General features: G+C 72.9%; 58 protein-coding genes and 2 pseudogenes (1 of these 60 cut by a window edge). 23 read left to right on the top strand and 37 right to left on the bottom strand.

Going from position 1 to position 54,142, the window contains the following annotated elements:
* From Cba03nite_RS07490 to Cba03nite_RS07470, 5 genes are all read right to left on the bottom strand, one after another.
* Positions 1–654, bottom strand: partial view of an alpha/beta hydrolase gene (locus tag Cba03nite_RS07490; RefSeq protein ID WP_203743465.1) — the 5' portion only. The gene continues 465 nt to the left of window position 1, outside the view; the window shows 654 of its 1,119 coding nt (coding positions 1–654); its start codon is at positions 652–654; its stop codon lies off the left edge, out of view.
* Positions 655–785: 131 nt separating this feature from the next.
* The gene (locus tag Cba03nite_RS07485) at positions 786–1,250 is read right to left on the bottom strand and encodes a universal stress protein (RefSeq protein WP_203743463.1); all 465 of its coding nucleotides are present in this window, start codon (positions 1,248–1,250) and stop codon (positions 786–788) included.
* Positions 1,251–1,298: 48 nt separating this feature from the next.
* Positions 1,299–1,571, bottom strand: a complete 273-nt coding sequence (locus Cba03nite_RS07480) for a DUF1876 domain-containing protein (RefSeq protein ID WP_203743461.1) — start codon at positions 1,569–1,571, stop codon at positions 1,299–1,301.
* On the bottom strand, positions 1,568–2,224 hold the full coding sequence (locus Cba03nite_RS07475; RefSeq protein ID WP_203743459.1) for a phosphoribosyltransferase: 657 nt from the start codon (positions 2,222–2,224) through the stop codon (positions 1,568–1,570). The genes Cba03nite_RS07480 and Cba03nite_RS07475 overlap by 4 nt, the downstream gene beginning before the upstream one ends.
* 64 nt (positions 2,225–2,288) lie before the next feature.
* The gene (locus Cba03nite_RS07470) at positions 2,289–3,980 is read right to left on the bottom strand and encodes a SulP family inorganic anion transporter (protein WP_203743457.1); all 1,692 of its coding nucleotides are present in this window, start codon (positions 3,978–3,980) and stop codon (positions 2,289–2,291) included.
* Positions 3,981–4,103: 123 nt separating this feature from the next.
* On the opposite strand from Cba03nite_RS07470, the gene Cba03nite_RS07465 reads away from it, so the two are divergent.
* Positions 4,104–4,757 carry a hypothetical protein gene (locus Cba03nite_RS07465; protein WP_203743455.1) on the top strand — a complete coding sequence of 218 codons (654 nt, stop codon included), beginning with the start codon at positions 4,104–4,106 and terminating at the stop codon, positions 4,755–4,757.
* A 27-nt stretch (positions 4,758–4,784) separates the two neighbouring features.
* Here Cba03nite_RS07465 and Cba03nite_RS07460 read toward each other — a convergent pair whose 3' ends face one another.
* The 3 genes from Cba03nite_RS07460 to Cba03nite_RS07450 all read right to left on the bottom strand — a co-directional run bounded on the left by Cba03nite_RS07460 (position 4,785) and on the right by Cba03nite_RS07450 (position 8,548).
* Positions 4,785–5,720 carry a universal stress protein gene (locus tag Cba03nite_RS07460; RefSeq protein WP_239125543.1) on the bottom strand — a complete coding sequence of 312 codons (936 nt, stop codon included), beginning with the start codon at positions 5,718–5,720 and terminating at the stop codon, positions 4,785–4,787.
* Positions 5,717–8,116, bottom strand: coding sequence for a phosphoketolase family protein (locus Cba03nite_RS07455; RefSeq protein WP_203743453.1), 2,400 nt, complete (start codon positions 8,114–8,116; stop codon positions 5,717–5,719). The genes Cba03nite_RS07460 and Cba03nite_RS07455 overlap by 4 nt, the downstream gene beginning before the upstream one ends.
* 69 nt (positions 8,117–8,185) lie before the next feature.
* Positions 8,186–8,548, bottom strand: a complete 363-nt coding sequence (locus Cba03nite_RS07450; RefSeq protein ID WP_203743451.1) for a hypothetical protein — start codon at positions 8,546–8,548, stop codon at positions 8,186–8,188.
* Positions 8,549–8,668: 120 nt separating this feature from the next.
* On the opposite strand from Cba03nite_RS07450, the gene Cba03nite_RS07445 reads away from it, so the two are divergent.
* From Cba03nite_RS07445 to Cba03nite_RS07425, 5 genes are all read left to right on the top strand, one after another.
* Positions 8,669–9,196, top strand: coding sequence for a (2Fe-2S)-binding protein (locus Cba03nite_RS07445; RefSeq protein ID WP_203743449.1), 528 nt, complete (start codon positions 8,669–8,671; stop codon positions 9,194–9,196).
* Positions 9,197–9,215: 19 nt separating this feature from the next.
* Positions 9,216–10,178: an FAD binding domain-containing protein gene (locus Cba03nite_RS07440; RefSeq protein ID WP_239125542.1), complete on the top strand. Its 963-nt coding sequence runs from the start codon at positions 9,216–9,218 to the stop codon at positions 10,176–10,178.
* Entirely contained in the window at positions 10,175–12,409 is a 2,235-nt protein-coding gene (locus Cba03nite_RS07435; protein WP_203743445.1) for a xanthine dehydrogenase family protein molybdopterin-binding subunit, read from the top strand. Before Cba03nite_RS07440 ends, Cba03nite_RS07435 begins: the two co-directional genes overlap by 4 nt.
* A 13-nt stretch (positions 12,410–12,422) precedes the next feature.
* On the top strand, positions 12,423–13,007 hold the full coding sequence (locus tag Cba03nite_RS07430; protein ID WP_203743443.1) for an antibiotic biosynthesis monooxygenase: 585 nt from the start codon (positions 12,423–12,425) through the stop codon (positions 13,005–13,007).
* A 230-nt stretch (positions 13,008–13,237) separates the two neighbouring features.
* Positions 13,238–13,474, top strand: coding sequence for a hypothetical protein (locus Cba03nite_RS07425; RefSeq protein WP_203743441.1), 237 nt, complete (start codon positions 13,238–13,240; stop codon positions 13,472–13,474).
* A 90-nt stretch (positions 13,475–13,564) separates the two neighbouring features.
* Here Cba03nite_RS07425 and Cba03nite_RS07420 read toward each other — a convergent pair whose 3' ends face one another.
* Positions 13,565–14,758, bottom strand: a complete 1,194-nt coding sequence (locus Cba03nite_RS07420; RefSeq protein ID WP_203743439.1) for an FAD-dependent monooxygenase — start codon at positions 14,756–14,758, stop codon at positions 13,565–13,567.
* Positions 14,759–14,925: 167 nt separating this feature from the next.
* Here Cba03nite_RS07420 and Cba03nite_RS07415 point away from each other — a divergent pair, with 167 nt between their 5' ends.
* Positions 14,926–15,894 (top strand): GntR family transcriptional regulator, encoded by a 969-nt coding sequence (locus Cba03nite_RS07415; RefSeq protein ID WP_203743437.1) that lies wholly within the window; start codon positions 14,926–14,928, stop codon positions 15,892–15,894.
* Here Cba03nite_RS07415 and Cba03nite_RS07410 read toward each other — a convergent pair.
* The 4 genes from Cba03nite_RS07410 to Cba03nite_RS07395 form a co-directional block, all read right to left on the bottom strand.
* Entirely contained in the window at positions 15,889–16,896 is a 1,008-nt protein-coding gene (locus Cba03nite_RS07410) for a hypothetical protein (RefSeq protein ID WP_239125541.1), read from the bottom strand. The two genes, Cba03nite_RS07415 and Cba03nite_RS07410, sit on opposite strands and share 6 nt — an antisense overlap.
* Before the next feature lie 243 nt (positions 16,897–17,139).
* Positions 17,140–17,742 carry a hypothetical protein gene (locus tag Cba03nite_RS07405; RefSeq protein ID WP_203743435.1) on the bottom strand — a complete coding sequence of 201 codons (603 nt, stop codon included), beginning with the start codon at positions 17,740–17,742 and terminating at the stop codon, positions 17,140–17,142.
* Between the two features lie 77 nt (positions 17,743–17,819).
* Positions 17,820–19,091 carry an MFS transporter gene (locus Cba03nite_RS07400; RefSeq protein WP_239125540.1) on the bottom strand — a complete coding sequence of 424 codons (1,272 nt, stop codon included), beginning with the start codon at positions 19,089–19,091 and terminating at the stop codon, positions 17,820–17,822.
* Between the two features lie 91 nt (positions 19,092–19,182).
* Positions 19,183–19,944 (bottom strand): cutinase family protein, encoded by a 762-nt coding sequence (locus Cba03nite_RS07395; protein ID WP_203743433.1) that lies wholly within the window; start codon positions 19,942–19,944, stop codon positions 19,183–19,185.
* Between the two features lie 236 nt (positions 19,945–20,180).
* On the opposite strand from Cba03nite_RS07395, the gene Cba03nite_RS07390 reads away from it, so the two are divergent.
* Positions 20,181–20,966: a M23 family metallopeptidase gene (locus tag Cba03nite_RS07390; protein WP_203743430.1), complete on the top strand. Its 786-nt coding sequence runs from the start codon at positions 20,181–20,183 to the stop codon at positions 20,964–20,966.
* Positions 20,967–21,002: 36 nt separating this feature from the next.
* On the opposite strand, the gene Cba03nite_RS07385 is transcribed toward Cba03nite_RS07390, so the two are convergent.
* Genes Cba03nite_RS07385 through Cba03nite_RS07375 form a run of 3 tightly spaced genes read right to left on the bottom strand, consistent with a single transcriptional unit; the run spans position 21,003 to position 23,886 of the window.
* Positions 21,003–21,605: a TetR/AcrR family transcriptional regulator gene (locus tag Cba03nite_RS07385; protein WP_203743428.1), complete on the bottom strand. Its 603-nt coding sequence runs from the start codon at positions 21,603–21,605 to the stop codon at positions 21,003–21,005.
* Positions 21,605–22,408 (bottom strand): fatty acid desaturase family protein, encoded by an 804-nt coding sequence (locus Cba03nite_RS07380; protein ID WP_203743426.1) that lies wholly within the window; start codon positions 22,406–22,408, stop codon positions 21,605–21,607. Before Cba03nite_RS07380 ends, Cba03nite_RS07385 begins: the two co-directional genes overlap by 1 nt.
* Entirely contained in the window at positions 22,405–23,886 is a 1,482-nt protein-coding gene (locus tag Cba03nite_RS07375; RefSeq protein ID WP_239125539.1) for a phytoene desaturase family protein, read from the bottom strand. The genes Cba03nite_RS07380 and Cba03nite_RS07375 overlap by 4 nt, the downstream gene beginning before the upstream one ends.
* A 336-nt stretch (positions 23,887–24,222) precedes the next feature.
* On the opposite strand from Cba03nite_RS07375, the gene Cba03nite_RS07370 reads away from it, so the two are divergent.
* Complete coding sequence (locus Cba03nite_RS07370; protein WP_203743424.1) at positions 24,223–24,561, top strand: DUF3817 domain-containing protein; 339 nt, start codon at positions 24,223–24,225, stop codon at positions 24,559–24,561.
* A 7-nt stretch (positions 24,562–24,568) separates the two neighbouring features.
* Here the strand turns inward: Cba03nite_RS07370 and Cba03nite_RS07365 are convergent, their stop codons facing one another.
* Positions 24,569–25,219, bottom strand: coding sequence for a TMEM175 family protein (locus Cba03nite_RS07365; RefSeq protein WP_203743422.1), 651 nt, complete (start codon positions 25,217–25,219; stop codon positions 24,569–24,571).
* 98 nt (positions 25,220–25,317) lie between these two features.
* Between Cba03nite_RS07365 and Cba03nite_RS07360 the strand changes: the two genes are divergently transcribed.
* Entirely contained in the window at positions 25,318–25,998 is a 681-nt protein-coding gene (locus Cba03nite_RS07360; RefSeq protein ID WP_203743420.1) for a YoaK family protein, read from the top strand.
* Positions 25,999–26,103: 105 nt separating this feature from the next.
* Positions 26,104–26,994, top strand: a complete 891-nt coding sequence (locus tag Cba03nite_RS07355; protein ID WP_203743418.1) for an arginase family protein — start codon at positions 26,104–26,106, stop codon at positions 26,992–26,994.
* Positions 26,995–27,004: 10 nt separating this feature from the next.
* Here Cba03nite_RS07355 and Cba03nite_RS07350 read toward each other — a convergent pair whose 3' ends face one another.
* Positions 27,005–28,492, bottom strand: a complete 1,488-nt coding sequence (locus tag Cba03nite_RS07350; RefSeq protein ID WP_203743416.1) for an SDR family oxidoreductase — start codon at positions 28,490–28,492, stop codon at positions 27,005–27,007.
* Between the two features lie 195 nt (positions 28,493–28,687).
* On the opposite strand from Cba03nite_RS07350, the gene Cba03nite_RS07345 reads away from it, so the two are divergent.
* The gene (locus Cba03nite_RS07345) at positions 28,688–28,990 is read left to right on the top strand and encodes a putative quinol monooxygenase (RefSeq protein ID WP_203743414.1); all 303 of its coding nucleotides are present in this window, start codon (positions 28,688–28,690) and stop codon (positions 28,988–28,990) included.
* 10 nt (positions 28,991–29,000) lie between these two features.
* Here Cba03nite_RS07345 and Cba03nite_RS07340 read toward each other — a convergent pair whose 3' ends face one another.
* Genes Cba03nite_RS07340 through Cba03nite_RS07330 form a run of 3 tightly spaced genes read right to left on the bottom strand, consistent with a single transcriptional unit; the run spans position 29,001 to position 31,516 of the window.
* Positions 29,001–29,567: a hypothetical protein gene (locus tag Cba03nite_RS07340; RefSeq protein ID WP_203743412.1), complete on the bottom strand. Its 567-nt coding sequence runs from the start codon at positions 29,565–29,567 to the stop codon at positions 29,001–29,003.
* A 43-nt stretch (positions 29,568–29,610) separates the two neighbouring features.
* Positions 29,611–30,252, bottom strand: coding sequence for a response regulator transcription factor (locus Cba03nite_RS07335; RefSeq protein WP_203743410.1), 642 nt, complete (start codon positions 30,250–30,252; stop codon positions 29,611–29,613).
* Between the two features lie 4 nt (positions 30,253–30,256).
* Positions 30,257–31,516, bottom strand: a complete 1,260-nt coding sequence (locus tag Cba03nite_RS07330; RefSeq protein WP_203743408.1) for a sensor histidine kinase — start codon at positions 31,514–31,516, stop codon at positions 30,257–30,259.
* A gap of 192 nt (positions 31,517–31,708) precedes the next feature.
* On the opposite strand from Cba03nite_RS07330, the gene Cba03nite_RS07325 reads away from it, so the two are divergent.
* The 3 genes from Cba03nite_RS07325 (at position 31,709) to Cba03nite_RS07315 (ending at position 33,332) form a co-directional block, all read left to right on the top strand.
* Positions 31,709–32,371 (top strand): DNA alkylation repair protein, encoded by a 663-nt coding sequence (locus Cba03nite_RS07325; RefSeq protein ID WP_203743406.1) that lies wholly within the window; start codon positions 31,709–31,711, stop codon positions 32,369–32,371.
* 135 nt (positions 32,372–32,506) lie between these two features.
* The gene (locus tag Cba03nite_RS07320) at positions 32,507–32,968 is read left to right on the top strand and encodes a nucleoside deaminase (protein ID WP_239125538.1); all 462 of its coding nucleotides are present in this window, start codon (positions 32,507–32,509) and stop codon (positions 32,966–32,968) included.
* A 16-nt stretch (positions 32,969–32,984) separates the two neighbouring features.
* Positions 32,985–33,332: a hypothetical protein gene (locus tag Cba03nite_RS07315; RefSeq protein ID WP_203743402.1), complete on the top strand. Its 348-nt coding sequence runs from the start codon at positions 32,985–32,987 to the stop codon at positions 33,330–33,332.
* A 1-nt stretch (position 33,333) separates the two neighbouring features.
* Here the strand turns inward: Cba03nite_RS07315 and Cba03nite_RS07310 are convergent, their stop codons facing one another.
* Together Cba03nite_RS07310 and Cba03nite_RS07305 are read right to left on the bottom strand one after the other, a co-directional pair.
* Complete coding sequence (locus Cba03nite_RS07310; protein WP_203743399.1) at positions 33,334–34,758, bottom strand: glutathionylspermidine synthase family protein; 1,425 nt, start codon at positions 34,756–34,758, stop codon at positions 33,334–33,336.
* Position 34,759: 1 nt separating this feature from the next.
* On the bottom strand, positions 34,760–35,239 hold the full coding sequence (locus tag Cba03nite_RS07305) for a hypothetical protein (protein WP_203743397.1): 480 nt from the start codon (positions 35,237–35,239) through the stop codon (positions 34,760–34,762).
* An 81-nt stretch (positions 35,240–35,320) separates the two neighbouring features.
* On the opposite strand from Cba03nite_RS07305, the gene Cba03nite_RS07300 reads away from it, so the two are divergent.
* The 3 genes from Cba03nite_RS07300 (at position 35,321) to Cba03nite_RS07290 (ending at position 38,625) form a co-directional block, all read left to right on the top strand.
* Positions 35,321–35,755: an NUDIX hydrolase gene (locus tag Cba03nite_RS07300; protein ID WP_203743395.1), complete on the top strand. Its 435-nt coding sequence runs from the start codon at positions 35,321–35,323 to the stop codon at positions 35,753–35,755.
* Positions 35,756–35,807: 52 nt separating this feature from the next.
* Positions 35,808–36,401, top strand: a complete 594-nt coding sequence (locus Cba03nite_RS07295; protein WP_203743393.1) for a histidine phosphatase family protein — start codon at positions 35,808–35,810, stop codon at positions 36,399–36,401.
* Positions 36,402–36,612: 211 nt separating this feature from the next.
* Entirely contained in the window at positions 36,613–38,625 is a 2,013-nt protein-coding gene (locus Cba03nite_RS07290) for a PQQ-dependent sugar dehydrogenase (RefSeq protein ID WP_203743391.1), read from the top strand.
* A 54-nt stretch (positions 38,626–38,679) separates the two neighbouring features.
* On the opposite strand, the gene Cba03nite_RS07285 is transcribed toward Cba03nite_RS07290, so the two are convergent.
* Together Cba03nite_RS07285 and Cba03nite_RS07280 are read right to left on the bottom strand one after the other, a co-directional pair.
* Positions 38,680–39,171, bottom strand: coding sequence for an SRPBCC family protein (locus Cba03nite_RS07285; protein WP_203743389.1), 492 nt, complete (start codon positions 39,169–39,171; stop codon positions 38,680–38,682).
* A gap of 14 nt (positions 39,172–39,185) precedes the next feature.
* Positions 39,186–40,142 carry a hypothetical protein gene (locus Cba03nite_RS07280; protein ID WP_239125537.1) on the bottom strand — a complete coding sequence of 319 codons (957 nt, stop codon included), beginning with the start codon at positions 40,140–40,142 and terminating at the stop codon, positions 39,186–39,188.
* A gap of 3 nt (positions 40,143–40,145) precedes the next feature.
* Here Cba03nite_RS07280 and Cba03nite_RS07275 point away from each other — a divergent pair, with 3 nt between their 5' ends.
* Positions 40,146–40,487 (top strand): hypothetical protein, encoded by a 342-nt coding sequence (locus Cba03nite_RS07275; RefSeq protein WP_203743387.1) that lies wholly within the window; start codon positions 40,146–40,148, stop codon positions 40,485–40,487.
* Here Cba03nite_RS07275 and Cba03nite_RS07270 read toward each other — a convergent pair.
* Positions 40,468–40,605, bottom strand: coding sequence for a hypothetical protein (locus Cba03nite_RS07270; protein WP_203743385.1), 138 nt, complete (start codon positions 40,603–40,605; stop codon positions 40,468–40,470). The two genes, Cba03nite_RS07275 and Cba03nite_RS07270, sit on opposite strands and share 20 nt — an antisense overlap.
* Positions 40,606–40,719: 114 nt before the next feature.
* Between Cba03nite_RS07270 and Cba03nite_RS07265 the strand changes: the two genes are divergently transcribed.
* Positions 40,720–41,487 (top strand): hypothetical protein, encoded by a 768-nt coding sequence (locus Cba03nite_RS07265; RefSeq protein ID WP_203743383.1) that lies wholly within the window; start codon positions 40,720–40,722, stop codon positions 41,485–41,487.
* 9 nt (positions 41,488–41,496) lie between these two features.
* Here the strand turns inward: Cba03nite_RS07265 and Cba03nite_RS07260 are convergent, their stop codons facing one another.
* The 5 genes and pseudogenes from Cba03nite_RS07260 to Cba03nite_RS07240 all read right to left on the bottom strand — a co-directional run.
* Positions 41,497–42,906, bottom strand: a complete 1,410-nt coding sequence (locus Cba03nite_RS07260) for a sugar porter family MFS transporter (protein ID WP_203743381.1) — start codon at positions 42,904–42,906, stop codon at positions 41,497–41,499.
* Positions 42,903–43,130, bottom strand: coding sequence for a ferredoxin (locus Cba03nite_RS07255; protein ID WP_239125536.1), 228 nt, complete (start codon positions 43,128–43,130; stop codon positions 42,903–42,905). Before Cba03nite_RS07255 ends, Cba03nite_RS07260 begins: the two co-directional genes overlap by 4 nt.
* Entirely contained in the window at positions 43,127–44,326 is a 1,200-nt protein-coding gene (locus Cba03nite_RS07250) for a cytochrome P450 (protein WP_203743379.1), read from the bottom strand. The genes Cba03nite_RS07255 and Cba03nite_RS07250 overlap by 4 nt, the downstream gene beginning before the upstream one ends.
* A 76-nt stretch (positions 44,327–44,402) precedes the next feature.
* Positions 44,403–44,903 carry a universal stress protein gene (locus Cba03nite_RS07245; protein WP_239125535.1) on the bottom strand — a complete coding sequence of 167 codons (501 nt, stop codon included), beginning with the start codon at positions 44,901–44,903 and terminating at the stop codon, positions 44,403–44,405.
* A gap of 692 nt (positions 44,904–45,595) precedes the next feature.
* Positions 45,596–47,161, bottom strand: a pseudogene (locus Cba03nite_RS07240) (MDR family MFS transporter); the annotation flags it as partial.
* Positions 47,162–47,246: 85 nt separating this feature from the next.
* Between Cba03nite_RS07240 and Cba03nite_RS07235 the strand changes: the two are divergent.
* Positions 47,247–47,840 carry a TetR/AcrR family transcriptional regulator gene (locus Cba03nite_RS07235; RefSeq protein ID WP_203743375.1) on the top strand — a complete coding sequence of 198 codons (594 nt, stop codon included), beginning with the start codon at positions 47,247–47,249 and terminating at the stop codon, positions 47,838–47,840.
* A gap of 73 nt (positions 47,841–47,913) precedes the next feature.
* The gene (locus tag Cba03nite_RS07230) at positions 47,914–49,050 is read left to right on the top strand and encodes a lysylphosphatidylglycerol synthase transmembrane domain-containing protein (protein WP_203743373.1); all 1,137 of its coding nucleotides are present in this window, start codon (positions 47,914–47,916) and stop codon (positions 49,048–49,050) included.
* Between the two features lie 16 nt (positions 49,051–49,066).
* Here Cba03nite_RS07230 and Cba03nite_RS07225 read toward each other — a convergent pair whose 3' ends face one another.
* The 3 genes and pseudogenes from Cba03nite_RS07225 to Cba03nite_RS07215 all read right to left on the bottom strand — a co-directional run bounded on the left by Cba03nite_RS07225 (position 49,067) and on the right by Cba03nite_RS07215 (position 50,315).
* Entirely contained in the window at positions 49,067–49,750 is a 684-nt protein-coding gene (locus Cba03nite_RS07225; RefSeq protein WP_203743371.1) for a DUF998 domain-containing protein, read from the bottom strand.
* Between the two features lie 30 nt (positions 49,751–49,780).
* Positions 49,781–50,110 (bottom strand): annotated as a pseudogene (locus tag Cba03nite_RS07220) (DUF3140 domain-containing protein); the annotation flags it as partial.
* Positions 50,100–50,315 carry a hypervirulence associated TUDOR domain-containing protein gene (locus Cba03nite_RS07215; protein WP_203743369.1) on the bottom strand — a complete coding sequence of 72 codons (216 nt, stop codon included), beginning with the start codon at positions 50,313–50,315 and terminating at the stop codon, positions 50,100–50,102. The pseudogene Cba03nite_RS07220 and the gene Cba03nite_RS07215, both read right to left, overlap by 11 nt.
* Before the next feature lie 105 nt (positions 50,316–50,420).
* On the opposite strand from Cba03nite_RS07215, the gene Cba03nite_RS07210 reads away from it, so the two are divergent.
* Positions 50,421–51,704: a vWA domain-containing protein gene (locus Cba03nite_RS07210; RefSeq protein ID WP_203743366.1), complete on the top strand. Its 1,284-nt coding sequence runs from the start codon at positions 50,421–50,423 to the stop codon at positions 51,702–51,704.
* Positions 51,705–51,753: 49 nt separating this feature from the next.
* On the opposite strand, the gene Cba03nite_RS07205 is transcribed toward Cba03nite_RS07210, so the two are convergent.
* From Cba03nite_RS07205 to Cba03nite_RS07195, 3 genes are all read right to left on the bottom strand, one after another.
* On the bottom strand, positions 51,754–52,263 hold the full coding sequence (locus Cba03nite_RS07205; protein WP_346112039.1) for a YflT domain-containing protein: 510 nt from the start codon (positions 52,261–52,263) through the stop codon (positions 51,754–51,756).
* A gap of 92 nt (positions 52,264–52,355) precedes the next feature.
* Positions 52,356–53,558, bottom strand: coding sequence for an alpha/beta hydrolase family protein (locus tag Cba03nite_RS07200; protein WP_203743364.1), 1,203 nt, complete (start codon positions 53,556–53,558; stop codon positions 52,356–52,358).
* Between the two features lie 66 nt (positions 53,559–53,624).
* Entirely contained in the window at positions 53,625–53,966 is a 342-nt protein-coding gene (locus Cba03nite_RS07195; protein WP_203743362.1) for a DUF952 domain-containing protein, read from the bottom strand.
* Between the last annotated feature and the right edge of the window lie 176 nt (positions 53,967–54,142).

Below are 54,142 nucleotides of genomic sequence, written 5' to 3'. Positions count from 1 at the left end.
CTCGCCGTACGGAGCGCCGAGGCTGACGAACGCGGCGAAGGCGGGGTTGGCCGCCATGACCCGGGCGCCCAGCAGGCCGCCGTACGAGTGCCCGACCACGGCGGTGGACTCCGGGCGGGCGTCCACCCAGCGCCGGTGCTCCCAGCTGTCGCGCACCCAGGCGAGGTCGGCGCCCGCCGCGGCGATCGCCGGATCGGCGCCGTTCTGCGCGAGCTGTGCCGGATGGCTGGGCACCACGACGACGTACCCACAGCGTGCCAGCACCGCCGCGAACCGCTCCCAGCGCGCGTGGTAGCCCGTGAGCGACACGCCCCGCGGCGGCTGGCCGTGCAGCAGCAGCACCATGGGCCAGCGGGTCAGGCAGAGCTTGAGCATGGGCGCATTCGCGGTCGCGCCGTCGTAGCTCGGGTAGTAGATCCGCAGGTCGCGGGGCGTGCCGTGAGCCGCTGCGGTCAGGTCGTGCACGCCCCAGAACACGGGGCGGCCGATGTCCGGGTTCCAGGTGACGCCGCCGGACTCGGCCGGATCCTCGGGGCAGCTGTCAGCGGCCGCCTCGATGGCCTCCTTGCAGCCCGGCAGCAGGGTGAGCGCCGCCAGGCCGCCCAGCCCGGCGAGCAGCCGGCGCCTGGTCGGACCCGCTCCCGATGTCGTCATCGGTCGAGCATGCGGCCTGCGGCACGTTCGGACTGTGCGGTGGCCGACTGCCGCCGGTACACGTTCCCGACAGTCCCGGCGCGCCGGTCGCCCGGGAGGGTGACGTCCGGCGGATCCGGCGGATCCGGCGGTCAGTTCGCCGGGTCGGGGACCGCGAGCTCGGCGGGGTGGGGCAGCTCGTGGCCGACGGGCACGACGACCACGGGGCAGCTGGCCTTGCCGATGCACTCCTCGCTGACCGAGCCGAGCACGGTGTGCATCAGCCGGCTCGTACCGTGACTGCCCAGCACCAGCAGGTCGGCGTCGGCCGCGGCGGCGGCGAGCACGTCGGCGGCCCGGCCCTCGACCACCTCACCGGCGATGCTCACGCCCTCCCGCTGGAACGGCGGCAGCGCGCCCAGCTCGCGGTCCAGCATCGCCGTCGCGTCCTCGCGGGCGGCCGAGCCGATGACGTCGTCGTCGACCTCGTCCCAGCGCCACGCGGCGACGGCCTGCACGGTGCCGCCGCGTCCGGCCGCCTCGTGCACCGCCCAGCGCAGCGCCCGCCGGCCGCCCTCGGAACCGTCCACGCCGACCACGATCCGGAAGTTCGCCATGAACCGCCCCCTACCCTCGGCACGCCGCCGCTAACGCGACCGGTCGTGTCAATGCGTGAGCCGTACGTTCTGCCCGGTCGCCCGCTGGATGTCGCTCGCGGCGGTGACCAGCATCCGGTGCCCGAGGTCGGACAGCGCGCGGGCGACCGCCAGCTCGTCGCCGATCTCGGGGACGTCGGTGTCCTCGGGGTTCAGCTTGGCCCGGCCCACGCCGATCAGGCGGTCGCCGATGTCGTCGTCGAGCATGCGTGCCTCGGCGTAGGTGCGTCCCTCGTCCTCCCCGACGAAGATCTCCACGTTCCAGCGCTTCATCGAACTCATCGCGGGTGCCTCCCCTCCAGGATGTGCGCCGAACCCTCCAGCAGCGCCACGACCTCCTCGTCCGAGGTCTGCCGGAAGTCGTCGTAGTGCTCGCCCACGGCCATGAAGAACCGCGGCGTGTCGACGCAGACCACCTGGTCGGCGACGGCGCGCATGTCCTCGGCGGTGTCGGCCGCGGCCACCGGGACGGCCAGCACCACGTGCGCCGCGCCCCGGGCCCGCGCCACCTGGCAGGCGGCCCGCGCGGTGGCGCCGGTGGCGATGCCGTCGTCGACCACGACCACGGTGCGCTCGGCCAGCGCCTCGGCGTCGCGGCCGTGGCGGTAGCGCTGCACCCGGCGGTCCAGCTCGGCCCGCTCGGCCTGCTCGACCCGGTCGAGGGCCGCCGCGGAGACACCCGCGGCCTCGATCACGGTCGGGTTGAGCACGCGTACGCCGTCCTCGCCCACCGCGCCCATGGCGACCTCGGGCTGGTACGGCACGCCGAGCTTGCGCACCACGAGCACGTCGAGCGGGGCGCGCAGGGCACGGGCCACCTCGGCGGCGACGACCACGCCGCCCCGGGGCAACCCGAGCACCACCACGTCGGCGTCGTGGAGGAAGGTCAGCATCTGCGCCAGCCGGTGGCCGGCGTCGCTGCGGTTGCGGAACATGGCACCAACTCCCTCCCCCACCATGTTCGTCCCGCAAGAGGCCCCGTGACCAGGACTTCGCCGATCAGGCCGGTATCTCGGGATGCTCCTTGCGGTATGCCGCGACGACCGTGGGCAGGGTGTGGAACAGGTGGTCCCGCCCGACCGCGTCGGCCAGGCCGAATGACACCATTTCGTCCATGAGTTCCTGTTTGACGTGGGCCATGCCGAAGACGATGCCGCGCTGGGTCAGCTCGCTGCGCAGCTCCTCGACCGCCTCCATGGCGGTGTAGTCGACCTCGACGATCGCCTCGGCGTTGAGCACGAACCACTTCACCTCCGGCGCCTCGCTGACCGCGGCCAGCGCCCGCCGCCGCAGGTCCTGCGCGTTGGCGAAGAACAGCGGCGAGTCGTACCGGTAGATCATCAGACCCGGCACGGTCCGCGCCTGCGGGTAGTCGTCCACGTCGTGCATCCCGGCCACCCCGGGCACGATGCCCAGCACCGCGTCGTGCGGGCGGGCCACCCGGGCCAGCATCTCGGCCACCGACAGCGCCACCGCGGCGAGCACGCCGTAGAGGATGTCGAAGACCAGCACGCCCGCGCAGGCGGCCAGCGCCAGCAGCAGCTCGCTGCGCCGGAACGCGGCCAGCCGCCGGAAGCCGGGCAGGTCGATCAGGCGCAGCGCCGCGTACACGATGATCGCGCCCAGCGCCGCGCTGGGGAACGCCGACAGCAGCGGCCCGGCGAACAGCAGCGTGCACACGACCAGCACCAGCGCGCTCAGGGAGTAGACCTGGCTGCGCGCGCCCGCCGCGTCGGCCAGCGCGGTGCGGCTGCCGCTGCTGCTCACCGGGAAGCCGCGCAGCAGGCCCGAGCCGAGGTTGGCCACGCCGAGGGCGAACAGCTCCTGGTCGGCGTCGACCTCCTGGCGGTGGCGGGCGGCGAAGGCGCGGGCGGTGAGCATGTTGTCGGTGTACCCGACCAGCATCACGCCGACGGCGGGCAGCAGCAGGTCCTGGAAGTCCGACAGGTCCGGCAGCGCGAACGGCGGCAGCCCTGACGGCACCGCCCCGACCGTGTCGATGCCGTAGTCCTGCAGCCCGAACACCGCGGTGGCGGCCGTGGCCAGCAGCACCGCCAGCAGCGGGCCGGGCAGCTTGGGCCACTGCCGCTGCACCAGGTAGAGGAACGCCAGCACCAGCGCGGCGAGCACGACGGTGGCCAGGTGCGCCTGGCCCATGCCCTTGACGAACGACCACACCTCACCCAGCAGCGTGCCGCCCTCGACGGGGATGCCGGTGAGCCGCTCCAGCTGACCGATGATCATGATTACGGCGACGCCCGCCATGTAACCGACCAGGATCGGCTTGGACAGCAGGTCGGCCACGAACCCGAGCCGCACCGCCCAGGAGACCAGGCACAGCAGGCCGACGATGACGGCGAGTCCGGCGGCCAGCGCCGCGTACCGGCCGGGATCACCCGCCGCCAGCGGCGCGATCACGGTGGCCGTCATCAGCGCGGTGGTGGACTCCGGCCCGACCGACAGCTGCCGCGACGAGCCGAGCAGCGCGTAGAGCGCCAGCGCGGGCAGCGCCGCCCACAGCCCGGCGACAGGCGGCAGCCCCGCCAGGCCCGCGTACGCCATCACCTGCGGGATCAGGTACGCCGCGACGGTCGCCCCCGCCAGCACGTCCCCGCGCAGCCAGCCCCGCTCGTACCCGCGCAACGTCACCACCCCGGGCGCACCCGGGATCCACCGTGGTCTCTCAGCCATGCCCACTTCTACCTCATGCCGCCCCACCCCGAAACCCCCGAAAGGAAGGGCACCTTGTTATCGCTTTCCGTAGTAGAAGGTGCCCTTCCTAACCCTGTCGGGCAGGTGGGCTACGGTCTGGCCGTGAGTGGACGGTCGTACATGGTCGCGGCACGGATCCCGATGTCGCGCACCGGCTTCGAGGGCTGGCTCAGCACCCCGCTGCCGGGTGTCGAGGCCGTCGAGAACCCCGACGCGATGTGGCGTGGCTGGGGCAACGACGGCGCCGCCGCCGACTGGGCGCTCGGCCAGCTTGCGGCCTACCCGGCGGTCGCGGCCGGCATCCTGGCCGCGCGGGCGGGCACACCCCTGGACCGGCTCGCCGAGCGCGCGGCGGGCGGGATGACGCTGGCCCGGCACCGGGACGGCGCGCTGGAGGTGTACCTGTACGACTACCACGGCGACTCCTACGGCACCCAGACGGACCTGCTGATGCTCGCCGGGGCGGGCCGGTTCGCCGACGCAGGCGCCGAGTCCGCGGTCCTGCACTGGGGTGGCCACGTCTACCCCGACCTGCCGCTCAGCGGGGATCAGCCGCTCGCGGTGCTGCTGGTCGGCTCCGCGGCTGCCCGCTTCGCGTACCCTCACCCGGTCCCCGCGCTGATCGAGCACCTGCGCCCGGTCGAGGCGGATTTCCTCGCCGCCGTGGCCGCCTGCGACGACGGTGCCGAGTGGGACCCGGCCGGCCTGGTCGACCCGGCGATCCTGGCCCGCAGCGCTGCGCAGGGGCCGCGTTAAGAAGGTGCCCTTCCTCTACGGAAACCGTTAAGAAGGTGCCCTTCCTTCGGTGCGGGGGATGACGAGGACGGGGCTGTCGGCGTGGTGGAGGACCTGGTGGCTGACCGAGCCGAGGAGCAGGCCGGTGAAGCCGCCGCGGCCGTGGGCGCCGACGACCACGAGCTGCGCCTGCTTGCTCAGTTCGACCAGGACCTTGGCGGGGCGGCCGCGGAGCAGGTGCTCGCGGACCTTGACGTCGGGGTAGTCCTTGCGTACGGCGGCCAGGGCGTCCTCCAGCAGGTGCCCCTCCTCCTGCGCGACGGTGGCCGCGTCGTGCTTGTGGTCGTGGTGCTCGCCGTGGCCGTGGCCGCCGGCGCGGGACCAGCTGTGCACGGCCAGCACCTCGGTGTCGCGCATGGCGGCCTCCTCGAACGCCGCCTCGATGGTGCGCACCGAGTCCGGCGATCCGTCGACGCCGACCACGACCGGGCCCTCGTCGCGGCGCTCGCCGCGCACGACCAGCACCGGCGTACGCCCGTGCGCCGTGCACTGCACCGCGACCGACCCGACCAGCAGCCCGGTGAACCCGCCGAGCCCGCGGTCGCCGATGACCAGCAGCTCCGCGTCGCGGGCGGCGCGCAGCAGCACCGGCGAGGGCGCGCCGGTGACCAGGTCGGTGAGCACGGAGACCGACGGGTCGGCCTCCCGGGCGACGGCCGCCGCCGCGGCGAGGGTGCGCTCGGCGTCGTGGCGCAGTCCGCCCTCCTGCGGCCCGGCCTCCGACGGGCCCATCTTGACGTGCATCAGCGGCCAGATGAACGCGTGCACGATGCGCAGCGGCAGCTGCCGCCAGGCCGCCTCGCGGGTGGCGATGCGCACCGCGGCCAGCGACGACTCCGATCCGTCGGCGCCGACGACGACCGGCCGGGCGCCGCCCTCCTCGGTGTTCATGGCCGGGCCTGCCCCGGCGTCGAGACTGTTCATCGGCGCCCCGGCCAGGTCCAGTCGGTGATGTCGGGGGCGTCCTGCCCGTACGCGCGGGTGTGGTCGCGGGCTCGCTGCCGGGCGTCGGTCATGTACTGGCGCAGCCCGGCCGCGCTCACGCCCAGCCCCGGCACCCGGTCGATGACGTCGATGACCAGCCGGTAGCGGTCCAGGTCGTTCAGCATCACCATGTCGAACGGCGTGGTCGTGGTGCCCTCCTCCTTGTACCCGCGCACGTGGATGTTGCCGTGGTTGGTACGCCGGTAGGTGAGCCGGTGGATCAGCGTCGGATAGCCGTGGTACGCGAAGATCACCGGCCGGTCCACCGTGAAGATCGCGTCGAACTGGGCGTCCGGCAGGCCGTGCGGGTGCTCGCTCTCCGGCTGCAGGCGCATCAGGTCCACCACGTTGACCACCCGCACCCGCAGCTCGGGCAGGTAGCGCTGGAGCAGGTCGACGGCGGCCAGCGTCTCCAGCGTGGGCACGTCCCCGGCGCACGCCATCACCACGTCCGGCACCCCGCCCGCGTCGTTGCTGGCCCAGTTCCAGATGCCCAGGCCGCGGCGGCAGTGCAGGGCCGCCTCGGTCATGCTCAGCCAGGACGGCTGCGGCTGTTTGCCGGCCACCACCACGTTGATGTAGTTGCGGCTGCGCAGGCAGTGGTCCATCGTCGACAGCAGCGTGTTGGTGTCCGGCGGCAGGTAGATCCGGCACACCTCGGCCTTCTTGTTCACCACGTGGTCGATGAACCCGGGGTCCTGGTGCGAGAAGCCGTTGTGGTCCTGGCGCCACACGTGGCTGGACAGCAGGTAGGTCAGCGACGCGATGGGCCGGCGCCACTCGATGCCGCGGGTCACCTTGAGCCACTTCGCGTGCTGGTTGACCATCGAGTCGACGACGTGGATGAACGCCTCGTAGCTGGTGAGCAGGCCGTGCCGGCCGGTGAGGAGGTAGCCCTCCAGCAGGCCCTCGCACAGGTGCTCGGACAGCACCTCGATGACCCGGCCGGACTGCGCCAGGTGGTCGTCGCCCTCGTAGATCTGCGCGTCGAACTCGCGGTCGGTCACCTCGAACACGGCGTTGAGCCGGTTCGAGTTGACCTCGTCCGGCCCGAACAGCCGGAACCGGTCCGGATTGGCGCGGATCACGTCGCGCAGCCACACCCCGAGCGCCCGGGTCGCCTCGGCGACGGGCGTACCCGGTGCGGGCACGTCGGCGGCGTACGCCCGGATGTCGGGCAGGACCAGGTCGCGCAGCAGCAGGCCGCCGTTGGTATGCGGGTTGGCGCTCATCCGCCGGGCCGCCCGCGGGGCCAGCGGGGCGAGGAAGCCCATCGGCGCGCCGGTCGCGTCGAACAGCTCCTCCGGCCGGTACGAGCGCAGCCACTGCTCCAGCTGCGCCAGGTGCTCGGGGTTGTCGCGCACGGTGGACAGCGGCACCTGGTGCGCCCGGAACGTGCCCTCGACCGGCACGCCGTCGACGATCCTGGGGCCGGTCCAGCCCTTCGGCGTACGCAGGATGATCATCGGCCAGCGCGGCCGCTGCCCGTCGGCGCCCTGCCGGGCGCGGGCCTGGATGCCGGCGATCTCGTCGAGCGCGGTGTCCAGGGCGTACGCCAGTTCGTGGTGCACCCGCACCGGGTCGTGCCCCGAGACCAGGATCGGCCGGTACCCGAACCCGTGCATCATCGCCATCAGGTCGTGCTCGGGGATCCGGGCCAGCACCGTCGGGTTGGCGATCTTGTAGCCGTTGAGGTGCAGGATCGGCAGCACCACACCGTCGGTCACCGGGCTGAGGAACGTGTTCGCCAGCCAGCTGCACGCCAGCGGCCCGGTCTCGGCCTCCCCGTCGCCGATCACGCAGGCCACCACCAGCCCGGGGTTGTCCAGCGCCGCGCCGTAGGCGTGCATCAGCGAGTAGCCCAGCTCGCCGCCCTCGTGGATGGAGCCCGGCACCTCCGCCGCCACATGGCTGGGGATGCCGCCCGGGAACGAGAACTGGCGGAACAGCCGCCCCATGCCCGCCTCGCTGCGGTCCACGCTCGGGTACAGCTCGCTGTAGGTGCCCTCCAGCCAGGTGTTCGCCACGATCGCCGGGCCGCCGTGGCCGGGACCGCAGATGAACATGGCGTTGAGGTCGCGGTTGGTGATGGTGCGGTTGAGGTGGGCCCACAGCATGTTGAGGCCGGGGCTCGTGCCCCAGTGGCCGAGCAGCCGGGGTTTGATGTGCTCGGGCAGCAGCGGCTCGCGCAGCAGCGGGTTGCCCATCAGGTAGATCTGGCCCACGGTCAGGTAGTTGGCCGCCCGCCACCAGGCGTCGAGCCTGCTCAGATCGTCATCGCGGAGATGCGTCACACCGGCGGTGTGCCCGGCGCCCGGTCGCTCTGTCACCGTCATGTGCTGATCCTCGCCTGCCGCAACGCGCTACGCAGGCACTTCGTCCGCTTTTCCGGGTGCCGGAGCAGCTCAGGCGGGCAGCTCGCCCGGGGCCAGGGCGAGCCCGTAGTTCTGGCCGCGCTTGCGCACCTGCCAGACACCGCGCACGACGCCGCGCTCCACCACCTTGTGGTGGAGGACGTCGAGCAGGTCCGTCATGAACATCGGGTACACCCGGCCGGCCGCGTCACGCCATTCGAAGACCGCCGCGGAGCGCCCCCGCCGGCCGTCCACGAAGGTGAGCTCGGCCGCGAACGGCTCGTTGCCCGCCGACCACAGCTGGCCGTTGTCGACGACGCGCCCCTGCCAGGTGTGGACGCTGCTCGGGTAGTGCTCCAGGTTGCCGTGCTCGTCGACGGGATACCGGTCGAGCCGGTTCGCGGAGGTTGCCATCGCGCGATCATGCGGCCCGGGTACGACACGCGACCCGACCTTGTCCAGACTATGCGTATTCGCCCCGATAAGCCCGGCCAGCTGCTATAGCGTGGCGTGAGGCGCGTAGGAGGAGGAGCGATGGTGGCTTCCCATCTGCCGGACGCGGTGCAGGGCCCGGGTCCGGTCGACGTAGTGCTCAACGTCAACGGCGCCACGCACGTGGTGCGTATCGAGCCGCGGGTCAGCCTGCTGGACTGCCTGCGCGACCACATGAACCTCACCGGTGCCAAGAAGGGCTGCAACCAGGGCGCCTGCGGCGCGTGCACGGTATGGGTCGACAAGCGGCGCGTCGTCGCCTGCCTCACCCTGGCCATCGCCTGCGAGGGCCGCGAGATCACCACGATCGAGGGCCTGGCCGAGAACGGCATCCTGCACCCGATGCAGAAGGCGTTCCTGTCCGAGGACGCGTTCCAGTGCGGCTACTGCACCCCGGGCCAGATCATGTCGGCCGTCGCGCTGCTGGCCGAGGGGCACGCCGGCTCCGACGCCGAGATCGCCGAGTGGATGAGCGGCAACATCTGCCGCTGCGCGGCGTACCCGAACATCCGCACCGCGATCCGCGACGTGCGCGACGGCGTGGGAGGGGTGGGCAGTGCGGCCCGTTAGCTACTCCCGAGTCCGCGACGTGGCCACCGCGATCGCCACCGTCACCGCCGACGCGGGCGCCGCGTACCTGGCCGGCGGCACCACCAAGGTGGACATGCTGCGCATCTACGCCGAGGCGTCGCAGCGCCTGGTCGACATCAACGACCTGCCCATCGACCACATCGAGGTGCAGCCCGACGGCGCGCTGCGGATCGGCGCGATGGCCCGGATGAACGACGTCGCGATGGCGCCGCTGGTCATGGAGCGATTCCCGGTGATCTCCGAAGCGCTGGTGCTCGGGGCGTCGGCGCAGCTGCGCAACATGGCCTCGATGGGCGGCAACATGCTGCAGCGCACCCGGTGCACGTACTTCCGCGACGCGGAGGCGTCCTGCAACAAGCGCGAGCCGGGCAGCGGCTGCGACGCGCTGACCGGCGTCAACCGCGGTCACGCGGTGCTGGGCACGAGCAAGCATTGCATCGCGACCCACCCGTCCGACGTCGCGGTGGCGCTGACCGCGCTGGACGCCGTCATCCACGTGCAGAACACCGGCGGCCACCACGCGTACCCGATCGACGACTTCTTCCTGCTGCCCGGGGGCACCCCGCAGCGGGAGCACCCGCTCAACCACGGTGACCTGATCACCGCGATCGAGGTGCCGGCGCTGCCCGTGGGCCGCAACTCGCTGTACCTCAAGGTGCGCGACCGGGAGTCGTACGAGTTCGCGCTGGCCTCGGCGGCGTGCGCGCTGCGGCTCGAGAACGGCGTGGTGGCCGAGGTGCGGCTGGCCCTGGGCGGCGTGGCGACCAAGCCGTGGCGGGCCCGCCGGGCCGAGCGCGCGCTGCTCGGGCAGCCCGCGACCCGCGAGTCGTTCGCCCGTGCGGCGGCCGAGGAGATGTCGGATGCCGTTGCCCGGCCCATGAATGAGTTCAAGATCGAGCTGGCGCAGCGCACCATGGTCCGCGCGCTGGAGACCCTCGCCGCGAGAGGAGACGTCTCGTGAGCACCGCCATCGGGCGCCCCGTGGACCGCGTCGACGGGCTGGCGAAGATCACCGGCGCGGGCCGCTACTCGGCCGAGATCGCGCTGCCCGGCCTGGTGCACGCGGTGCTGGTCACCTCACGCATCCCGAGCGGCCGGATCGGGCACCTCGACACCTACGACGCCGAGCGGGCCGAGGGCGTGCTCGCCGTACTGCACCACCTGAACCTGCCCAAGGGCGGGTCGGTGCCGGCGCTGCTGCCGTCGCTGTTCGGCGCGGCCGCGTCCGGCCAGACGTTCTTCCCGATGCAGGACGAGGTGATCCACTACGCGGGACAGCCGCTGGCCGTCGTGGTCGCCGACACCCTGGACCGGGCCGAGCACGCGGCGCGGCTGGTGCACATCACCTACGAGCACACCCCCGCGATCACCACCATCGAGCAGGGACGCGACCGGGCGTACGAGGCGGAGAAGATCTTCGCGGGGTTCATCCCGGGCCGTATCACCCGCGGCGACGCGGCGGCCGGGCTCGCCGAGGCCGCCGAGACGGTGGACCTGAGCTACCACCTCGCCGCCAACCACCACAACCCGATCGAGTGCTCGGCGACCACGGCGGTCTGGGAGGGCGACCGGCTCACCCTATACGACTCGACCCAGGGTCCCAACGCGACCCTGCACACCGTCGCCGAGCTGCTCAACATCATGCCGTCGCATATCCGCGTGGTCACCGGCTACGTCGGCGGCAGCTTCGGCTGCAAGGCGATGATCTGGGCCCACCCGGCGCTGTCGGCGCTCGCGGCGCGCGCGGTGCACCGGCCGGTGCGGCTGGCGCTGAGCCGCGAGCAGATGTTCAGCGGCTGCGGCCACCGCGAGGAGCAGGAGATGCGGATCGTCCTGGGGGCGGACCGCGACGGGCGGCTGACGGCGATCCGCCATCACAAGCTCTCCCCCACCTCGCACTTCGACGACTGGGCCGAACCGTCGCTGAGCGTCGCGTCGAGCATGTACGCCTGCGACAACTACGAGGGCGTCTACCGCCTGATCAAGGCCAACACGATGACCCCGACGTTCACCCGGTGCCCCGGCGAGGCGGCGGGCATGTTCGTCATGGAGACCGCGCTCGACGAGCTGGCCGAGCGGCTCGACCTCGACCCGCTGGAGATCCGGCTGCGCAACTACGCCGAGACCGAGCCGGGCACCGGCAACCCGTGGTCCAGCAAGGGGCTGCGCGAGTGCTACCAGCGCGGCGCGGAGCTGGCCCGCTGGTCCGAACGCGACCCGCGGCCCGGCCGCGAGCGCGACGGCAACTGGCTGCTCGGCTGGGGCATGGCCAGCTCCGCGTACCCGGTGACGCCGCCCGGCGGGCCGCAACGGGCCCGCGCCCGCATCTTCGCCGACGGCAGCGCCGTGGTGCAGTCCAGCTTCGCCGACTTCGGCACCGGCTCGGCGACGGTGATGACGCAGGTCGCCGCGGACGGGCTGGGCCTGCCGCTGGAGCGGGTGCGCGTCCAGTACGGCGACACGGATCTGCCCAACACGGCCGCGGCCGTCGGCTCGGCCGGGGCCGGGATGGTCAGCGCCGCGGTGCACGTGGCGACGACGGCGCTGCGCGACCAGCTGATCGCCCAGGCGGTGGCCGACGAGCGCTCGCCGCTGCACGGCGCCGACCCGGGGCAGATCACCGTGACCGAGGGCCGGATGCACCTGCGGGAGCGCCCGGACACCGGCGAGTCCTACGCCGAGCTGCTGCAGCGCGCGAACATGACCGACGCCGAGGCGCTGGGCACGTGGAACCCGCCCAGCATGATGGGCACCGGCTACGGCACGATGACGTTCGGCGCACAGTTCGCGCAGGTGGCGGTGGACCCCGAGCTGGGCCTGTGCCGGGTGCGGCGCCTGATCGGCGTGTTCGACCCGGGGCGGGTGCTCAACCGCAAGACCGCGCACAGCCAGCTGATGGGCGGCATGCTCTGGGGTATGAGCCAGGCCCTGCTGGAGGGCACCGTGATGGACCCGGCCGGCCGCTGGTCCAACGCCAGCCTCGGCGAGTACCTGGTGCCCGTCAACGCCGACGCGCCCGACGTGCTCATCGAGACGGTCGAGACCACCGACACGGTGGTGAACCCGCTGGGAGTCAAGGGCATCGGCGAGGTCAGCATGGTCGGCACCGCCGCCGCGATCGCCAACGCGATCTGGCACGCCACCGGCCGCCGCCACCACCGGCTGCCGATCACGATCGAGAGCGTGCTGTGAGGACGGGCCGCCGGTGATCGAGGGATCGGCGGCCGCGGGGCCGGTGCCCGACGACGAACCCGTCTCCGTGCTGTTCACCTGGCGGGTCATGCCGGGCCGGGAGGCCGACTTCGAGCGGTGGCTGGAGGAGATCAACCAGGTGTCTTCGCGGTTTCCCGGGCACCGCGGCGTCACCTGGCTGCGCCCGCCCGCAGGAACACCTGCGGAGCAGCGCCGCTACCACTGCGTACTGCGCTTCGACAACGGCCGCCACCTCAGCCGCTGGCTCACCTCGCCCGAGCGGGAGGTCACCGTCCGGCACCTGGCCGGGATCGCGGAGGAGGCCGAGCAGCGCGAGACCACCACCGGCATGGAGACCTGGTTCAGCCTGCCCGGCCGCCCCGTCCTACCACCCGCCAGGTGGAAGATGGCCCTGGTCTCCTTCCTCGGCGTCTACCCCCTGATCCTGATCTTCAACCTGCTCGGCACCGAACACCTCGCCGAACTCCCCCTGCCCTACCTGGTCCGCGCCGCGATCATCCCCCTGCTGCTCTCCGTCCTCCTCACCTACCTGGTCATGCCCTTCCTCAGCCGCCTCCTCCGCCGCTACCTCTACTGAAAGGAAGGGCACCTTCTTAACGCTATGCGTAGAGGAAGGGCACCTTCTTAACGTCGCCGGTGCTCTGGTCCCGCCGGGACGCGGCGCGTAGCGCTTCACGACGGTCGTGCCGTCGCCCCTGGTGCCGGGCGAGCAGCCGTACGGCGGAGAAACATCACAGTATTGTCCGCGCTCCGGCCGTTTCGGGCGGTCGCTGCCGGGTAGGCGCGTCCGATGGAGAGGAGTGCGACATGAGCTGGGCCGACATGCCGCCCCGAAATGACGTGTCACGGCGCGCCAGGCCGGCCGACCAGAGGCGGACCGACTTCGACGGCGAGTTCGCGGACCTGCGCCAGCGGGCCCGGCACCTCATCGCCGAGATCGGACGGCTGTCCCGCCAGCTGACGGACCTGCAGAAGGCGATCAGAGCCCGCAACGGCGGCGCGGGTGGACGACGCGACGGCGCCTCGGCGGCCGACCAGCGCTGAAGCGCCTGGCCGTCGCGTCTGGCGCCGTCCGCGGGTGAGCGTTAAGAAGGGCACCTTCCTCTACGCATAGCGTTAAGAAGGTGCCCTTCCTTATGCGTAGGCGGGGAGGGTGATGGCGTCGGCCTTGGCGGCCTGCTTGGCCATCAGGGCGGCGAACGGGCGGCGGGTCATGATGCGGGTGCTCAGGTCGCGCAGGCTGATCGCCCACCGGGAGTCGGGCAGCATGCCCCGCACGCCGCCGGGCGGCAGCTGCTGGCACTGCTTCACGTACGGCCGCATCAGCCGCTCGTACGCCGCGAACGCGGTCACGTGGTCGCCGCCGGAGCGGGCCAGCTCACCGGCGAGCAGGTACGCCCCCACCAGGCCCATGCTGGTGCCCAGGCCGCTGAGCGGGGACGCGCAGTAGCCCGCGTCGCCGAGCAGCGCGACCCGGCCGGTGCTCCACCGGTCCATGTGCACCTGCCCGATGACGTCGAAGTAGAAGTCGGGCGCGTCCCCCATCGCGTCGAGCATGGCCGGCACCCGCCAGCCGGCCCCGGCGAACACCTCGGCCAGCAGCGCCTTCTGCGCAGCGACGTCACGAGGATCGACGGTGCGACCGTCGGCGCGGAAGGAGAGCATAGCCTTGGCGGTGTGCTCGTTCTCCGGCCGGATGCCGGCGCAGCGCCCGCCCGGGATCCCGTGCATCAGGAACCAGTGCGGGTCGAGGTCCGGCTGCGCGGGCATGGTGAAGTACGCGGTGTACGCGCCCAGCCGCCGGATGAAACGCTCCTCGGGCCCGAACGCGAGCGCCCGCACCCCCGAGTGGATGCCGTCCGCGCCGATCACCAGGTCGTAGCGCTCGGTACGCCCGCTGCGGAAGGTCACCTCGACGCCGTCGTCGCCTTCGGACAGCGCGGTGATCCGGTCGCCGAAGCGGTACTCGGCGTCGGCGCGGGTGGCCTCGTGGAGGATGTGCGCGAGGTCGCCGCGCAGGATCTCGTACTCGGCCACGATGCCCTCGCCGCCGAACAGGCTCGCGGGCATCTCCGAGGTGCGCCGCCCGGCCGGGTCGACCCACGCGAAGCCCTCCTCGTGCACCCGGTCACGGGTGATCTGCGGCATGATGCCCATCGCCGCGCAGACGTCGCGGGCGACGCCGCGGATGTCGACGGCGTGCCCGCCGGGCCGGATCGCGGGCGCGCGCTCCACCACGGTGACGGCGTAGCCGTGCCGGTGCAGCCAGTACGCCAGCGCCGGTCCGGCGATGCTCGCGCCCGAGATCAGTACGGTGTTGGTCCTCATCGTCCGCTCCCCAGAGTGTGTACGGTGTACAACGTGATGGGTGAACCGTATGAGCACGCACATCCTGCCTGCAACAGCGTTCCGGGTGTACTAGCACGCTACCTAGTACACCGGTCGAGGTCGGCGTGGTGAGCGAGCGCGAGGACGGCCGTGGTGTACTAGTACGCGTGAGCGGCGAGGCACCGTACCGGCAGATCGTCGGGCAGATCCGGGGGCGCATCGAGAGCGGGCGACTGCGCCCCGGCGACCGGGTGCCGTCGGCGCGGCAGATCACCGCCGAGTGGGGCGTGGCCCTGGCCACCGCGACGAAGGTGCTGGCCGCGCTGCGTACCGAGGGACTGGTCACCGCCGTGCGCGGAGTCGGCACCGTCGTCGCGGACCGCACCCCCGCCCCGGCCGCGCCGCCCGCCCGGCGCGAGCGGCGCCCGCGCGCCGAGCCCGCCGACACCACCACCCGGGACCAGGTGATCCGTCATGCGCTGGCGCTCGCCGACGCCGAGGGACTCGACGCGGTGTCCATGCGCCGGCTCGCCGCCGAGCACGAGCTGCCCACCATGGGCCTCTACCGCTACGTGCGCGGCAAGGACGACCTGGTCCGGATGATGGTCGACGCCGCGTTCGCCGAGGCGCCGCTGCCCTCGGTGCCGCCGCGCGGCGCGTACGCGCAGCTGGAGCTGGCCGCCCGGCACCTGTGGGACATCTTCCGGCGCCACCCGTGGCTGGCTCCGACGATGTCGATCACCCGGCCGGAGTTCGCGCCGCACGGCATGCGCTACACCGAGTTCGTACTGGCGGCCCTCGCCCCGCTGGGTCTGCCGATGACCGAGATGATGCACGTCAACATCAGCCTGTTCGGGTTCGTACGCGGCCTGGCCATGGGCTTCGAGACCGAGGCGCAGGCCGCCCAGCACACCGGGATGACCAGCGACGAGTGGATGCAGCGGCAAGGTGAGCTGTTCGGCGGCATCATCGGCTTGGGTGGCTTCCCGATGGTGGCCCGCATCGCCGAGATCGACGACTTCGACCTCAGCCTGGACGCCGTCTTCGACTACGGCCTCCCCCGCCTGCTGGACGGCCTGTTAAGAAGGGCACCCTCCACAACGGATAGCGTTAAGAAGGTGCCCTTCCTTTCATGAGGTGTACGGGTTGTAGGTGTAGGTGCGGGAGAGGGTGCCGGGGATGGTGAAGTACTCCACGGCCACCTTCGCCGGGTCGGTGGCGAGCTGGCCGCGGCCGGGCAGGTCGTTGCCGTCGTCCCAGCCCCAGGGGGCGTTGGCGGAGTTGGTGGTGCAGTCGTAGGTGCCAGCGCCGCAGTCGCCCGAGTCGTCCCCGGCGAACGTGCCCAGGCTCGCGAACAGGCCGGTGTTGGCGCGCTGCGCCCACAGCCCGCCCGCCGCGTGGATGTCGATCAGCGCGTAGCGCACGTCGCGGTCGTCGCCGCTGCTCGGCGTCTCGGCCGTGGCCGCCGGGTAGTACACGATGCCGTCGCCGTTGATGTCGTACTGCGGATGCGCCTTGAGGCCGTGGCCCTTGGCCTCCTGCGCGGTCACCGGGTGGGTGGAGGCGTCGTGCGGCGAGGACTGCAGCCGCAGCGTGCCGTCGACGCTCTCCCGGCCGCTGGTCCAGGTGCTGCCGCCGGGGGTGTACGAGTAGAAGTCGGTGTGCGCCACCGTGATCGCGGCACGCAGTACCCCGTAGTCGGAGCCGTCGCGCTCGACGACCAGCAGCACGCCCTCGCCGTCGTTCTCGTGCTCGGTCTCGAAGAACGGGTGGTCGGTCCAGTCGCGGGGGTGGAAGAACAGGTAGGTCAGGTACCAGTGGGTGCCGGTCTCCACGACCGAGTAGTACGCGTGCGCCGCGAACGAGACGCCGGACTGCCCCGCCCGGTCCCAGTTGTTGCGGCCGTTCCAGTCGCCGTCGAAGTCGACCTTCGTGACGTAGTCGCTGCGGCCGGACAGCGCGTGGCTGCCGGTGGCGTCGACGTCCTGGTAGTGGATCGGCGCCCAGCGCAGCGCGAGCTGGGCGCGGGTGACCGCGGCGCCCGCGGGCGACGGGACGGCCAGCCCGGCCGCGGTGAGTCCTGCCGTCAGCACCGCCACCACCAGGGATCGCCCGGTGATCCTGAACCTGTCGAGCATGCACGCTCCCCTTCCAACGACATCGATGGATGGAGATACTAGGCGGTAACAAGCGCCCACGACATGGCCGCGACACGAATGATCAGTTGCCGCCGCGCGACGATCGCGCGGACGCCCGATCAGGTCCAGACCTGCCCGATGTCGAGCACGGAGAAGTAGGTCAGGATCGCCGGCACCACCGCGCCCCACAGGCCGCTCAGGTGCCAGAACACGACCAGCGCGAAGGCGGCGACGCCCCGCCGGTCACGGCCACAGCCCGGCGATGAGCACCGCGACCCGCCACAGCGAATAGAACAGCAGCCCGACGCCGCCGAGCGCGAGCAGGTGGCCGATCACCGACGTGACGACCGCGAGCACGCCCCGGTCGACGGTCGAGATCCGCCGCAGCCCCGCGTGGTAGCGCACCGTGATCGACGAGCCGACCGGGCCGGGGTCGTCGTGGCCGAAGTACACCCGGCGGTTGAAGGACACCGCCCCCGACCGGGCGCTGCCCGCGACCCGGACGTCCCAGCGGTAGCCGCCCTCGCCGTCGCCGACGTAGTACGTCTCCACGATGGTGGCCGGCACGATCTCGGCCTCCATCACCGCCCGCCAGTGCGTGACGTACGCCCGGACCGCCGCGTATCCGGCCCAGCCCAGCAGCAGCAGGCCGACGCCCAGCGCCGCGGTCGCGGCGAGCCGCTCGGGCAGCGCGTCCCCGGCGTCGGGGAAGGCGTCGCCCCACAGCAGCGAGGCGCCGACGCCGATCACCAGCAGCAGCCCGGCCACGGCGAACCCGGCGATCCGGCGCCGGAGCCCGGTGCGCAGCGTGTCGCGCCAGCGGTCGCGGTCGTCATCCACGGTCACGTGGACATGTTTCTATGCCGTGTCAAGGCGCACGGGCGCGCTGCATCCGGCATGGACGGTGAGCGTGCCGGACCGGTCTAGGCCGCCTCGGCGGCGGCCCCGCCCGGCGCGGCGGGCGCGGGCAGCCAGCGGTGGGCAAGCACGCCGACCAGCACGATCGGCACCGCGCACAGCGCCGCCAGCGGGGCGATCGGCAGCCACAGCGAGCCGGCGCCGAACGCCGCGTATACGCCCAGCGCGCCCAGCTCCGCGCCGAAGCCCGACACCGACAGGACGGTGGCCCGGGTGTGCCCGCTCATCGTGTGCTGCAGGCTGGCCTCCGCCAGCACCCGGGTGAGCTGGAGCAGCCCGAAGCAGACCGCGATCGGCACCAGACCCCACACCCGCCCCGCCCCCGCGCCGACCGCCAGCGCGACCCCGGCGGCGGCGATCGTCGCACCGACGGCGGCCGGGGTCGCCCGCCAGCGCTCGGCCAGCATGCTGCCCAGCGCCATCGCGGCGATCAGGGCCGCGATCACCAGCGGCACCCCGGCCGTGCTGACGCCCAGGTCGCGGACGAGCAGCGGTCCGTACTCGTCGAGCGCGCTGAGGCTGGGCACGGCGGCGGCGATCAGCACCGCGTGCCAGACCCGCCGGTCGGTGCGGACCTCCGTGATCCCCGCCCGCAGATTCCCCAGGTATGCCCCGACGCCGCCGTTCTCCCGCACCGGGCGGACGCGCGGCCGCTCCGGCAGCGCGAGCGCGGCGGCGGCGCTGCCCAGGCAGGCCAGCACGCTGAGCGCCGCGATGAGACCGTAGCCGCCGAACGCGAACGCCGGGGCGGCCAGGGCGCTCGCGGCGAGCATGGTCAGCATGGCCACGGTCGCGGCGCGCCCGGCCAGCGCGGTGTAGCGGGATTCCGCGCCCAGCGCCGTCAGCTCGTCGTAGAGCAGTGCCTCCTTGGTGCCGGAGCTGATCGCGCTGCGTACGCCCCAGAGCACGAACCCGATCGCGAAGCCCGGGTACGCCGGCCACAGGAACCACACCGCGAAGCCGATCCCGCGCAGCACCGCGCCGGACGCCAGCAGCCGCCGCCGGGAGAACGTGTCCGCCCACGCGCCCGACGGCACCTCCAGCGCAAACGCGACGCCGCCCCAGATCATCAGCAGCGTGGTCAGCTCCGCCGTGGACAGCCCAGCATCCGCCATCAGCAGCGTGAACAGCGGGAAGAACAGCACGCCCTCGTCACAGCCGCGCAGGGTCGCGTAGAGCCGGCCGAGCCGGCGTACCCCCGCCGTGTCCGCTCCCCCGCCGACCGCCACCCGCCCACCCTGCCGCACCCGCCGCGGGCCGCGCAACGCGCCGGACACCGCGGCGAGGGGTAGCTCCCGTCTTCACGGCGTGGGCAGGGTCACTCTGCCCACGCCGTCCTAGGAGGATGGACCGGTGGCGGCCCGCCGGTCAGAGCTTGGAGAGGATGAAGTTCTTCGCCGCGGTCTGCACCGTCGACGTCTGGTACTTGGTGCCGTGGACGTCGGCCGGGTCGCTCGCGTTCTGGCACCACTTGTCGTTGGCGTAGCAGTACGAGCGCAGGCGGCTGTTGAACTCGCTCAGCACACCGGCGGCGCGGGGCCAGGTGCCGGTGCCCGTCGCGCCCCCGACGTTGAACGGCTCGCCCTTGCGGTAGGTGGGGTCGCCGAAGAACACGACCGCGGCGATGCGGCTGCGGTACGCCGCGGCGATCCGCTTGCTGGAGTCGCTGGCCAGGGCGTCGCCGATTACGTGCGCCCCCTGCGAGTACCCGACGAGGACGAACCTGGTGGCCGACGAGCACGTGCTGCCGAGCGAGGTGACCAGGCTCTTGAGGTTGTCCGTGCCGGTGCCCTGGCTGATCGGGTAGATCGGTGCGATGGCGGTCGCCGGGTACTTGAGCCCGACGCGGCGCGCCGTGTACGACGTCTCGATGACGGCGCTGGAGGTCAGGTTGAGGCGGCCGCCGAAGCCGCCGCTGGCGTACTGGTAGGTGTTGCCGCCGGTGCCGGCGGCCTCGTTGGTGCCGCGTACGCCGATGACGATGACGCCGGGGCAGGTCGCCGTGGAGCTGACGGCGTGCGCGGGGGTGGCGACGGCCGCGGCCGCGGTGAGGGTGGCCAGTGCCAGCGCGGTGGCCAGCGCCGCGCGGCGCAGCCGGGGCGGGAACGGACGGGGACGTGTCTGCCGCATCGGCGACCTCCTGGGGAGTCTCATGTGGTCACATCGTGGCGCGGGAGCCGGAGAACGGCGCACATCCGGCATACATCGAAGTACATCGCACGCACAGACATCGCGGAAAGCGGCGCGAGCAGGCCCGGACCTGGGCGCATGAGGCTTGTGTGGGCCGACGTGTGAAGGCGCGCGGCGATCCTGTGGGCACCCCCGTCGCCATCGATGGCAGCAGAAGGAACGGTATGCACCCGCCAATGCAGACATCACCTGAGCACGCAGCGAGCCCGCGCGGCACGGACCGGCGGCGCCTGCTCGGAATGATCACCGCCGCGCTCGCCGTCGGCGTCATCCCGGAGGCCTGGCTCGCCGAGGCCGCGTACGCCGCACCGGCGTGGAACCGGCCGTTCGACAAGTGGATCCCGATCACGGCCGGGTTCGGCATGCGCACCGACCCGATCACCGGGGAGTCGCGGATGCACTACGGCACCGACTACAGCGCGAGCGGCATCCTGGGCTACCCGATCCGGGCGTGCGCCGCGGGCACGGTGAGCGTCGGCTACAACGCCGCCGGCTTCGGCCACTACGCCACGGTCACCCACGCCGACGGCTGGCGCACCCTCTACGGCCACATGCGCGAGGCTCCGGTGGTCGGCAGCGGCACGCAGGTCGCCGCCGGGCAGCACCTCGGCAACGTCGGCTCGACGGGCCGGTCGACGGGGCCGCACCTGCACCTGGAGATCACCCAGAACGGCGCGTACCACAACCCGGAGTCGATCCTCGCGGGCGCGCCCTACGCCGGGGCGCCCGGCAATCCCCCCTCCATTCTCACCAAGGACGGACTGATGTACCTCATCTGGAGCACCGGCGGCACCGGCTACCTGGTCACCCCGAACCGTGTCATCGGCCTGCGCTCGATGGCGCACTACAACCTGTTCAAGCGCATCATCAACTCCAACCAGGCCGCCGCCCAGCCGGAGGTCTTCAACGCGCTGGAGATCGACCAGATCAACGCGTACCTGAACGGCACCGTCCCGGCGTGAACCGGCAGTGAGCCCGCCGGTCGCGCACCGGCGGGCTCACTGGCCCGGCAGCAGGCCCAGGCGCCAGGCGTCGACCAGCGGCGCGAACCGTTCCGCGGCGTCGAACAGGGCGTCCGGGCCGAGGCGGTGCGCCTCCAGATGGGACAGCATCTCCATGCCGAGATACAGCGCGACCGCCGCGGTGGCGACCTCGCGCACCGGGATCACCTCGGCCAGCGGCGTGCCCGTGAGCAGCCGTTCGATGATCCCGGCGGCGAAGTCCTGCCACTGGGCGGTCTGCACCTTCACCTGCTCGGCGAGCCGGGCGTTGGCGTTGGCCGCGGCGACCAGCTCCTGCACGGCGGCGATGTACCCGGCGGAACCGTCCTCGGTGTAGAGGCGGCGCAGCGCGGCCAGCGTGTCGGAGGCGGTGGCGACCTCGGCCAGCTCGGCACGGTAGCGGGCCAGGCGCGCCTCGCTGGTGTACTGCGCGGTCGCGACGAACAGGTCGTCGAGGTCGGCGAAGTGGTAGTAGATGACGCCGGGCGCGAACCCGCCGGTCTTCGCGACGGCGCGGGCGGTGCAGCGGCCGTACCCCTCGGCGGCGAGGGTGTGTACGGCCGCCTGCAGCACGCGCGCCCGGGTGTCGGCACGGGGCATCAGATGACCCGGATGGGGCGCACGCCCGCCGCGGACAGGTGCGGGTCGAGGCGGCGGGCCAGCTCGGGCAGCCGGTGGCTGGGGATCTGCGGGTACAGGTGGTGCTCCAGGTGGTAGGTCAGTTCGAGGAAGATCGCGGGAATGACCCGCCCGCGCAGCGTACGCGTCTGGGTGAGCGGCTCGTCGCCGTAATCGTGGTGCGGCAGGTACACCGTGAGCAAGGGGTAGACCCAGGAGCCCGCGATCGCCATCACCGCGTACGCCAGCAGCCCCGGCGTCACCGGCCACAGCAGCACCCCGCCGCCCACCGCCGCAAACGGCGCCACCGCCTCGGCCAGCAGCCAGGCGCGCAGGCCCCGGTCGCCGCGGGCGCGCCGCCACGACCACCACCACAGCCGGACCAGGAACACCGGACCGTAGACGACCGCGCCCAGCAACGACAGGTTCGCCGGATAGCCCTCCGGGTCCTCGTCGCTGGGGAACAGCCGGTGGTGCTGCAGGTGCGTGGACCGGTAGGCGTGCCCGCTCTCCAGCAGCACCAGTCCCATCAGGAACAGCGCCCAGTCGGACTGCCGGGCGGACAGCCCGAGCGCCCGGTGCACCACGTCGTGGGTCACCGTCACCACGGCCACGAAGATCCCGAACACCACCAGCGGCGTCAGCCACCACCAGCCCGCCCAGCAGACCAGGGCGAAGACCCCGATGCCGAGGTACGGCCGGACCAGCGCGAGCCGCGTGCGCCACGGCGAGACGGCGAGCAGGTCCGCGCCGACCTCGCCGAGGCTGGGCAGCCCGCCCCTCATCGCACACCCCCGTGGACGCGGACGTGGCGGCGCACGTCGTCGGCGACGATCCGGCTGCCCAGCACGCAGGCGACCGTGCCCAGCCCCGGCCAGGTCGAGTCGCCGACCAGCCAGAACCCGGGCAGGCCGGAGCGGTGCGGCACGGCGAACTGGTTGCTGTTGCGCAGCGTCTGCCGCACCCCGCCCACCGCCCCGCCCGGCCGCCGGGTGAACCGCTCGTAGCTGCGCGGCGTGCCGACCTGCCGGACCACGGCCCGCTCGCCCAGCCTCGGGTATACGCGCCGGGTCAGCTCGACCAGCCGCTCACCGATCTCGCGCTTGCGCTCGGCGTAGGCCGCCTCGGGCAGGTCGCGCCAGCCGGCCAGCTCGGTGTGCGTGGAGATCATGACGGCGCGGTGGCCGGGCGGCGCGCTGACCGTGTCGCCGGGTGCGGAGACCGAGACGAACATGTTGTTGCCCTCGCCCAGCGGCCGGGCGTAGTCCTGCATGAGCTGGTGGTGGGTGAACTCCTGCCCGGCGACCTCCTCCTCGGGCACCCCGAGGAACACCACGACGGCACCGCCGAGATCGGGCTCGTCGCGTTCGAGGTACGGCCGCAGCCGGTGCGCGACGGGGGTGCCCGCGGCCACCTCGGCGGTGACCTGCGCGGGCAGCGCGCTGACCACGGCCCCCGCCTCGACCGCGCCCCGCGCGGTGTGCACGGTGAACGCGCCCTCCCGCCCGGCGACCCGCTCGACACGGCAGCCGGTGCGCAGGTCACCGCCCAGCTCGCGGTAGCGCGCGACGACCGTACGCCAGAAGCCGTGCATGCCGCCCCGGTGCCGGGACAGGCCCGCGCCGCGGATGGTCACCCCGAGCGCGGCGTTGATCAGCGGTGCCCGGTCGACGGTGCTGTGCACCGTGTCCTCGACCAGCATGCCGAGCAGCGCCACCAGCGAGTCCTGGTCGCGCAGGCCGTGCGCACGCAGCGCGTCGCCCATGGTCCGGCCCAGATGGCGCACCAGCGGCAGCTGCCGCAGCCCGACCGCACGCAGATCGTGCACGGCGTCGGCCGGGCTGCGGACCGGCAGCCGGATGCCGGACCGGCTGGCCGACCAGAAGACCTCGGCGATCCGGTCCAGCTCGGCCCAGAACCGCCGGTGCGCCCGGGTGTCCCCCAGCGCGCGCAGCCGCTCGGCGTGCCAGCGGTGCTGCTCGCGGTGCAGGGTGACGACCCGGTCGGGCAGCCAGGCGACGTAGCCGGGCAGGTGCTCGGCGTCGAGGTCGGGGATCCCGGCGGTGCTCAGCAGCTCGGCGCCGACCCCGCCGGGCGCGAAGTCGACCAGCGTGGTCGCGCCGACGTCGAAGGAGAAGCCGCGGTGCCGGAAGTAGCCGGCGCAGCCGCCGGCGTGCCCGTGCGCCTCGAACACGATCGTGGACAGTCCCGCGGCCTGTAGCCGCAGCGCGGTGGCGAGGCCGGCGAGGCCCCCGCCGAGCACCGCGACATCGCGGCGTCCCGGCAGCTCCCGGCGGGACGCGGCCGCAGGCGGCCTCGCGAATCCGGTGGGAGCAACGTGATTCTGAACATCTGTTCTGAACACATGTTCAAAGTAGAGCGACTCGGAGATCGAGTCAATCCCATGCCCCGATCACCCAAGATCGCCCGACTTGCCCGGCAGACGGGCGTATCTTCAGCTTTCTTTCGCACGTCTGCCAGGCAACTTGATGGATCATGGCCTAGGGTTGCCGCGGTCACAGCCGCGTGGCGAGCCCGGAGTCCCGGGTCCATGCGGCTCTATGATCAGCTCCGTCAACGCCGACCGCCGGGAGAGTCCATGTCGAGCACCGCAGGCCGCTGGTTCCGCTACGCCGCCATCGCCGAGACCATCTCGTGGGTGGGCCTGCTCATCGGCATGTTCTTCAAGTACATCGTGGTGAAGAACGACATCGGCGTGTTCGTCTTCGGCCGGGTGCACGGCGCGATGTTCGTGTTCTACCTGGCCACCATGCTCTGGACGGCCAAGGTGCACCGGTGGGGCTTCGGCCGCGTCGTCGTGGGCGGCGCCGCGTCGATCCCGCCGTTCCTGGGGCTGCTGTTCGAGCGCTGGGTCGCCAAGCGGGACGCCGTCACGGAGGCCGCCGAGGCCGAGCCCGCCGTCGCCGCGGCCCGCTGAGCCCGGCTCACTCCAGCACCTCCGCGCCCGCCGGAGCCCGGCGGGCCATGAAGATCCCGAACACCAGCGGCAGGAACCAGATCACCACGGCGGCGACGCTGCTGGCGAACGCCACCGGGATCGACACCGCGAACGCCACCACCGGCGACAGCGACATGATCGAAGCCCACCGCATCACCGCCGGGGTGACCCGCACCCGCAGCAGCTTCGCCCGCCAGGCGTAGCGGATCAGCACCACCTCCAGCGTGCTGACCGTCCCGGCCACGACCGCGTACGCGATGACGGCCAGCGGGTTGCCGAAGTAGTCGCCGAGCAGTGCCGTGGGGAACGGCAGGAACGCGATGAAGGCCAGGTAGAACAGGTTGCGGACGATCAGGCCGTAGTCGGTGCCGCGGATGACGCTGAACATCTTGTGATGGGCCACCCAGTAGCGGCCGATCATCGCGAACGAGATGAAGAAGCCGACGAAGTTCGGGATCAGGTCCTCCAGCTGCTGCCACAGCTCCCGGGTGCTCTCCTTGTCGACCAGGTGGGGCACGGTCACCTCGACGATGAGCAGCGTCATCGCGATCGAGAACAGGCCGTCGCTGAACGCGGTCACCCGGCCGAACTCCACGGTGTCGCGCCCCCAGACGCGCGCGGAGGTGTCCCGGGCCACGGCTCCACCCTACGGTGCCGGTGGCCCGGAAAATGGCATCCTGCCCGGTTAGGGAGTGATTTCGGGGATCATGGCGGGCAGGATGATCGGAGGGCCCCGTGACCGGCGACGCGGGTGAGGCACGGCCCACCTCGCGCTCGCTTCGCCTGATCCTGCTGCTGACCGCGGCGGCGGGCTTCCTCGACGCGTACACCTTCCTCGGGCGGGGCGGGGTGTTCGCCACCGCGCAGACCGGCAACATGGTGCTGCTGGGCGTCGCCGCCGCGCAGGCGCAGTGGGACGCCGCGCTGCGGCACGTGCCGCCGATCGCCGCGTTCGTGCTCGGGGTGTGGACCGCGGAGAGCATCCGGCTGCCCCGGGTCGCCGCCCTCCTCCGCCGTCCGCTGCGCGCCGCGCTGCTGCTGGAGGTGCTGGTGCTGGTGGTCGTGGGGCTGCTGCCGTCGGGCGTGCCCGACGACCTGGTCGCGGTGCTGATCGCGTTCGTGGCGTCGGTGCAGATCACCTCGTTCGGGCTCATCGGCGCCTGGACCTTCAACACGACGGTGACCACGACCAACCTGCGCAACGCCGCCCAGGCCGTCTACGGGGCCGTGGTGCACCGGGATCGGGACTCGGCCGCCCGCGCCCGCAGCCTCTGGCCTGCCATCGGGTCGTTCGCGGCCGGGGCGGTGCTGGGCGGGCTGCTCACCGTACGCCTCGGCGACCAGGCGGTATGGGCGGCGACCGCGCTGCTGGGCCTGGGCCTGGCACTGTTCGTGGTGGACGACCGACGCCGCTGACCACAACGTCGGACCCCGCCCGGGTCGGCGTCGTGGACGGCTCCGCGGGAGCCGATCTCGGCGTTCCGGCAGACCTGCGCCGGAGCCGGAGGCGAGAATCGATGCGTGATCACTGTGGTGGGTGTGCCGATCGACTGCGTCGGAGTGCCGGAGGCGGGCGATCCGCCGTTCGGCACGGAGCTGGCCCCGGCCGCGCTGCGTGAGGCGGGCCTGGTCGCCGCCGTCGGGGGCCGGGACGCCGGGGACGTGCCGGTGCGCCTGGTCGGCAAGGGCCGCGACGAGCAGACCGGCGTGATCGCCTGGCCGTCGGTGCGGTCCATGACCGGCGTGGTACGCGGCGCCGTCCGTGACCTGGTCGCCGCCGGTGACCGGCCGTTGCTCGCCGGGGGCTGCTGCACCCTGCTGCCCGCCGCGCTGGCCGGGGCCCGGGACGCGCTCGGCGGCATCGGGCTGGCGTACCTGGACGGGCATCTCGACCTCTACGACGGCCGCACCTCGCCCACCGGTGAACCGGCCGACATGCCGATCTCCGTGGTCACCGGGCACGGCCCGGCCGCGTGGGTCGACGCCGTGGGCGGGCCGCTGGTCGCCCCGGAACGGCTGCGCCTGCTCGGGGCGCGGGACCGGCACGAGGCCGTCGAGTACGGCTCGGTGCTGCCCGAGCAGCTCGGCTATCCGCCCGAGTCCACTCCCGACGACCTGCACGAGCAGGGTATGACCGACTCCGGCCAGCAGGCCCGGGACGTGCTCGCGCAGGGCGGCCCGTACTGGGTGCACCTCGATGTGGACGTGCTCGACGAACGCGCCTTCCCCGCCACCGACTACCTGATGCCCGGCGGCCTGCGCCTGCCCGACCTGCGCGACCTGATGCGCCCGCTGACGGCCGCCGACGCCATGATCGGACTCTCCGTCGCCTGCTACAACCCCGCCAAGGACCCCGGCCGTGCCTGCGCGACCGCCCTGGTCGGCCTCCTTCGCGACGTGCTCTCCCGCTGACCCGCCGGGATCAGGCGCGTTCGGCGGCGCGGGCGATGTTGCGGGCCATGCCGCCGAAGACGATCGCGTGGAACGGGGAGATCGAGCGCCAGTAGAGGTGACCGGCCAGGCCGCGGGGGATGAACACGGCGCGCTGCTCGTACCGGCTGCCCTGCGGGTCGTCGCAGACGCGCAGCTCCAGCCAGGCGCGGCCGGGCAGCATCATCTCGGCGCGCAGCCGCAGCAGCCGCCCCGGCTCGATCTCCTCGACGCGCCAGAAGTCCAGCGCCTCACCGGTGTAGAGGCGGACCGGGTCGCGGCGGCCGCGGCGCAGCCCGACCCCGCCGATGGCCCGGTCGAACCAGCCCCGCGCGGACCAGGCGAGCGGGAAGGAGTACCAGCCCTTCTCGCCGCCGATGCTGGTGACCACGTTCCACAGCGCGCGGGGTGGGGCCTTCACCTGCTGCGTACGGTGGTCGATGTAGACGCTGCCGCCGGACCAGTCCGGGTCGGTGGGCAGCGGTTCGGCCGCGGCGCGCGTCCACGTCGCCGTCGACCAGCGGGTCTCCACGTCCGCGTCACGGATCTTGACGAGGGCCAGCCGCACCGCCTCGTCGAACGGCTTGAGCCCGCCGGCCGGGTCGGTGACGTACCGGCTGATGTCGTGCTCGTGGCACACCGCCTCGTGGATCAGGCTCTCCACCAGCGGTTTGGCGATGGCTCCGGGCACGGGGGTGACCAGGCCGACCCACTGCGACGACAGCCACGGCGACAGCGTGCGCACCGGCATGATGACCCGCCGGTTCAGGTGCGCGATGTGGGCGTACCGCTGCATCATCTCCTGGAAGGTCAGCACGTCGGGGCCGCCGATGCCGAACGACCGGTTCACGTCCCCGGGCACGCTCGCCCAGCCGACCAGGTAGTGCAGCACGTCGCGGACTGCGATGGGCTGGATCCGGTTGCTCACCCAGCGCGGCGTCACCATGACGGGCAGCCGCTCGGTGAGGTAGCGCAGCATCTCGAACGACGCCGAGCCGGACCCGATGATCACGGCGGCGCGCAGGGTCACCGTCGGCACCCCGGAGTTGGTGAGGATGGCGGCGACCTCGTCGCGTGAACGCAGGTGCGCCGAGGCGGCCGAGCCGTCGAGCGACGGCTCCGGGGCAGGCCCGCCCAGGTAGACGATGCGTTTGACGCGCTCGGCCAGGGCGGCCGCGGCGAAGGTCTGCGCCGCCCGCCGGTCGATCTTCTCGAAGCCGGGCGAGCCGAGCGAGTGCACCAGGTAGTACGCCACCTCGATGTCACGCAGCGCCCGGCGGGTGGCCCCGAGGTCGAGCACGTCCGCCTCGGCGATCTCCGCCTGCGACGCCCAGGGCACGTCGCGCAGCCGCGCCGCGGACCGGGTCAGGCAGCGCACCTGGTGCCCCGCCTCGATGAGCCGCGGGGCGAGCCGCCCGCCGATGTACCCGGTCGCCCCGGTCACCAGCACGCGCCGGCCCCCAACAGCCCGCTCCCCCATCCCCCCACCCTATGCCGCCCCCACCCCCACCCGGCCGCGATCACCCGCCATCAACCCCGTTGATCATGAACTTATGGCACGGTTCGGCGGTGTGTCGCGGCCACAGGTTCCTGATCACCTCGGCGTTCCGTGCCGCGCGGCGAAGCAGCCGCATAGGGTGCATACCAGACGATCCATCGGCTTCGGGGGCGGCACATGGTGACGGTCGGTCTGCTGGTGACGCTGCATGCCGCGCCTGGCAAGGCGGACGAGGTCGCGTCGTTCCTGGCCGGCGCGCTGCCCCTGGCCCAGGCCGAGCGCGGCACGGTGGCCTGGTACTGCTTCCGCATCGACGAGTCGACGTTCGGCATCTTCGACGCGTTCGGCGACGCGGACGCCCTGCAGGCGCACCTCGACGGGGACATCGCGGGTGCGCTGATGGGCCACGCGGGACAGCTGCTGGCCAAGCCGCCGGAGATCCGGCAGGTGCAGGTGCTCGCCGCGAAGCTGCCCGGCTGACGCCTGCCGGTCAGGACGCGGCGGGCTCCGCGTCGCCGGCCTTCGCACGGCGGCGGGCCCGCAGCGTGTACCCGGCGGCGACCAGCAGCAGGCCCGCGCCGAGCTGCCACGGGAAGCCGACCATCAGGGTCACCCACGTGGCCAGGGGTTCGGTGCGCTGCCAGAAGGTCCGGGCGGGGCCGCGGTCGCCGGCGTCGGGGTTGATGTCCCCCATCAGCGGCGACCACACCACGCTCACCTGGTCCGCGTCGAAGCGGCTGCCCAGCTCGAGGAACAGCGACGGCCGCAGGCTCCTGGACGCGACGTACACCGATCCGTCGTGCAGGGGCACCACCATGAACACGCCCGGGTCGTCCATCGCGATGATCCCGTCGACCACCGGGTCGGGCTGTCCGGGCGGTCCGGTCAGGCGGCCTTGTTCCGGCTTGAAGTCGATCAGCGCCAGGTCCCATCCGGACAGCGGGATGCCCGACCAGTGCCGCGGCGCGAGGCCCGCCGCCACCGAGGCCAGCACCAGGACCGGCACCAGGAACGCCAGGACCAGGGCGGTGAGCGCGATACGCCATACGCGATTCATGCCTGTCAAGACGTGCAGCGCGGGTGGGAGGTTGCTCCGTCCCTCAGGAGCGCAGGTACGCCAGCACGGCCAGCACGCGGCGGTGCTGGTCGGCGTCCGGGGGCAGGTCGAGCTTGGCGAAGATGTTGCCGATGTGCTTCTCCACCGCGCCGTCGCCGACCGACAGCCGGCGGCCGATCGCCATGTTCGACCAGCCCTGCGCCATCAGCTCCAGCACCTCGCGCTCGCGCGGGGTCAGCTCGCGCACCGGATCCCTCCTGCCCCGCAGCATCAACTGCGAGATCACCTGTGGATCGAGCACCGTCGCGCCCGCGCCGACCCGGGCCAGCGCGTCCAGGAAGCCGTCCACATCGACCACCGCGTCCTTGAGCAGGTAGCCGACCCCGCCCCGGCCGTCGGCGAGCAGCTCGTCGGCGTACGCCAGCTCGACGTACTGCGACAGCACCAGCACCCGCGTGCCGGGCACGTCCCGGCGGGCACGTACCGCCGCGCGCAGGCCCTCGTCGGTGTGGGTGGGCGGCATGCGCACATCGACGATCGCGACGTCCGGAGCGTGCTCGGCGACGGCCGCGACCAGCGCGGGCCCGTCGCCGACCGCCGCGGCGACCTCGTGCCCGGCCTCCGCGAGCAGCCGGACGATGCCCTCGCGCAGCAGCACGCTGTCCTCGGCGACCACGATCCGCATCAGCTCACGCCACCGGCACGGTCGCCGGGGCCTGCGCGACCACGATCGTCGGGCCGCCCGCCGGGGAGTCCACCGCGAACTCGCCGTCCACCGCGCGCAGCCGGTCGGCCAGCCCGGCCAGGCCGTGGCCCTTGGCCAGGTGCGCGCCGCCCACGCCGTCGTCGGTCACCATCAGGTACACCCGTCCATCCTGCGCGGTCAGCTCCAGCCGGGCGGAGGCGGCCCCGCTGTGCTTGGCGATGTTGGACAGCGCCTCGGCGGCGGCGAAGTACAGCGCGTTCTCGGTCGCCGCGGGCAGCCGGTCCTCGACCGCGAGGTCCAGCTCCACCGGCACGGTGCAGCGCTCGGCCAGCGACGTCAGCGCGGCGGCCAGGCCGCGGTCGGCCAGGATCGGCGGGGCGATGCCGCGCGACAGCGCCCGCAGCTCGTCGAGGGTCTCCTTGGCCTGGCCGAGCGCGCCGTCGATGGTCGACGCGGCGGCGCCCGGATCGTCGGCGAGCTGGCGGCGGGCCCGGGACAGCTCCATGGCCAGACGGATCAGCCGCTGCTGCGGCCCGTCGTGGATGTCGCGCTCCAGCTTGCGCAGCGCCACCGCCTCGGCCGACACCGCCGCCGCGCGGCCCTCGGCCAGGTCGTCCAGGCGGCCCTGCAGCTGCGCGAGCCGGGTCAGCAGGAGCGAGGCGAACCCGGAATGCAGCATCGCCGCGCCACGCTGCACGGCGTACACGGTGAGCAGCGCGAACACGCCGATCATCGTGTACCACCAGGTGCGGGTCACGGAGGTGTCGGCGCCGAAGACGTGCTCGAGCACGACGTCGGTGCCGTCGTCCTCCGGCAGGAAACGTCCCCAGAACCAGAAGGTGAGGCCGCCGAGCGCCGTCGCCCACCAGGTGACCGTCAGCACGAACGCGATGATCGCGATGGGCAGGTTGAGTACGGTCCACAGCAGGTCGAGCCAGCCCTGTCCCTGGCGCAGCGGCGTGATCATGCGGCGGATCCAGCCGGCGCCCGGTTCGGCGGTGCGGTAGCGGGGGCGCGGGACCGGGTGGCTGTGGAGGGCCTGCAGGCGTACCCGCTCGATGTCGGCGAAGCCCCGGGCGGTCAGCAGCGCGGCGGCGAGCACCGCGACGCCGATGAAGAACGTCACCAGCGTGCCCACCCCGGCGGCGAACAGCGTCACCCCGAGCGAGAACGAGACCACCGCGAGCGGCAGACCCAGGAGGTTGTACGCGGCGTCGCGGCCGAGCCGTTGCAGCATCGTCATGCCGCAGACGCTATGCGCCCGGCCCGGCGCAGCCCATCCCGCTGCCCACCGGCGTGATGGTGGGGACAGCCCTACCATCCTGCGCTCCAGGAGGTGAGGCGTTAAGAAGGGCACCTTCCTCTACGGAAAGCGTTAAGAGGGTGCCCTTCCTTTCGGTAGTAGGCTGGCGGCCTCGTGAGGGAGGGGGCCGGGATGACCGTGGCCGAGGTGATGGCCGAGCTTGCCGCGCTGGAGGACCCGAAGGCGCGGGCCGTGAACGAGCGGCACGGCGACGACCACGGGGTGAACCTGGGCAAGCTGCGGGCGGTGGCGAAGCGGCTGAAGACGCAGCAGGAGCTGTCGCGTGAGCTGTGGGCGACCGGCGACACCGCGGCCAGGCTGCTGTCCCTGCTGATCTGCCGCCCGAAGGCGTTCGCGCGGGACGAGCTGGACACCATGCTGCGCGAGGCGCGTGCCCCGAAGGTGCACGACTGGCTGGTCAACTACGTGGTGAAGAAGAGCCCGCACGCTGAGGAGCTGCGCGTGGCCTGGTTCGCCGACCCGGATCCGGTGGTCGCCAGCGCCGGCTGGGCGCTGACGACCGAACGCGTCGCGAAGCAGCCCGCCGGTCTCGACCTGCCCGGTCTGCTCGACACCATCGAGGCCGAGATGAAGGGCGCGCCGGACCGCCTGCAGTGGGCGATGAACCACTGCCTCGCGCAGATCGGCATCGACCACCCCGAGCACCGCGCCCGCGCCCTCGACATCGGCGAGCGCCTCGAGGTCCTCAAGGACTACCCCACTCCCCCGGGCTGCACCTCCCCCTTCGCCCCCACCTGGATCACCGAGATCGTCCGCCGCCAGCAGGCCGCGTGACCGCCCTCGCCTGCCAAGATCGCGCAACTTGCCTGGCATCTGTGCGAATCTTGAGCGTGAATACCCCCATGTGCCAGGCAAATCGAGCGATCTTGACGAGTGGACGGCGGAGCGGCAGTGGTCGATGAGACTGATTTGAGGTATTTGCGGCGGGCGGTGGAGCTGGCGACGCTGGCGTTGGAGGTGGGGGACGAGCCGTTCGGGTCGCTGCTGGTGGGGGCGGACGGGACGGTGCTGTTCGAGGACCACAACCACGTGGCGTCGGGGGATGAGACGCGGCATCCGGAGTTCGAGATCGCGCGGTGGGCGGCCGAGCACCTGAGCCCGGCGGACCGGGCACTGGCGACGGTGTACACCTCGGGCGAGCACTGCCCCATGTGCGCGGCCGCCCACGCGTGGGTGGGGCTGGGGCGGATCGTGTACGCCGGCTCGTCCGAGCAGCTCACCGCGTGGCGTGCGGAGATGGGGCTGCCGCCGGGGCCGGTGCGCCCGCTGCCGATCCAGCAGGTCGCGCCGGGGATCGCGGTGGACGGGCCCGCGCCGGAGCTGGCGGGGGAGCTGCGCGCGCTGCACCGTAGGCTGAACGGGCTCGACTGACCGAGGAGGTGCGCGGGTGGCGCTACGCCCGTCCGAGGATGCGCTGACCGCGCTGCGTGACTTCGTGCGGCGCATCCACGCGCTGGACCGCACCGCGCCCGCCGTGCAGGAGCTGACGCTGCTGGTCGACGGGCGCGAGGAGCGGCTCGCACTGTCCGAGCCGGTGGTGAAGGCGCTGGTGGAGGCGCTGCGGGTGTTCCACGACCCGCGGGACAAGGGGCGCTGCGACTACTGCGGCGGCCCGCTCGACGACAACTTCCTGTGCCGGGACTGCGGCGCGTTCAGCGGCGTCTTCGGGCAGCTGCTGGCCGAGCGGGCCGGTGACTACACCCCGCCGGAGGAGCTGCCCCCGGCCCGCGGCTAGGTCAGCTCAGGTGTGAGCCGATCGTGTGCGGCACGAAGCAGGCGCCGTTGCGCGTGATCAGGCCGTCGGTGCCGACCCCCTCGCGGATGCCCATCCCGGCCGGCTCGCCGTCGATCATCCAGACCCCGAGGACCGGATGGTACGGCCCACCGGGCCCCGCGAACGACGGCAGCTCGCACAGCTGCTGGCAGATCATGCCCCCGTCCCCGTAGTCGCCGCCGCTGCTCGCCAGCACCGTGCCCTCGCGCACCAGCTCGACGTTGGCGCCCTCGCGCGACCAGATCGGCTTGCGGGCGTAGCTGGTCAGGTCCGCTGGCCGCGCGTCGCCGAAGTACGCGGGCAGCAGCAGCTCGCGGTGCACCGGGTCGTCGCGGTACAGCTCCCACAGCACCGGCAGCAGCGCCTTGTTCGACCACAGCGCGGCCGTCCACGGCGGTTCGAGCCAGACCGTGCCGCGCTTGTTCGGGTCGGCCATGTCGGCGAAGATCGGCCGGCCGCCCTCCTCCTGCCAGAGCCACTCCCACGGGTAGAGCAGGAAGATCACGTCGATGGGCCGGGCCGGAGCGCCTTTGCGGGGCTCGTACACGATGCGCCCGTCGGCCATGTCCACGCCGATCCGGTCCACCTCGATCAGCTCGACGGGGTACCCGGCCTGGCGTGCCGTCTCGGCCAGGTAGCCGGCGGTCATCAGGTCCTCGCCGGACGTCTCGGCGCCGTGGTAGGCGAAGTACACCGTGGGGCGCTGCGGCAGCCAGGGGCGGGCGGCGACCAGCTCGCCGAGGTTGCGCCGCCACGCCTCGATAAGGCGCTCGTGCACGCTGGTCCACTGCCGCTCGGGGTGGTGGGTGTGCCCGGTCTGCTCCAGCCAGCGCCACTGCACCACGGCCGCCTCCAGCAGCGACGTCGGCGTCTGCGCGTTGTACTCCAGCAGCTTCGGGGTGGTGCCCCGGCCGCCGTACCAGAGGTCGAACCGGCCGTAGACGCTCGGCGAGAAGTCCGGGCTCTGCCGGGCGTGCGCGTGCGTGCCGAACAGGTCCTTGTCGGCGTGCGTCCACGCCTGCGGGCTGGCGTCGTGCCAGGTGCGGATGACCTGCTCGTGGGTGAACTCGGGCACCCCGGCACGGGCGAGCAGGCACGTGTCCGGGGTGCACACCGAGGTCAGGTACGCCTCCCGGCGCACCGCCGGGTCGCTGCGCGGGCAGCCCGCGGCGAGGTGGTCGCCCGCGGCGACGCACATCCGGTGCAGGGTCGCGGCGGCCTGCTCCAAGAGCAGGATCTCGTCCAGGTCGAAGTCGTAGAACGGGCCCTCGCGCCAGTACGACTGCACGGTGCCGTCCTCGCTCACCGTGTCGTTGAAGACCAGGCCAAGCGCGCGGTTGGTGTCGGCCCAGCCGGGCCGGGGCGCGCCGTGGTGGATCCGGCGCACCTCAGCTGCCCACGGTGCCGGTGTGGGTGCCCCCGACGATGCCGGAGCGCACCGTGCTGCCGTTGGTGATCCGCGACGGCAGGCCCCAGCCGAGCCGGGACTCGGTGTCGGCGGCGCTGAACATGTCGCCGCCCTTCGGCAGCCGCGTGCCGACCCGCAGGTTGCGCCCGTAGAAGGTGGCGAACGCCAGGAAGTACGGCCAGTTCTCGTCCAGGGCGAGGTCGGCGTCGCAGTTGTCCGGGTCGACGATCAGCTCGGTCTCGTCCACGCAGTAGAAGACGTACGTCTCCTCGGTGACGACGGGGTCGGCTGGCGGTGCCACGTAACCGGGGTCGGTGTATCCACCGGAGCCGTAGTTGGGCTGGTAGTACGGCTCGTCCGGCGGCTCCGGCCCGAACCCGCAGGCCAGCGAGCTCGCCGCCAGCCCCAGGAACGCCGCGCCCAGCGCCACGTCACGTGATCTCAGCCGTCCTGCCGCCATCTGCCCTCTCCCCGTGCCGGTGTGGCCCATCACTGTGGCAGGGTCCGTCAAGCCGGGCCGGAGGTGGCTTACGCTGGCCCGATGACCGACGCCCCAGTGGAACTCGCCGCGGTGATGCTCGTCGACCGCACCGGCCGGCTGCTGCTGCAGCTGCGCGACGAGCACGCCCCGCACTACCCGAACATCTGGGGCCTGCCCGGCGGGCACGTCGAGCCCGGTGAGACGCCGGCCGAGGCCGCGCCGCGCGAGCTGCTGGAGGAGACGGCGCTGCGGCCGGAGGAGCCGCTGCGGCTGTTCCTGTCCCAGCCGCTGCCCGCGACGAACCGGCTCAAGCACTACTTCTACGGCCCGACCAGCGCGGTGCAGGACGACGTGGTGGTCGGCGAGGGCGCCGCGATCATCTTCGTGCCGGCCGGCGAGATCCTCGACGGCCGCGAGTTCACCCCCGGTACGGCGGTGGCGCTGGCGCAGTTCCTCGCCTCTGACGAGTACGCGCGGCTCGCCGCACGGGGCTGAGCGGACGCGCCGGTTCGCTTACGATCATCGTCGGCCCGGCGGGAGGACGACGATGGCGAACCGGCTGCTGTATCTGGTCCGGCACGGCGAGGCGGCCGAGGACGGCCCGCTGACCGAGGCGGGACGGGAGCAGGCCCGGCTGACCGGGCAGCGGCTGGCCGGGGTGCCGTTCAGCGGCCTGTGGCACAGCCCGGTGACTCGCGCGGCGCAGACCGCCGGGATCATCGCAGCGCACCTGCCCGGCGTGCCCGTCGCGGAGTCGGCGCTGGCCGGGGACTACGTGCCGCACCGGCCCGCGCGGGAGGAGCTGGCCCCGGCGTACGCCTCCTTCCTGGACGGGTACACCGAGCAGGAGGTCGCCGAGGGCGCGGCCCTGGCGGCGGCGGCCGAGCAGCGGTTCGCCCGCCCGGCCGAGCAGGACACGCGCGAGCTGGTGGTCACGCACAACTTCCTGATCGCGTGGCTGGTCCGGCAGGCGCTGGACGCCCCGCCCGCCCGATGGATCGGCATCAACCAGCAGAACTGCGGGGTGACGGTGCTCGCCTACCGTGACGGCCGCCCGCCCGCGCTGCTGACCTTCAACGACGTGTCGCACCTGCCCGAGCCGGTGCGCTGGACCGGCGTGCCCCCGGCCCTGCACGTCTGACATCGACGAAGCTCGTCGCCTTGTGCGGCGGCTTTCGTACGTTTAGTCTCCAATCGGGAGTCTTCGCCACACGCCGAGCGTGTTCAGGGCATACGCGGCCGATGCCGGCCGTTCGCGCGCTCGTGCTCCGCCCCTCCCTCGGACGTCACTGTCCCTGACGTCGGCCGCGGGCGCCGCCCGCACGGCGTCACGACCGCATGGAGACCTTCCGATGACCTCAGCGAGAAGGCGGACGGCCGTGCTGCTGTCCGCCGTCATCCTGGCCACGGCCGGTGCCGTGGCCGCCGTCAGTGCCGCGCAGGCCGCTCCCGGCTGCCGCGTCACCTATACCGTGTCGAGCCAGTGGACCGGCGGCTTCGGCGCCAACGTCAGCCTCACCAACCTCGGCGACCCGGTCGGCTCCTGGCAGGTGGGCTGGTCGTTCGGCGCCGGGCAGCGCGTCACCCAGCTGTGGAACGGCACGTTCACCCAGTCCGGCGCGCAGGTGACCGTCGGCAACGCCGCCTACAACGGGGCGCTGGCCACCGGCGCGAGCACCGCGTTCGGCTTCAACGGCAGCTGGTCCGGCAGCAACCCGGTCCCCACCGTGTTCACCATGAACGGCGTCACCTGCACCGGCTCCGTCACGCCGTCCTCCGCCGCCCCGTCGTCACCGGCACCGGCCGACACCCAGCCGCCGACGGTGCCCGGCAGCCCTCGCACCAGCAACCTGACCTGCAACTCGGTCACCTTCGCCTGGAACGCGTCCACGGACAACGTCGGCGTGGCGTTCTACGACGTCTACCACGACGGGCAGCAGATGACGTCCGTCAGCGGCAGCACGCTGTCGGCGAACCTGACCGTCGTGCCGGGCGCGACCTGGGGCCTCTACGTCAACGCCCGCGACGCGGCCGGGAACGTGTCGCAGGCCAGCAGCACGGTGACCATCACCCCGCCGCAGTGCCAGGTCGACACGACGCCGCCCACCGCCCCGGCACAGCTGACCGGCGCGGCCACGGGCACCACCGTCACGCTGCAGTGGACCGCCGCGACCGACAACGTGGGGGTACGCGCCTACGACGTGTACCGCAACGGCACGGCCGTCGGCACGGTCAGCGGCAACCCGCCCGCGACCACGTTCATCGACAGCGGCCTGGCGGCGAGCACCACGTACCAGTACCACGTGATCGCACGCGACGCGGCGGGCAACACCTCGCCGAGCAGCAACACCGCGACCGTCACCACCACCGGCGGCTGCACCGTCTGCACGGTCACCCAGGTCACCACCGACAACGACATCCCGTGGGGCCTGGCCACGCTGCCCGACGGGTCGATCCTCTACTCCCGCCGCGACGCCCACGACGTCATCCGGCTCAACCCCACGACGGGCGCGAAGACCACGCTCGGCACGATCCCCAACGCGCAGAGCACCGACGGCGAGGGCGGGCTGCTCGGCATCGCGGTCGCGCCCGACTTCGCGAGCAACCCGTGGCTGTACGTCATGCACACCTCCCCCACCGACAACCGCATCGTGCGGCTGCGCGTGGTGAACGACCGGCTCGACACCGCGAGCCTCGCGGTGCTGGTCAGCGGCATCGGGCGGAACAAGTACCACGACGGCGGGCGGCTGCGGTTCGGCCCCGACGGCAAGCTCTACGCCGCCACGGGCGACGCGCAGAACGGCAACTGGGCGCAGGATCGCACGCGTCTGGAAGGCAAGATCCTGCGGCTGAACCCGGACGGGAGCGTCCCGGCCGACAACCCGTTCGGCAACCTGGTCTGGAGTTACGGCCACCGCAACCCGCAGGGCCTGGCCTTCGACGCCCAGGGCCGCCTGTGGGAGCAGGAGTTCGGCAACTCGGTGATGGACGAGACGAACCTGATCGAGCGGGGCGGCAACTACGGCTGGCCCGCCTGCGAGGGCACCACGGGCACCTGCGGCACGGCCGGGTTCATCGCGCCCAAGCGCACCTACCCGACCTCCGAGGGCTCGTGCAGCGGCATCGCGATCGTGCGGGACGCGCTGTACGTCGCCTGCCTGCGCGGCACCCGCCTGTACCGGGGTGTGATCAGCGGGACGAGCCTGACGAACGTGCAGTCGTACTTCGTCGGCACGTACGGGCGGCTGCGCACCGTCGAGCCGTCACCGAGCGGCGGCCTCTGGCTGACCACGTCGAACACCGGCGACAAGGACAGCGTGCCGAACAACAGCAACGAGCGCATCCTGCACGTCGCGCTCGGCTGATCCGGACGATCGGGACGCCTCCGCGCTGCCGCAGCGGCGTGGCGGGCGTCCCGGTCACCGGCCGGGCCGGTCGGCGGCCACGGCGGCGAGCACGGCCGGGTCCTGGCAGCCGCGGGCGAAGCCCTGGATGCGGCGGCGGATGTCGCGGCCGAGCAGCCATACCCCGATCCGGTCCGCGAGCGGCCTGATCAGCGCGGGCCTGGTCCGGAAGTGGTAGCGCCAGGTGGCGACGGCGTGGCCTGGCTCGGGCGCCGGGGCGAAGCGCCAGCCGCCCGCCATCATCTCGAAGAACCACGGGCCGCGGACCATCTTCATGCCCACGTTCGTCGGCGGGGCGTAGGAGACGTACTCGCTGACCATGGACAGCCCGTGCCGGGACCGGGTGAACGTGCGCACCCCCTTGCCGGGCCGGGTCGCGCCGTCGAGCAGCTGCTGGCGGCGTACGAACGGGTCCCAGCGGTAGCGGATCTCGCCGGTGGTCTGCGACACGGCGAACGCGACCTCCGGCGGGACGGGCACGACGGCGACGGCCTCCACGACGGGCATCGGCCCATCCTGCCCTACCGGCGCACCCCGAACAGCAGCGCGAGCAGCACCGGGAACTCCAGGTACGCGTGGTAGCTGGCGAACGCCTGGTAGAGCGTGCGGCCCTGGCCGTAGTCGGCCAGGAACAGCACCCCGAGCACCAGCGCGGCACCCGCGCCCAGCGCCCACGGCCGCCAGCCGGACAGCCACGGCACCCGCTGCTCGAACGCCGCCGCCGCGTCCGGCGCGTAGCGGGGCAGGAACCCGAGCCACACCACGTAGTGCATCGCCTGCAGGAACGCGAACACGGCCAGGAAACGCAGCCCGGCGGCCAGGCCCGGTGGGGTGACCGGCGCGGACAGCGACTCCGGGGTCCCCGCGAACGCGACCACGGCCGCCGAGCCGTCGGCCAGCAGCGGGTCGAACACCCCGGCCAGCAGCAGCGCGGGCACGACCAGCACCCAGCCGAGCTGCGCGGCGCGGAACACGGCCCGCTCGCGGCCCGGCAGCCGCCGCGACCACTCCCAGAGGAAGAACAGCGGCACCACGTTGTGCAGATGGGCCAAAACCACGAAGTGGTACGCCGGCCAGCTCAGCGACACCGCGGCCGCGACCGCCAGCCCGGCCAGCGCCGGGGCGAGCCAGCGCCGGGGCAGCGCGTGCCACAGCCCGGCGGCCAGCACGCCGTAGCAGAGCACGATCTCCGGCACCCGCAGCGCCAGCAGGCGGCAGCCCACGATCGCGGTGACCAGGGCCAGCGCGGTCCACAGCAGCCGCCCGGTCAGCACGTGCGCGAACCGCCCGGCCACGTAGCGCAGCTCCAGGACGTTGTGCAGCACCCCGAACGCGATCAGCCCGAGCACCGTCGTGGCCAGCGGGGCCCGCAGGGCGGCGGCGAGCGCGGCAGCCGCGCAGGCGGCGAACCCGAGCGCGAGCAGGGCCGCGCGCGGCGGCGCGGGGGTGCGCGGGGTGGGCAGGGTCGCTACGGTCATGCGGTGTTCCCCTATCCGGCCGCGCTCGCGCTGACGCTGGCCGTCGAGATCCCGGTGTACGCCGTCGCGCTGCATAGCGGCTGGCTCGTGCGCCCGCGTACGGCGCTGTGGTGCGCGCTGGGCGTGAACCTGGTGACCCATCCGCTGCTGTGGTGGCTGCTCGGGCCGTGGACGGGGCGGTCGGCGTACCCGCTGATCATGCTCTTCGCGGAGGTCGCCGTGTGCGCGGCCGAGGCGGCGCTGCTGGCCTGGTGGCTGCGGCGGCGCGACCCGCTGCTGGCCGTGCTCGCAGTGCTGGCGAACGCGGCCTCGGTCACCGCGGGGCTCATTTACGCGAGCGCTTGACCAGCACGACGACCAGGACGATCGCGGCCACCACGGCGATCACGCAGACGCACAGCAGCGCGGCGCCCAGTCCCAGCGTCTCCGGCGGCGGGGCGGCGTCGGCGAGAATTCTCGGCATCGGTCCAGTATCCCGATCTTCGCCGGTGCGTCCCTCGGCCGAACGGCCGTCCATATCGGCCGTCCGCCGCGCACGGCGCCCGCACCGCGGGGCGATCCTGTGATGTCATGAACCATGAGCGACGGGTGGCGCGAGACGCACCTCGACGAGACCGGCTGGCTGGCCGAGCTGTGCCCGGAGGGCGAGTGGACCGGCTACGACCCCGGGCCCCGGCCGGACGCGGCGTGGATCCTGCACGCGATGTACGAGTGGGAGTCCGGCCCCACCGAGACCACCCACCAGCAGGTCCGCGAGAGCCTGCTCGACGCGGACCTGGTCGAGCCGGAACTGCTGGGCGGGATCAACCTCGACGAGTGGGGCGTGGTCGACACCGGCGGCGCGCTGGGCCGGTCCCAGCACCCGGGGCCGGGCTGGCGGCGGCTGCGCTGGGCGGAACTGGCCGCGCGCACGGACGAGCCCATGGTGACGCCCGGCACCAAGCCGAGTTTCCGCAGCCTGCCCGGGTCGCATCCGGACGCGAGCTGGCCCGCCAGCATCGAGCCGCCCGGCGAGGGGTCGCTGGACCGGGAGGGCTGGGTGCGGCTGCTGGAGCTGCTGGTGGCCTGGTCGGGTCCGGACACTCCGGTGCTGGCGTACATCGCCCCCGGGGCGGCCGTCGACCAGCGCGGGCACGTGCTCGCGGGAGTGCTGGGGCACGCGGCCGAGCTGTACGACCACGAGCTGGGCAGCGGCTCGCCCGCGAATCTGTGGCCGGTGGACCGGTCGTGGGTGACCTGGTCCGACTGGGACCTGTGGGGCACGAAGATCAGCGGACCGGCCGGGCTCGTCGAGCGGGTGCTCGCCGACCCGGAACTGGAGGCGCTGCGCCTGCCCTGGGCTTGATCACGCGGCTCAGCGCGCCTGCGCCGGGTCGCGGTCGACCCACATCTGCTGGATCTGCTCCAGAGTGCGCCCGCGGGTCTCCGGCAGCCGCCGCCACACGAACACGTAGGTGATCGCGCAGACCACGGCGAACAGCACGAACGTGGCCGACTGCCCGATCGCGTCGACCAGGGTGAGGAAGAACCGTGTCACCAGCCAGGCGGCGCCCCAGTTGGCGGCCGTGGCGATCGCGACGCCCCGGCCGCGCACCGCGGCGGGATAGATCTCGTTGATCACGGTCCACACCACGGGCCCGAGCGAGAACGCGAAGCTGGCGATGAACACGACCATGGCGACCAGCAGGATGACCCCGGCGTCGCTGGGGCTGTGGCTCGGCGGCGCGGTGGCGGTGGTGGGCTGCTCCAGGTAGCGGAAGCAGGCCGCCATCACCAGCAGCGCGAGGCCCATGCCGATCAGGCCGGCGAACAGCAGCGGCCGGCGGCCGAGCCGGTCCACGAACGCGATCGCGATGAACGTCGCGACCACGTTGACCACGCCGATGGACCAGGTCGTGGCGGCCGTCTGCTGGGCGGGGGTGCTGAAGCCCGCCGCGGCGAAGATCTTGTCCGAGTAGTAGATGACCGCGTTCACCCCGGTCAGCTGCTGGAACACGGCGAGTCCGATGCCGACGACCAGCGGCGCCCGCCACCTCGCCGCGAACACCTCCCGCCACGTCGCCTGCGACTCGCCGAGGCTGGCGGCGATGCCGTCGAGGTCCGCCTGCACATCCTCGCCCGGCCGGACCTTGCGCAGCGCGCCCGCGGCGTCGTCGCGCCGGCCCGCCTTGAGATACCACGTCGCCGAGTCGGGCAGCGGGAACATGGCCAGCACCAGCAGGATGGACGGCAGCACGGACAGCCCCAGCATGAGCCGCCACTGGCTGCCCGAGGACAGCACCTGGTCGACGATGTCGGCGATGAGGATGCCGAAGGTGATGGCGAGCTGGTACATCGACACGAAGCGGCCGCGCAGCCGCGCCGGGGCCATCTCCGCCGCGTAGAGCGGCGCCGCCATCGACGCGACGCCCACCCCGAAGCCGACCACGAGCCTGCCGACGATCATGACGCCGGTGTTCGGGGCCAGCGCCTCCACCAGGGCCCCGATGGTGAACAGGATCGCCGCCCAGATGATGCTCCAGCGGCGGCCGAGCCGCTCCGTCATCGAGCCCGCGACCAGCGCGCCGACCAGCGCGCCCAGCGTCACCCAGCTCGTGATGATCTCGACGACGAGCGTGCTGGGGTGGAACGTGTCCTCGATGCCGTGCAGCGCGCCGCCGATGACGCCCTGGTCGTAGCCGAACAGCAGACCGGCGAGCATCACCACGGCGCCGACGAAGAACAGCCACGGCGACCTGCGCCGGGACGGGGTGATCGTGGTCAAGCCGCACCACCCGGACGCTGCTCGACCACCTCGATGGCACCGGCCGGGCAGTTGTACGCCGCCTCCCGCACCGCCCCGTGCAGCCGCTCCGGCGGCTCCGGCTGGCGCAGCACGACCAGCCCCTCGGCGTCGTCCTGGTCGAACACCTCGGGCGCGGTGCGCACGCAGTTGCCCGACCCGCAGCACGCGTCGCGGTCCACGACGACCCGCAGCCCGTCGGTCACCAGGTCACCGGCAGCCGCTGCACGCCGAACACCACCGCGTCGCGGTACTCGACGTCGGCCGGGTCCACGGCCAGCGCCAGCGCCGGCAGCCGGGTGAACAGCTCCCCGAGCGCGATCCGCAGCTCGGCCCGCGCCAGCGGCTGCCCGATGCACTGGTGGATGCCGAACCCGAACGCCATGTGCTGGTGCGAGCCCCGGTGCAGGTCGAACTCCTCCCCCTCCCGGAACACGTCGGAGTCCCGGTTGGCCGCCGACAGCAGCGCGATCACCCCGTCCCCGGCCTTCAGGGCATGGCCGCCGACCACGGTGTCGTTGACCGCGACGCGGGTCAGCCCGGTGCGCACGATGGTCAGGTAACGCAGCAGCTCCTCGACGGTGTCGTCCACCAGCTCGGGCCGCTCGCGCAGCTGCCGCAGCTGGTCGGGGTGCTGGAGCAGCACCATCGTGCTCAGCCCGAGCATGTTCGAGGTCGTCTCGTGCCCGGCGATGAGCAGCAGCGTGGACAGCCCGACCAGCTCGTCGACGGTCAGCTCACCGGTGGCGAGCCGCTCGGTCGCGAGCCGGCTGATGAGGTCGTCGCCGGGTTCGCGCATCCGCTTGTCGACCAGCCCGGCGAGGTATGCCCGCAGGTCCTCGATCGCGGCGCGGGCCTGCTCGGGCGGCGTCTTCCAGGCCAGCAGCGTGCGGCTGCACTCCTGGAAGTAGTCGTGGTCGGCGTACGGCACGCCGAGCAGGTGGCAGATGACCATCGACGGCACGGGCAGCGCGAAGTGCTCGACGAGGTCGGCCGGTTGCCCGGCGGCCCGCAGCCGTTCGATGGCGTCGACGACGGTCTGCCGGATCAGCGGCTCCAGCGGCCGCATATTCTTGATCATGAACTCGGGCGTGAGCAGCCGCCGGAACTTCGTGTGCTCGGGCGGGTCCATCCGGATCAGCGAACCGTCCGGGCGCGGCATGTCCTCGGCCAGCGGGCGGATCAGCGGGAAGCCCGGCCGGGTGAAGTCGCTGGAGAAGTCGGGGCTGCGCAGCAGCTCGCGGATGTGGTCGTGCCGGGTGAACAGGAACGCCAGCTGGCCGGTGGGCAGCCGCACCTGCCCGACGCCGTCGCCGTTCTCGGCGAAGTGCGGCAGCAGCGGATCGAGCCCGTCGTTGCCGAACGGGTAGGACGGGACGTTCGTCTCCAGCATGCCGGTCATCACAGACCCCCTAGGCGCGACTCCTTCCCAAATTACAAGGCTTTGTCGGATATCGCCGGGTTCTGCCGGACAGGGCTCAGGGGACCACGACCACGGGCCAGCGGCCCTGCTTGACGAGGCGGGTGGCGACGGAGCCGATGATGCGGTGGCCGGCCTGGGCCGAAGCGCCGACCACGAGCATGTCGGCCTTGAGCTGGTCGGCGGTGTCGCGCAGCTCGGTGTACGGGTCACCGCGCCGGACGATGAACGTGATCGGCACGCCCATCTCCTCGGCGCCCTGCTTCGCCGCCGCGCGCAGCACCTCGGCCAGCTCGTCGTTGGTGTCGGCGGCGGCCGCCGCGGCCTGGCCGTAGAGCGCGCCGACCAGGCTCGTGGTCGTCCCCACGAACACCACGGCCAGGCGGCTGCGCTGGCGGCGGGCCAGGCCGGCCGCGTACGAGGCCGCGCGCTCGGAGGTGGGGCTGCCGTCCACGCCCACCATGATCAGCCGGGGGCCGTCGGTGCCGCGCTCGAACTCGCAGCGCGCCGCGGCCGGGCCGTAGTGCTCGACCCCGGCGCGCTGCTGCGGAATGTCCACGGGTACGCCTCCGCCTTCGGTGACCGTCAGTTCCCGGCCGCGGCGGGCTCGCCCGTCAGGGTGGCGAACGCCGTGGCGGGCGAGTGGGCCAGGACGGTACCCGACGCGTGCAGCACCAGGGTGACCGGTGCCTTCGCCACGACGGTCACCGGAGCGTCCGAGACCACGGTCATGGTGTCGGCCGCGATCGCCGTCTTGGACCGGGCGACCTCCGCGTAGATCAGCGCCGCGGGAGTGACCTCGGCGCGGGACGCCTTCGCGGGAGCGTCGTCGACGTCCGGCGAGGCCGCAAGAGAGCCGGCGGCCGGGGTCAGGGAGATCGCGTCCGCGAGGGCCTGCGCCGGCACGGCGCCGTCGGCGAGGACGGGCAGCGGCGCGGGCACCTCTTCCGATGCGGCGGCGTCGGCAGCCGCATCGCCCGGCAGATCTTGTGCAGTTCGTGCTGCTCCAGCAGCACCAAGTGCACAAGATTCACTCACCGCGGCGACGGGCGTCGCCCCTGCCGCGGCCACCGGCGCGGTGAGCGCCGCAGCGACTCCCACCGGCGCGATCATCGCACCGCCAGCGCCCACCGGCACCGCACGGCCGGGCAGGTCGGCAGGCGCAGGCCCGGCCGGCGCGCCGGAAGCCGCCGGGACGGGCGGCACCACGCCCACCGCGCCCGTCAGGGCGGACAGACCCGTGGGGGCACCCGCCGGAGCGGGCGACACCGGAGCGGCGGCGGGCGCGGCCTCGAAGCTGGAGCGCAGGGTGATCTTCGGGAGCAGGATCGACGCGATGACGCCGACCACGCCGATGGCGGCGGAGATGAGGAAGATGTGCCCGGTGGCGTCGCCGTACGCCTCGCGCACGATCTGCTGCGCGACCGGCAGGAGGGCGTTGAGGTTCAGCGAGCCGCCGCCGCTGCCGCCCGAGACGGGCAGCCCGGCCGCGGCCAGGTGCTCGACGATGAGCGTCTGGACCCGGTTGGCCAGCACCGCGCCGAGCACCGACACGCCGATCGTGCCGCCGAGGGAGCGGAAGAAGGTCACCGAGCCGGTGGCCGCGCCGAGGTCCTTCATGGCGGCGGTGTTCTGCACGGCGAGCACCAGGTTCTGCATGGTCATGCCGACGCCGACGCCGACCAGCAGCATGCCCGCGCCGATGGCGGTGAGCGGCGTGGCGTGGTCGATGAAGGAGAGCCCGAGGAAGCCTGCGACCAGCACGATCGTGCCGGTGACGATGTACGGCTTGATCTGGCCGGACTTGCTCACCATCCGGCCGGAGACGGTCGAGGAGATCAGCACGCCGAGCATCATCGGCATGGTGAGCAGGCCCGCCTCGGTGGGGCTGTAGCCGCGGCCGATCTGGAAGTACTGGCCGAGGAACACCGAGCCGCCGAACATGGCCATGCCGACCGCGAGGCTGGCGAGGATGGCCAGCGCGGGGATGCGCTGCTTGATCACGTTCAGCGGCACCACCGGGTGCTCGGCGCGGCGCTCGACCAGCACGGCCAGGCCGAGCAGGGCCAGCGAGCCGCCGACCATCGCCGCGGTCTGCCAGGATGCCCAGCCGAACGAGTTGTCGACGAACGAGACCCAGATGAGCAGCGTGCTCACCCCGGCCGCGATGAGGATCGCGCCCAGGTAGTCGATCTTTCCCTTGACCCGCGCGGTGCGCGGCAGGTCGAGGGTGAACCAGAGCAGGCCGAAGGCGAGCAGCGCGATGGGCACGCCGACGAAGAAGCACCAGCGCCAGCCGAGCCAGGAGGTGTCCACGATGAGGCCGCCCAGCAGCGGCCCGGCCAGGGTCGCCACGGCCATGACGCCGCCCAGGTAGCCGTTGTACCGGCCGCGCTCGCGGGGCGGGATCATCGCCGCGATCACGATCTGGACCAGGGCCTGCAGGCCGCCCACGCCGATGCCCTGCACCGCCCGCGCGCCGATGATCTGCCCGGCGTTCTGCGCGAAGCCGCTGAGCAGCGAGCCCACCACGAAGATCGTGATCGCGGCGAGGACCAGCAGCTTCTTGTCGAACATGTCCGCCAGGCGGCCCCAGACCGGGGTGGTGGCGGTCGCCGCGAGCAGGGTGGCGGTGACGACCCAGGTGTACTGCGTCTGCGTGCCGTTCAGCTCGCCGAGGATGCGCGGCAGCGCGGTCGACACGATGGTCGAGCTGATCATGGCCACGAACAGCACGAGCAGGAGGCCGCTGAGGGACTCCAGGATCTCGCGGTGGCCCATGCGGGCGTGGCGGGGGGCGTGGGGGGTGGCGCTCATGCCGACCAGCATGACACTGATTTTGCGCAGTGTGCAAAGTTGCCCATTGGGCAATGCGTCACATCGCCGGTATCGTCTCCTGCTCGTGGAAGCGACGACGACGCTGCGCGAGCGCAAGAAGGAAGCCACCCGGCAGGCGCTGCACGAGGCGACCCTGCGGCTGGCCCTGGAACGCGGCCTGGACGCGGTGACCGTCGACGCCGTGGCCGACGAGGCGGGCGTGTCGCGGCGCACGTTCTCCAACTACTTCGCCAACAAGGAGGACGCCCTCCTGCACGGCGACCGGGTCCGGGTGACCCGCCTGCTGGAGCGCCTGCGCGCCCGCCCCCTCACCGAGCCGCCATGGCAGGCGCTGACCGAGGCGACCGCCGCGCACCACGCCGCCATCGGCGAGGTCGACCCGAACTGGCTGGCCCAGGTCCGGCTGCTGCGCCGCCACCCGGCGCTGCTCGCCCAGCAGACCGCCGCGCAGAACGCGCTGGAGCTGGAGCTGGCGGCCGAGATCGCCGCCCGCGATCCCGGCCATCGCGACGAGCCGATGCGCTCCCGGGTCATGGCCGCGGTGTTCCTGGTGACCATGCGCACGGCCACCGGCCTGTGGGCCGAGCAGCCCGGCGGCGCCTCGCTCGGCGAGGCCGTCCGCGCCGGGCTGGACCGCGCCGCCGAGCGCTTCGCCTAGGCGGCCGGGCCGCGCTGTGGGCAACATTACGAGCCACTCGACAACGATCACCGGGCCGGTATGGTCACAGAACGTGAGCCAGCCCCCGCCGGCCGAGGACCTCCTCGACACCCCCCGTGGCACGGACGACGAGCCCCCCGCGGCCCGCGCCCGGCCGGGCTGGCAGCGCTGGCTGCGGCGGCTGCTCCCGGTCGCGGTGATCCTGCTGGCCCTGCTCACCATCCGCGACCGCGTGCCCGGCCCGGACGAGATCTGGCCCGTGCTCACCGGCGGTGACCTGACCTGGCTGGGCATCGCACTGGCCGCCGAGTGGGTGTCGCTGTCGATGTTCGCCCGCCAGCAGGTGCGGCTCCTGCGCGGCGTCGGCACCGCCGTGTCGCTGCGCAGCGCGCTGGCCGTGACCTACAGCCGCTCGGCCATCGCCAGCAGCCTGCCCGCGGGCTCGGCCCTGTCGGCCGCGTTCGGCTACCAGTCCTACCGGCGCTGGGGCGCCGACCGCGATTCCGCCACGGCCGTCGTGCTGCTGTCCAACCTGTCCACGTTCGCCGCGCTGGCCCTGCTCTACCTGGCCGGCTTCCTGATCGTGCTGCTGTCCTCCCCCGCCACGGCCGCGCAGACGCACCCGGCCGCCGCGGCGCTCACCCTGGCGACCGCCACCTCGATCGCGGCGCTGGCGGTCCGGCGGCGGATCCGGCACCGCACCGGCGCCACGCGTACCAGCGGGAACTGCGCCGCGAGGGCCGCCGACCGCACCCGTGCGCTGGCGGACGGCGACCGGCCGGTCACCCGGCTGCGGCACCGGCTCGCCCGGCTCGGCGAGCAGCTGGCCAACGTGGTCGCGGTCTCCACCACCATCCCGGCCCGCGACCGCCTCGGCGCGCTCGGCTACGCCGCCGCGAACTGGGCCGCCGACCTGGCCTGCCTGGCCGCCGTGGCGCAGGCGTTCCAGCTGCCGCTCGACCTGCTCCAGCTCGGCACGATCTACGTCGTGGTCCAGCTGGTCCGCCAGATCCCGATCAGCCCCGGCGGCCTCGGCGTCATCGAGGCGAGCCTGCTCACCGCGCTGACCACGGCAGGCGCGGACGAGGTGACGGCCACCGCCGTCGTCATCGGATACCGGCTGCTGTCCTGCTGGCTGATCATCCCGGTCGGCCTGACCACGTGGGCCTTCCTGCGCCGCGCCACCCCCGCCCCACTCGCGGCCACCTGAAAGGAAGGGCACCTTCTTAACGGACGTCCGTTAAGAAGGCGCCCTTCCTTTCGTCGGTGGCGGCGCGCCAGGCCCAGCGGCCCAGGGCGAGCACGGTCAGCACCTCGAAGACGGCCAGGCCGCGCTCGACCGCGCCCAGCGGGATGGCCCGCCACCAGGCGACGCCGGTGTACGGCTGGAGCAGGAACGCGCCGATGATCACGCCGAACATGGCCAGGGCCGCGAGCGCGGGCAGCGCGGTCAGCCACACGTCGGCGCGGCGGCGGGCGTCACGGCGCCAGGCGAGCACGACCAGCAGCGCGCCGACCGGCAGGCTCAGGAACGCGACCAGGCTGGCGACGCGGTGCAGGTGCCCGTCCAGCGACGGGCCGACCGCCCAGTCGTGCTTCGGGAAGTAGACGACCGCGGCCAGGCCCAGCGACCACAGCAGCAGGCCGAGGCCCGCGACGGAGGCGATGCGGAGCTGGCCCGCGTACGCGAGCGCGGCCGACACCGCCAGCGACCCGAGCGCCAGCACGAGCACCCCGAGGTTGAACACCCAGGCGGTCTCGTGCAGGGCGTACTCGCTGATGGTGCGCCGGACCGGGCTGATCTCGGCGGTCGGCGGCAGCACGTGCAGCGCGCCGACGGCCAGGATGCCGAGCAGGACGGCCGCGGTTCCGGCGGCGGCGAGCGGTCGGGCGAGCGCGGTGGACGGCATGGCTCGATCATCCCACCGGCCGCGGGCTCACCTGAGCGGGTCGTGGCCCCAGTTCATCAGCGAGTAGCGCCACGGTGTGCCGGTGACGTCGCCGCCGGGACGCTGCGCGAGGTGCCGGTGCACGTAGCCGACGACCTTGCGCATGTGGGCCAGGTCCGCGCCGGACAGCTCCGCCTTGCGGGTACGCAGCAGTGTCACGATCCGCCGCCCCGAGGCGTGCCCGGTGGACTCGCCGCCGCCGGACTTCTGCCCGACCGCCCGCGACTCGTCGGTGTCCAGCCACTTCTCCAGCTCGGACGCGGTCATGTTCACCGCGTCACCGAACTCCCGGTATGTCTGGTCCCGTTCCTCATCGCTCACGGCGCAGCGCCTCCGGCTTGTGCACCGCGTCGCGGCCGGACTTGTCGCTCGTGACGCGGTACTGCGGGTCGTCGGCCGAGGCGGCGACGGTGCGGCCGGCCTCCTCGGTGCGTTCGGTGATCTTCTCCTCGACCTCGCCGTGCACGGTCTGCCCGTGGCTGCGCCAGGTCACCTTCTCACCCTTGCGGAACGCCTTCTTACCCATGACCCGGGTGAGTATCCAACCCGGGACCTGCGCAAACGTCCGGATGTCGGGGCTGGTCGACACCATTGCCTACTGTCGTGCCCACCGTGTCCGAAGGAGATCGCCTTGCACCTGTCCGCGCACCTGGATGTCGATGTCATCGCCGTCGAGACCGACGACCAGCTGTCGGTGCTCATCGAACTCACCGCCCCGCCCGCACCCGCGTCCGGTGGGCCGCGGCCGCCGTCCACCTTGCAGGTGGTGCTCGACCGCAGCGGCTCCATGCACGGCGACCGCATCGAGGGCGCCAAGACCGCGCTGCTCGGCCTGATCGACCGGCTGGACCCGGCGGACCACTTCGGGCTGGTCGCGTTCAACAACCAGGTCGAGGTGACCGTCCCGGCCGGACCGCTGAAGGACAAGGCCGCGGTCAAGCGGGCGATCGCCGACCTGCACGCGCGCGGCGGCACCGACCTGTCCGCCGGATACCTGCGCGGCCTGCAGGAGGCCAGGCGGGTGGCGGGCGCGGGCGGGGCGACCGTGCTGCTGGTCTCCGACGGGCACGCCAACGCCGGAGTCACCGACCCGGAGCAGCTCGGCGGCGTCGCCGCGAAGGCGTACGCGGAGCGCGTCACGTCCTCGACGCTGGGCTTCGGCCTCGGCTACGACGAGCGGCTGCTCGCGGCGATCGCGCGCGGCGGCAACGGCAACGAGCTGTTCGCCGAGGAGGCCGACACCGCCGGGGCGCTCATCGCGGGCGAGGTCGGCGGGCTGCTCGCGCAGACCGCGCAGGCCGCCTCACTGCTGATCAAGGTCGCGCCGCAGGTGCGCGGGGTGCAGGTGATCAACGACCTGCCGGTCACCACCACCGGCGACGCGGTGCTGGCCGAGCTGGGCAGCTTCTACGCCGAGGAGACCCGCAAGATCCTGCTGACCTTCGACATCCCGGCGATCCCCGCGCTCGGCCTGGCCGAGGTCGCCACCTGCGAGTTCACCTGGGTCGAGCTGCCGGGCCTCACCCAGCACACGGTGACCGTGCCGCTGCACGTGAACGTGGTGCCCGGCGACCAGGCGGCCGGCCGCATCACCGACCCGGCGGTCCGCACCGAGCTGATGTACCTGCGGGTCCAGCAGGCCAAGCGGCGGGCCTCCCGGCACCTGAGCGCGAACGAGCCCGGCGCGGCGCTCGCCGAGATCCGCCACGCGCGCGACAGCGTGCTGGACGCGATGGAGGCCGCCCCGGTCCACCTGCAGGCCGACCTCGCCGAGGAGGTCTCCTCGCTGACCTACCTGGCCGAGCAGACCGAGCAGGGCAGCATCGCGCGCGCCGCGAAGTACTCGTCGGCGGACGCGTCGTACAAGTCCCGCAGCCGGGGCCGGGCGCTGCCGCCGAGCGACGAGCGCCGGTGACCGGGGCGGGCCGGGTCTCCCGTGGGAGCCCGGCCCGCGGCCCGTCCGGTCAGGTGGTCAGCGGCTGCGCGCTGAGCCTGGCCAGCAGCTGCTGCGCCTGCTCGGCGTACTGCGCGCTGACGCTGATGCCGTACTCGCTCGCCTGCAGCGACCGCGCGGCCGTGAAGTCGCGCTTGCCCCGGGTCATCGCGTGCGCGATCGCGCCGAAGATGGCACCCCAGATCGCGCCGATCAGCACCGCGGTCAGGATCATGGTCAGCCAGGCCCGCGGCACGAAGATCGCGAACAGCAGGCCGATGAACAGGCCGAACCAGGCCCCGGCGCCGATGCCGTAGAGCGTGGCCTTGCCCGTCGTCATGCGGCCCAGCACCTGCTCGACCATGCGCAGGTTGGTGCCGACGATCGCGCTGTGCTCGACCGGGAAGTTGTTGTCCGACAGGAAGTCCATCGCCCGCTGCGCGTCGGCGTACTCCGGGTACGTCGCGACGGTCACCATCGCGCGGGTCGGGTCCACCGGCTGGATGGGGACACCCTGTCCCCGATCCCCTGGTGTGGTCATGCCGCCCCCTTGCTCGTCACGGATGTTCGCCCCGATCATCGCGCGATCGTCCCCGCGACGTGCCGATTCGCCGGAAAGCGCCCGGTACGCCGTCACGGACGCTGCCGCAGGACCTCGTCGAGCCAGTCGAAGACCCGCTGGTCGAAGCGCGACCGGTTCCAGCCTTCGCAGTGCCCCTGCGCGCCCTCCGCCGCGGTGAACCGGACGAGCGTCTTCGGGCAGGTCAGCGCGTCATAGAGCGACTGCGCGCCGCCGGCCAGCGGATCGCCCTCGGCCGCTGTCAGCAGCGTCGGGCAGGCGATCCGGTCCGCGACGTCCGACAGGCGGTAGCGGCGGCCCAGGTCCACGACGAGAGCGCCGAGCGTCGGCAGGCCGTGCACCCACAGGCCGCGCTGCTGGAGCTTCCAGCGGGTCATCGGGTCCTGCACGGCCTCCTGCAGCAGCGGCTCCAGCTCCGCCGGGTCCACGTCCGGGAACCTGTCCCGCAGCGGCTCCGGCAGCATCCTGCTGACCGTGCCGGCGGTGTCCCACATGCCGGGGTCGGCGACCAGCGCGGCCACCCGCGGCTCGCCGCTCACCCCGCGCGGGGCCAGGTAGCCGCCCAGGCTCCAGCCCATCACCGCGAGCCGGTCGCCGTCGACCCCCGGCCGGGCCAGCGCGAAGTCCACGATCGGGCGCAGCACCTCCGCCCAGTCCGGCCGCAGCCGCAGCTGCTGCTCGATCAGCGCCCCGCCCTGCCCGGGGCCGTCGACAAGCAGGCAGTGGTATCCGCGCCGCAGCGCCGGGATCGTGTGCGACCAGTACATCTCGTGCACGCTGGAGTCGTAGCCGTTGACCGCGATCAGGGTCGGGCGCACCCGGTCGGTGTCGTCGACCCGGCAGAAGTAGCCGGGCAGGGACGTGTGCTCGTACGGCACCCGCACCGGCTGCACCGGCCGGCTCGCCAGCGCGGCGAACCTGTCGAACGCCTCCTGCTCGCGCGCGAACGCGACGGTCAGCCGGGCATCCACCGGCTCGCCGAACAGCGGCGTGAACGAGGCCCGGAAGTACGTGGACGCGCGCAGGTACGCCTCCCGCGCGCTCACCCGGTGCCCGGCCGCCCGGCTCTGCTCGGCCCAGCCGAACACCTGCTCGGCGTACCCGCTCCAGGCCCGGTGCCAGCCGTCGACGTCACCCGGTCCGATCTGCGCGGCGATCGCGGCGACCTCGCCGTACTCGGCCCCGCCGCGGGTCGCCGTCATCAGCGCCCGCTCGGCGAACGTCTGGAACAGCGGATCGTCGAACAGCTGCCGCATGGCGCCACCCCCGCCTCCACCCCAGCACAGCGAGCAGCGGCGCGTGCCCGAATCGGGCGAGCGCGGTCAGCCCGCGGGCGGCAGGGCCGCGTCGATCTCCGTCACGCCCGGGACGCGGTACACCTCGCCCACGGCGCTGAGCGGCAGCGGCGCGTACACGTGCGGGAAGCTCGCGCCCCGGCTCGCCGACTCCTCCCAGCGCAGCCACGGCGCCACCGCGTCAGTGTCCACGGCCGCCACGACCAGCTCCGGCTCGGCCGCGAACACCCGCCGCGCGGTCTCGGCCACCTGGTCGCGGGTGGACAGGTGGACGAACCCGTCGCGCAGATCGTGCGCCGACCCGGCGAACTCGCCCTTTGCCTGGAACTCCGCCCACTCGGACGGCAGCAGGATCTTGTAAATCACCACCGGCCCACTATCTCAGGCCCGCTCCCCCGCCACCGCCCACCCTCGCCACGCGCGCCACAACCCTCAAGATCGCCGTCTCGTGTCAAAAAGTCTGGTCTGACCACACTTTCTGACACGAGACGGCGATCATCGCAACCGACGCGTCACACCGCGGCGGTCAGTAGGTGACCTCCCCG

This window comes from Catellatospora bangladeshensis, from assembly GCF_016862575.1.
Taxonomy (GTDB): domain Bacteria; phylum Actinomycetota; class Actinomycetes; order Mycobacteriales; family Micromonosporaceae; genus Catellatospora; species Catellatospora bangladeshensis.
The sequence above is the reverse complement of the archived record's forward strand: the minus strand, read 5'-3'. Positions and strand labels throughout refer to the sequence as shown.

Excerpts from the sequence above, each read along its gene's own strand:
- Cba03nite_RS07270 (WP_203743385.1), bottom strand. The coding sequence starts at position 40,605 with ATGCCGAGAATTCTCGCCGACGCCGCCCCGCCGCCGGAGACGCTGGGA.
- Cba03nite_RS07385 (WP_203743428.1), bottom strand. The coding sequence starts at position 21,605 with ATGCCCCGTGCCGACACCCGGGCGCGCGTGCTGCAGGCGGCCGTACAC.
- Cba03nite_RS07390 (WP_203743430.1), top strand. The coding sequence starts at position 20,181 with ATGCAGACATCACCTGAGCACGCAGCGAGCCCGCGCGGCACGGACCGG.
- Cba03nite_RS07335 (WP_203743410.1), bottom strand. The coding sequence starts at position 30,252 with ATGCGGATCGTGGTCGCCGAGGACAGCGTGCTGCTGCGCGAGGGCATC.
- Cba03nite_RS07480 (WP_203743461.1), bottom strand. The coding sequence starts at position 1,571 with ATGAGTTCGATGAAGCGCTGGAACGTGGAGATCTTCGTCGGGGAGGAC.
- Cba03nite_RS07285 (WP_203743389.1), bottom strand. The coding sequence starts at position 39,171 with ATGCCCGTCGTGGAGGCCGTCGCCGTCGTGCCCGTCCCGCCGGAGGTC.
- Cba03nite_RS07225 (WP_203743371.1), bottom strand. The coding sequence starts at position 49,750 with ATGCCGTCCACCGCGCTCGCCCGACCGCTCGCCGCCGCCGGAACCGCG.
- Cba03nite_RS07410 (WP_239125541.1), bottom strand. The coding sequence starts at position 16,896 with ATGCTCGACAGGTTCAGGATCACCGGGCGATCCCTGGTGGTGGCGGTG.
- Cba03nite_RS07280 (WP_239125537.1), bottom strand. The coding sequence starts at position 40,142 with ATGACCGTAGCGACCCTGCCCACCCCGCGCACCCCCGCGCCGCCGCGC.
- Cba03nite_RS07205 (WP_346112039.1), bottom strand. The coding sequence starts at position 52,263 with ATGACCACACCAGGGGATCGGGGACAGGGTGTCCCCATCCAGCCGGTG.
- Cba03nite_RS07475 (WP_203743459.1), bottom strand. The coding sequence starts at position 2,224 with ATGTTCCGCAACCGCAGCGACGCCGGCCACCGGCTGGCGCAGATGCTG.
- Cba03nite_RS07370 (WP_203743424.1), top strand. The coding sequence starts at position 24,223 with ATGTCGAGCACCGCAGGCCGCTGGTTCCGCTACGCCGCCATCGCCGAG.
- Cba03nite_RS07325 (WP_203743406.1), top strand. The coding sequence starts at position 31,709 with ATGACCGTGGCCGAGGTGATGGCCGAGCTTGCCGCGCTGGAGGACCCG.
- Cba03nite_RS07420 (WP_203743439.1), bottom strand. The coding sequence starts at position 14,758 with ATGAGGACCAACACCGTACTGATCTCGGGCGCGAGCATCGCCGGACCG.
- Cba03nite_RS07395 (WP_203743433.1), bottom strand. The coding sequence starts at position 19,944 with ATGCGGCAGACACGTCCCCGTCCGTTCCCGCCCCGGCTGCGCCGCGCG.
- Cba03nite_RS07200 (WP_203743364.1), bottom strand. The coding sequence starts at position 53,558 with ATGCGGCAGCTGTTCGACGATCCGCTGTTCCAGACGTTCGCCGAGCGG.
- Cba03nite_RS07330 (WP_203743408.1), bottom strand. The coding sequence starts at position 31,516 with ATGACGATGCTGCAACGGCTCGGCCGCGACGCCGCGTACAACCTCCTG.
- Cba03nite_RS07215 (WP_203743369.1), bottom strand. The coding sequence starts at position 50,315 with ATGGGTAAGAAGGCGTTCCGCAAGGGTGAGAAGGTGACCTGGCGCAGC.
- Cba03nite_RS07345 (WP_203743414.1), top strand. The coding sequence starts at position 28,688 with ATGGTGACGGTCGGTCTGCTGGTGACGCTGCATGCCGCGCCTGGCAAG.
- Cba03nite_RS07290 (WP_203743391.1), top strand. The coding sequence starts at position 36,613 with ATGACCTCAGCGAGAAGGCGGACGGCCGTGCTGCTGTCCGCCGTCATC.
- Cba03nite_RS07460 (WP_239125543.1), bottom strand. The coding sequence starts at position 5,720 with ATGAACAGTCTCGACGCCGGGGCAGGCCCGGCCATGAACACCGAGGAG.
- Cba03nite_RS07455 (WP_203743453.1), bottom strand. The coding sequence starts at position 8,116 with ATGACGGTGACAGAGCGACCGGGCGCCGGGCACACCGCCGGTGTGACG.
- Cba03nite_RS07340 (WP_203743412.1), bottom strand. The coding sequence starts at position 29,567 with ATGAATCGCGTATGGCGTATCGCGCTCACCGCCCTGGTCCTGGCGTTC.
- Cba03nite_RS07350 (WP_203743416.1), bottom strand. The coding sequence starts at position 28,492 with ATGGGGGAGCGGGCTGTTGGGGGCCGGCGCGTGCTGGTGACCGGGGCG.
- Cba03nite_RS07295 (WP_203743393.1), top strand. The coding sequence starts at position 35,808 with ATGGCGAACCGGCTGCTGTATCTGGTCCGGCACGGCGAGGCGGCCGAG.
- Cba03nite_RS07485 (WP_203743463.1), bottom strand. The coding sequence starts at position 1,250 with ATGGCGAACTTCCGGATCGTGGTCGGCGTGGACGGTTCCGAGGGCGGC.
- Cba03nite_RS07380 (WP_203743426.1), bottom strand. The coding sequence starts at position 22,408 with ATGAGGGGCGGGCTGCCCAGCCTCGGCGAGGTCGGCGCGGACCTGCTC.
- Cba03nite_RS07265 (WP_203743383.1), top strand. The coding sequence starts at position 40,720 with ATGAGCGACGGGTGGCGCGAGACGCACCTCGACGAGACCGGCTGGCTG.
- Cba03nite_RS07450 (WP_203743451.1), bottom strand. The coding sequence starts at position 8,548 with ATGGCAACCTCCGCGAACCGGCTCGACCGGTATCCCGTCGACGAGCAC.
- Cba03nite_RS07305 (WP_203743397.1), bottom strand. The coding sequence starts at position 35,239 with ATGGCGGCAGGACGGCTGAGATCACGTGACGTGGCGCTGGGCGCGGCG.
- Cba03nite_RS07445 (WP_203743449.1), top strand. The coding sequence starts at position 8,669 with ATGGTGGCTTCCCATCTGCCGGACGCGGTGCAGGGCCCGGGTCCGGTC.
- Cba03nite_RS07250 (WP_203743379.1), bottom strand. The coding sequence starts at position 44,326 with ATGACCGGCATGCTGGAGACGAACGTCCCGTCCTACCCGTTCGGCAAC.
- Cba03nite_RS07470 (WP_203743457.1), bottom strand. The coding sequence starts at position 3,980 with ATGGCTGAGAGACCACGGTGGATCCCGGGTGCGCCCGGGGTGGTGACG.
- Cba03nite_RS07425 (WP_203743441.1), top strand. The coding sequence starts at position 13,238 with ATGAGCTGGGCCGACATGCCGCCCCGAAATGACGTGTCACGGCGCGCC.
- Cba03nite_RS07300 (WP_203743395.1), top strand. The coding sequence starts at position 35,321 with ATGACCGACGCCCCAGTGGAACTCGCCGCGGTGATGCTCGTCGACCGC.